This window comes from Tenacibaculum ovolyticum DSM 18103 (genome assembly GCF_000430545.1).
GTDB classification, from domain to species: domain Bacteria; phylum Bacteroidota; class Bacteroidia; order Flavobacteriales; family Flavobacteriaceae; genus Polaribacter; species Polaribacter ovolyticus.
Map to the genome: position 1 here is coordinate 1 of NZ_KE387163.1, position 57,671 is coordinate 57,671.

Sequence of the window (57,671 nt, forward strand, 5' to 3'; positions counted from 1 at the left end):
CACTGATCAAGGTTGGCAATATCAAATGAAACAGTATCAATATTTATTAAAAGAAAAAGGAATTAAACAAAGTATGTCAAGAAAAGGAAATTGTTTAGATAATGCAATTATTGAAAATTTCTTTGGAATACTAAAATCAGAATTATTCTATTTGAAAAAATACAAGTCAATTGAACAGTTAAAAAAAGAAATTAGTGAGTATATAATCTATTATAATAACGAAAGAATAAAATCTAATTTAAACAAAATGAGTCCGATAAAATATCGAACTCATCATTATCAAAATTAATTATAAATTTGTCTAAACTTTTGGGTGCACTCTAAATTGGGGAGTTTTTTATTTATTATAAAATATAGTGATTATTGTACTGTTATAGGGAAAGTAACTTTTTTCTTTATTAAGTGTGTTTGTATGAGAATGTGCTTTCCTTATTTGAATTTTTATATAAAATAAGATTCTAATATAGGTGTTTAAGATTGCTCATCTTAATAATATCTGTTTTATGTAGGTATTTGTGAGGTAATTTATTAAGGTGTAATATGTTTTGTTAAGGTGTTTTTTTTAAGTGAAAAATTAACACTATTTTTGCATTCGCTATGTATTTAAAACCTTATAAAACTATGAAAAAAAGTTTACTTTTCTTTTTTTTTATTTTTTCTTTCACTACTTTTTCTTACTGTATTAATAATAACTCTATTCCTATAGATAGTACTTCAATAAAAAAAGAACTATCTAAAGTGTTTTCATTTAATTCAAATGTAAAAGGAGAATTAGATTATAAATATGTAGCCCAAAACTATTCGTTAAGTGCTAAAGAAGATAGTATTGTAAAGAAAGCTAAAGCACTAATTAATAGTATTGAAAAAACAGGCAGTTATGTTAGTGTCTTAGGTGCAGATGACATGATAAGTTTACCTATTGGAGTAAAGAAAAAATTTGGAAAATATACGACTACGATGGGAGTTAGTGAAGCTAAATTTTATCCTAATTACACTGAGGTAACGTTATTTGTAAAATTGGTGATTGCTCAAATTGGTATAAACGGAAAGCAAAGAGAACTTTTTTTTGGAGCTGATAATGTCAAAATTTCACACAAAGGAGGTATTTATGGAGATATGAATATTTCTCTTTTGGGTGATGTTGCTATACCTATAAATGGTAATAAAGCTTTATTAGAATTAAAAGGTGGTTTTGATATGAAAACTGGCGCAATAAATAATAAAACGTACATTACTATTGATTGTTCTGGAATTAAGAAAATTGGTGTAGAAGGAGCTGTTGTACTTTCAAGAGAGTTAGTAGAACCTCTTGAGAAAAATTATACTCCTTTAAAAGATAAAATAGTAAAAGTAAGGGGAGCTTTTAAAACAACCGCTACGGATTGGAATGATATTTTGGCGGAGGTAGACTTTAATTACCCATTTCAAGTAACAAATAAAAAAGCTAAAGCTGATAAAAAAGGTAATAAAAAAGGTAAAGGTGGCTTAATAATAGATGTGCAAAATGCTGTTTTTGATTTTAGTGATCTTAGGAATTCAGACAAAGTTAAGTTTCCTAAAAACTACAAAGAGAAATATTTAGTAAAAGGAAATGAACAATTATGGAAAGGGATATCTATAGAGAAAGTAAATGTTATTTTACCAGCAGAGTTTCGCAAGAGAAATGAGAGTAATAGAATAGAAATTTTAGCTACAAATTTTTTAATTGATGGAGAGGGACTTACTGGTGAATTTGGTGTAAAAAACCTTTTAGATATAGAAGATGGAGATGCGTCTGGATGGCAAATTTCAGTAACAGATTTATATGCTTCTTTTATGGCAGGTAAATTAACTGGAGCTGGATTTGGTGGACATGTTGGATTACCTACATCAGGAGAAATAACAAGGAAAGACATTATAAATCAAACAAAATCTATAAAAGGGTTACGTAAGGCCGCTAAATACACAGCTATAATTGATGTTGGTAATGATGAATATAGTCTAGCTTTAGAACCTATTTCTAAGGAAGGATTACATTTTCCTGTTTTTATGGCACAGGCGCATTTAAAATCTAACTCTAGTATCACCTTAAAAGTTAAAGATGGTAAATTTAGGCCGAAAGCAAATTTATATGGTAGTTTAACTATTAAAGGAGGTAGCGGGTCTAGTAAGAAATTAGTTGACTTTAAGGGGGTTACTTTTGAAAACTTACAGTTACAAACAGAGTCACCACATATTTCTGTTGATTATATGGGCTATGAGGGAACAGTTAATAAGTTTTCTAATTTCCCTGTAACTATATCAGATGTAAGTGTTACTACAAACGATAAAATTGCAGCTCTAAAATTTACCTTAGATGTAAATTTAATGGGGAAAGGTTTTGCAGGGAATACTGATTTAGAGGTGATTGGTAGTTTCGAAAATAAAGAAAAAATACATACTTGGAAATTTAAAAAAATTAAATTACATAAAATAGAAATAGAGGCTGATCTCGGAAGTGTTAAATTTAGAGGACTGGTTGATATAAAAGATAATGACCCAGTTTATGGTAATGGGTTTTATGGTGAATTAGAAGCTGATTTTAATGATATAAATGTAAAAGCAACAGCTTGGTTTGGAAAAACAGATGTACGATATTGGTATGTAGACGCTTATGCAGATTTATCAGGAATGCCAGCAAAACCAACTATTGGAGTTGTAGAGGTTAATGGTTTTGGTGGGGGAGCTTATTATCATATGAAAAAAAAATCGATACCACCTAAGTTAGTGTACCAAGGAGAGGTGGATAAAGAAGGAAATGCAATTGCTGTAAAAACTCCGAAACCACCTTCAGGTATGGATTATGTTCCTGATGCTAAATCAGGTTTAGGGTTTAGAGCTATGGTTGGTTTTGCTTTAGGTAACGAAAAAGCGTTTAACGGAAAAGTTGGTTTTGAAATGGCTTTTAATAGCCATGGTGGATTAAACCGAATATTCTTCTTTGGAGAAGGACATATTATGAAAGCGATTGATATTCCGTTTGGAGATAAGTTTAAAGAGAAGCTTACGAAAATGCAAAAGAAAATTAATGATTTCGGAGAACATAATAAAATTATACAAAAATTAAAAGAAACGAATTTAGTTGAATATAGTAAAGTTTCTTTCCCGCAAGACGGTTTGAGTTTTGATGTAGGTATAGATGCACATTTTTCTATGGAAATGGATTTTGTTAATCATTCTTTTCATAGTGAAATGGAGGTGTATTTAAATACGCCAGGTGGTATACTTGAAGGTGTGGGAGATAGAGGTAGAGCTGGTTGGGCTGTATTTCATACCGGACCAGATGGTTGGTATTTGCATATGGGAACTCCAAAAGATCGTATAGGTTTAAAATTTGGTATTGGGGCTTTAAGTGTAAAAGCAACAACTTACTTAATGATTGGTGATAAAATACCTGGTAGTCCGCCACCACCACAGGCGGTAGCGGATATTTTAGGAGTTAATTTAAATAGTTTAGATTATATGAGAGATCTAAATGCACTAGGAGACGGTAGAGGTTTTGCTATTGGGATGGATGTAAGTGTGGATACAGGAGATTTAAACTTCTTGATTTTTTATGCGCGCCTTAGGGCAGGAGTTGGTTTTGATATAATGATTAAAGATTATGGTGAAACAGCATGTAAAGGGAGTGGGCAAATAGGAATTGACGGATGGTATGCTAATGGCCAGGCATATGCTTATGTAGAAGGAGAGTTGGGAATTAAAGTTAATCTATGGTTTTACAAAGCCAAAATACCAATATTAAAAGCAGGAGCAGCTTTGTTATTACAAGCTAAATTACCGAACCCCGCTTGGTTTAGAGGATACTTAGGTGGTCATTATAATGTTTTAGGTTTTATTAGTGGACGATTTAGGTTTAAAATTGAATTGGGTGATGAATGTGAAGTTATTGGGGGTGCTCCTTTGGGGGGGATGAAAATTATTTCGGGTGTTACACCAAATAACGATGCAAAAGAAATGGACGTTTTTGTAACACCGCAGGCTGCATTTAATATGAAGATAAACAAGCCTTTTAAGTTAGAAGATGATGAAGGGGTAAAAACATATCGAATTCTATTGGATGAATTTACAGTAACAAAGGATGGAAATATTATAGATGGTGAGTTAGAATGGTATGACTCTAACGATGTGGTTAATTTTGTTTCTTTCGATGTTTTACCTCCTAAATCTACAATAAAAGTAAAAGTAGCAGTTAGTTTTCAAGAATTAAAAAATGATATTTGGGTTACCCTTATGAATAAAGGAAAAAAAGCGCTAGAAATTGAAGAAAGAGTATTTACAACGGGAACGGCTCCAGACTATATACCTTTAAAAAATATTGTTTATGCGTACCCAGTAATAGAACAATCTTATTTTTATCAGAAAGAAAGTTCACAAGGGTATGTGAAGTTAAAAAAGGGGCAACCTTATTTATTTTCATCAGAAACAAACTTAAAACAAAGAATAAAATATACTAATGAATCGGGGCATATAGTAACAAATACTGTTTTTTATGATAAAGGTAATAGACAAGTTAATTTTAATGTAGGTAAATTAAATAATATTAAAAAGTATACATTAAATATTGTAAGTTATTTAGATGGTCAAGAAGCTTCAAAAAATGGAGTTACTTATACTTCGCAAACTACAGGACAAGAAGGTAATACTATAAAAATAAAAAATAAAGAGGTGCAAACAGTTGTAAATAATGATGCTGAAACCGAAATTTTAAAATATAATTTTACAACAAGTAAATATGACACTTTTAAAGAGAAAATAAGAGATAAGAACGTCGTTCAACATTACTTAGAACCTATTTATTCAGATGTACACGCAATACAAACAGATGTTAAAAAGTCTGAGAGATTTGGTATAATAGAATTAGAAGGTAACAAATATTCAGGTAATGAAGCATTAATTGCAGTAGAAGCAACTTTAGAAGATTCTTATTATAAAGATAGAATACATCAGTTAATTTATGATAAATACCCGTTAGAAAATGAGTTTACTGTAAATAGAAATATAAGTGATTTAGGTATTCCTCCTAAAAAAGCAGTCGATATTTTAACATGGTACATACCATATTTAAGAGATAAACCTACTTTTTCTTTATTAGATTCAAGAATACCATTTAGATATAATTTGCCATATCATTATAAAAAAGATTTTATTGACATACAATACAAGGTTGTAAATAAGTATTTGAATTATCCTAGTCAATACTCAACACAGATACAAAAATATAACTATATAATTAATGGTATTTTTCCTGCTATAAGAAAAGGTAAATATAAAGTGAAAATGCAGTATGTAATGCCAGGGAAAGTTTTAGGAACTAATGCTATCTTTAAATATAAAAACCCTTTTTAATGTTATTTTATAAAAAAGAAAAAAATATTTTATTGTTGATTTTTATGTTGTTAGTTCAGCTGGGGTTTTCTCAAAAATCTTCTGATAAAAATGAAATTATGGTTTTGGCAAGGCCACAAACTAGTAATAAAATAATGATACGATGGGCACCAACAACACCAATTTCTTTTAGGAAATTGAGTAAATATGGTTATAAAATTAAACGATATACAATTAGTATAGCTGGTCAATCACTATCGAAACCTATAGAAAAAGACTTAGGTGTTTTTAAACCAGCACAAAAAGAAGAATGGTTAAAAATAATGAAGACTAATAGCAATGCAGCGGTATTAGCGCAATCATTATTTGGTGAAAGTTTTAATGTAGAAGGAGTAGGGTCATTACAAGGCATAATTAATATGTCTCAAGAACAAGAACAACGTTTTACTTGGGGGTTGTATGCGGCAGATCAAGATTTTAAAGTAGCACAACTTGGAGGTTTAGGATTTGAAGATGTTAATGTAAAAGCTACAGAAAAATATGTTTACAAAGTTTATTCTTTGGTACCAAAGAATGAGATGTATATAAAGGATGGTGGTGTCTTTGTAGGATTACAAGACTATACTAAATTGCCTAAACCAGTAGATTTGGCAGCTATTTTTACAGATAAAAAAGTAATGTTAAATTGGAATTATGCAATTTATAAGCGAGAGTATAATAGTTACTTTATAGAGCGTTCAGAAGATGGGAAATTGTTTAGTAAAGTTAATAAATTGCCTTATACAACACTAAATAGTGGAGGGAAAACTAATAGTAAAAGAATTTATTATATCGATTCTATAGTAAATAACAAAACATACTATTATAGAGTAAAAGGTAGAACACCTTTTGGTGAATTAAGTCCAGCATCAGAAGTGATTTCAGGAAAAGCGGTGAAAGTTTTAGCCTATGTACCAAGAATAAAGACAAAAGAAGTCGTTAATGAAAATAAAAGTGTACTCCTTAAATGGGAATTTTTAAAAGAAGGGAATAAATTTATAAAGGGATTTGAACTGAATAAAAGTAATAAGGCAGATGGAAATTACAAAACAGTAATTAGAAATATACCTATTAAAACTAGAAAAATACAATACGATAAATTAGATCCTACAAATTATTTTACAATTACTGCCATTGGTAAACAAGGTAATAGTAGAACCTCATACCCTGTATTGGTTCAACCTGTAGATTCTATACCACCAGTAAAGCCAGTAGGATTAGAAGGTAAAGTAGATAGTTTGGGGGGTGTTACTTTAAATTGGAAAGCAAATGTAGAGCCAGATATGTTGGGTTATAGAATATTTAAAGGAAATAATAAAAACGAAGAATACAGTCAGGTAACAGTAAAGCCACATGTAGCAACTACATTTTATGATAGTGTATCGGTTAAAAGCCTTAATACTAAAGTGTATTATAAAGTAGTAGCGGTAGATAAACGTTTTAACATGTCTAAATATTCGGATATTTTAACATTAAAGAAGCCTGATTTTATACCGCCAGCTCCCCCTGTTATAACAACTTATAAAGTCAGCAAAGAAAATGTGTATTTAACATGGGCAAATAGCCAAAGTAATGATGTTGAAAGACACGAAGTTTATAGAAAAATTAGAGACAGTATTAACTATAATTTGATTGCAACTTTGCCCAAAGATTCTCTTAAAATTGAATATACAGATTGGCAAGATTCCAATGTAGAAGGGGCAACGGATTATAATTACCTGATAAAAGCGGTAGATGAAAGTAATTTAAAATCTATAAATAACAAATCAATAACTATTGAAGTACCAAGGTTTAATCTTTTAAGTGGTGTTAAAAATATTGGGAGTTATGTAGATAAACAAAATGGATTCATAGAATTGTTTTGGAAAGTGATAGATGAAAAGGCTATTGTTGAAATTATGATATATAAAGGTAGTAAAAATGATAAAATGTCTTTACTAAGAAATGTGTTACCAACAATGAATAGAATTGTAGATGAAGATGTAAAACCTAATAATATATATAATTATATTTTTAGGCCTGTTTTTATTGATGGTAGCTTAGGTGCAATCAAAAAAATTGAAGTGAAATTTTAATTATAAATTTATGAATATAAAAATAATTTATACTTTCTTTTTGCTAATATATTTTGCTGGTTTTTCTCAATCTGAGTTGTATGTTTTAAATTCATCAACAGAAGGATATTCAAGTAGATATGACAATTCTTGGTACAGTTTGTCTTATTATAAAGGGAAATATAATTTAGTAGATACATCAGTTGATATAAAATTAGATTATATTCATTTTTATAATGATGATCCTAGTAATGATTGTGGAGGTCCATGTGGGCAATATCTTGATCATTGTGATGGGATTGAGTTTTTTAATAATATTATTTTTTTTGATAAGATAGAGGTGGAAGCCGAAATTGAGCCGTTTAGTTGTTTACCTTTAAGTTATCATGCCGTTTTATTACCAAAAATAAAAGCTCCAATAGATAGACGATGTGAAAAACAAGAATTATTCCTTCAACATTCGGATGGAGTTAATCATGATATAAAGGGTATAGTTTGGGAGTATATGAATGCTTCTAATCGTTGGGAGACTCTTCCTAATTTTCAAGATAGATATCCATTAAATGTAAGTTTATTAGAAGTTTTTGGGAATGATTGGCGTAATCAATTCACAGGTAACCTGCAATTACGATTTAAATTTACAGCACCTTTTACTAGTGAAGTTATATATTCTATTCAGAATTATACAATTCAATTAACAGAATGTTCACCTGGATTGGTTGGTATTCCTATTCCTCAAAAAACTACATGTAATTATAAAGAAGATGGGGGATTTACTTTTACTATAGATAGAGATTTAGCACCTAATGAAAAGTTAATAGCTACATTATATTATGAATTTTTACCTAATAATTATGACATTCCACAAAATGGTCAAGAAGAAATAACAAGTTTAGTAGATAACTTGAATAGAACATATAGCTATACTTGGAAAGGAAAGTTACCATCAGGAAAATTTAAACTTAAATATCAAACGTTAAAAGGTACGGGTACAATTAGTCCAACTGATCCTAGTTGGGCAAGTCTTGAGTTTCCAAAACCAGATAATCCATTTATAATATTACCAGCAGAAAAAGTGAATTTTACAGCAACTAAATTTAGTAATGAAACTTGTGTTGGTGCGAAAAACGGAAAAATAAAATTAGATATTACTAGTGGAGAAACAAGTAAGTATAAATATATAATTTACGAAGTTAATGGTACTAGTGTAACCCTTTATAGAAATTGGACAACCTTTACAGGGCCAACTACCATTATTGATAATTTAGAAAAAAAGACTGAATACAGAATAAAAGTACAAGACACTAAAAAATGTTTTGCAAGAAAATAAATAAGTTAGCTATGATCAAAAAAATAATTTCTTTTTTATGTATGCTTTTCGTGTTAATGTTCTTAACAAAAATGCAAGCCCAGGTTACTAACTATGGTTATTTAGTAGAAACAAATGTTACTGGTTATTTGCATGCTAATGATGGTAGTATGTATGTATCTTCAAATGTTGGATTTATTGGATCAACAAGTTTCTTTGCAGGTCCTTCAACCGTAGGTAATGTGTATTTTAATTTTATGCCTATTCAAGATAATTTTACTGAAGTAACAATAAAAGTTAATAATACAGCTATTGGTCTTGGTCGCTTCCGAGATTGTGATTATAATAGACAACGAACTGTATTAAAAGCTAATTTTAATAATGGTATTTTATATTTTAGTGGTTGTAGTTTCAGTCAGAAGGTGTATCCTCTTCATATTATTGATGAACTTGCAATAGGTGATAATACAGTATGTGCTAGAAACACACTAGAATTAAGCGGTGGTTATGATTGGCAATATTATATAGGTAGTAAAACGAGCCCTTCAGATGGTGATTGGAAAGATTATGCAAGTGCAGTTACAAATATTAGTGTAAATGTAGGCGATTTATATGCTGCAGAGGGTATAAGTATTATTGACCTTGCTCCAACTGCACCACAAAGATCTTTAAAAATTAGAACAGGACATAAAGTTAGTAATAGGTATGTATCTGCTAAAACATATCAAGTATCAGACTGTTCACCAGAATTTAAGGGGTATTATAATAAAACAAAAACATCATGTGTGTATAATAGTGATGGTAGAATTTCACTAAACTTAGGGCGTGACATAGATACAGCAACTGACGAAAAACTGGTAGTTACTTTATTTAAAGAAGATTTAGTTAATGGAAATTTATTGATGGGACAAAGCTCTATAGAGACCAATTTAGTCAATAATGGAGGAAGTAAATACGGTTTTGTTTGGCCTTTCGATATTGATACAGGTAAGTATTTTTTTAAATACCAATCAATAAATAAAAGCTCGGTTTTACCTAACCCTTTACCACATCCGAGTGATAATTATTGGAAATCACTGGTTGAAACTCCAGTCTTTGAAATATTTCCAGCAAAAAACGTGAATTTTACTGCAATTAAATTTAGTGATGAAACTTGTGTTGGTGCAAAAAACGGGAAAATAAAATTAGACATTACTAGTGGAGAAACAAGTAAGTATAAATATATAATTTATGAAGTTAATGGTACCAGTGTAACCCTTTATAGAAATTGGACAACTTTTACAGGACCAACTACCATTATTGAGAATTTAGACAAAAAGACTGAATATAGAATAAAAGTACAAGACACTAAAGGATGTTTTGCTAGAAAAAATTAAGTTAGCTATGAAAAAAATAATAATTTCATTTTTATGTATACTTTTCGCAATGTTGGCGATAACAACAATGCAAGGGCAAGAAACAGATCCAGTAGATGATAATTTGTTTTATAAAATACAAATTTTAGGACCTGATGATAGTTTAGAATTATTAGCACAGGTAAAAACTGTAATTAAAGAACATAATTCAGGTACAGAAACCGCTACAAATAAAAGAGGAGCATTAAGTATTGTTCCAACTGGGGGAACAGCACCTTATAAATTTTATGTGTACAAAGATGGTAGTACTACACCGTTAGCAGAGAGTAATAGAAATATTAATAGTGCAAATGAAGAAAGAGTTGTTGGTAGTTTACTTCCAGGGAATTATGTAGTTGAAATACGTGATGCAAATTATAGTTCATCTCCAGTTACAGCTTGTAATACTATAAGTAAAACAGTAGTATTAAAAAATCCAGCCTTATTAGAAATTTCAGCTTCACCAGAAGCTATTAAATGTAAAGGAGATAAAGGAAAAATAACAATTTCAGTAAAAGGAGGAATAAAACCAATAGTGAATTCAGGAAAGTATAAAGTAGAACTTTTTTTAGAAACAATATTACAAGAAGAAAAATATGTAGTTTATAATGACCCTACAAATAAGTCATGCACTTTTACTGGATACCCTGCCGGAAATTATAGCGTTGTTGTTTCTGATAGGTATATTAAAGAGTCTAAAGATATAATAGTAACTGAACCAGCTGCACCGTTAGCCATTAATATAGTATCAGGTAGTATAAAAGATGTAAGTTGTAATAATACAGATCCATCAGATGATGATGGTTCAGTTGTAATTCAGGCTACAGGTGGTACTTCTCGGTATCGTTTATTATTAAATAAAGCTAGTTCAGGTACTGCATATACTGAATTGCCAGGTACATTTACAGATACTAAAACAATAACTAATTTAAGTGTTGGTAGCTATAATGTAAAAATTATAGATGCTAATGATTGTGAAACAGGACTTGAAACTTTTAATATTAGTCAGCCAGTTAGTCCGTTAATAATTACACCTACACCAGGAGTTCAAGGAAATACGACATCTACTGGGGGTGTAAACGGTTTTGTAGAATATTCGGTAACAGGAGGTACACCAAACCCAAATTATACCTACTCATTTAAAGGCGCAAATACTACTGGTACTAATGCTATAGATTTATCAGGTTCATTTCCTGCAATGGGAGTACCTAAACTATTTAATAATTTAAGAGCAGATACATACACATTAATAATAACAGATGGTAAGGGATGTAAAAAAAATGTAAGTATTGTAATCTCTGATCCTGCTCCAATTATAATTGGGTTTGATGAAACACATGTGAGTTGTTCTGGAGGAAATGATGGAACAATTAAAGCAATAGTAACAGGTGGAGCAAGTAATGTATATCACTATGAATGGACGAAAGTAGGAACAGGTGTTATTACAACACCAACTCCAGATACCGCCTCAATAACTGTTTCTGAAGGTACTTATATAGTAAAAGTATTTGTTATGCTTAGCGGTAATTCTGTAGAAGAACAAATTTCTGAAGCAGTTATTATTACCCAGCCAACACAACCATTATCAATAGTAGAAACCATTAAAGGCGTTTCTTGTAAAGGTGGTAATGACGGAAACATCCAATTAAATGTTACGGGAGGCACACCACCATACACATACTCATGGAAAGATATTGGTGATAGCGAAATAGCAACAACCAAAGATATTGCAACACTAATTAAAGGAAGTTATAAAGTTATAGTTACAGATGCTAATTTATGTAGTGTAACACAAACATATACTATTAATGAGCCTACCGACGATCTTCTTATTACAGTAGTTAGTGCAGAAGATCCGTTGTCTTTTAATGGAACAGATGGTAGCATTAATATATCAGTTACTGGAGGTAATGGAGGTTACAGTTATGTATGGACAAATAGTTTAGGTTCACCAGTAGGAACTTCGGAAGATCTCATAGGAATTGGAGCAGAAACATACAAAGTGGTGGTTACAGATGCTAAAGGATGTACCGATGAAATATTTGAAACATTAAGTCAACCAGATGAATTAATAGCAACAGTAACGATACCAACCGACGGGGTATTATTCTGTAACGGTGATGCAGATGGTAAATTAGAAGTTACAGTAAGTGGAGGACTGGTACCCTATACATATCATTGGTATGAAGTTTTATCAAACGGATCTAAATCTTTTCTATCAGGAGAAACTAATATAACTGTTGAAGATTTAGTTGCGGGAGATTACGGAGTAGAGGTAACTGATAGAAATGGACTAGGAATAAAAGTATATGATAAAGTTAAATTAAGCGAACCAAATAAAGTTGTAATAAATACACCTGTAATAACAGATGTAGATTGTTATGGTAATACAACAGGAGCTATAACGCTTGATGTTGTCGGAGGTACAGGAGCTTATGTTTATAAATGGTATAAAATAGGTAGTACAACACTAATTTCTACATCAAAAGATTTAATAGGTAGAGAAGCAGGACAATACAAAGTAGTAGTTCAAGATACAAACAACTGTCCTAGCATACCATTAGAAGAAATTATAACAATAAATCAACCAGTATCTGAATTATCAATAGATCCTATAACAGAAGTAGTTACAAATACAACAGGATTTGGAGTAAGTAATGGAAGTATAAAAATAGACGTACTAGGCGGTACACCATTCGATCCATCTAGATCACCACATTATAATTACTCATTAATAGAAAAAAGTTCAGGTACCGTAGTAGGAACTTCAAATTTGGTTACAGGATTAGCAGGGTCAGTCTTAGGAATTACTTATGAAATGACAATAACTGATGCAAATGGTTGTCAATTACAAAAAGAATACACCATACACCAACCAGAAAAATTAGTAGTAGAATTAGGTTTACAAACAGCAATTAGATGTAATGGTGAAAACGGAACTATAAACGCTACTGTTACAGGAGGATACGGTGAACCAAATCAAGTTTATACCTATAAATGGTATAACAAAAATGATTTGATTACTGTAATTGGTGAGCTAACAACATTAACGAAAAAAGCAGGAGCATATCGATTGGTGGTAGAAGATGAAAAAGGAAATACTTCTTATGATGATTTTGAGTTAAAACAAAACGATGAAGTAATTGTAACGCATACGAAGCAAGATGTTACTTGTTATTCAGGAAATGATGGAGCGATTAATTTATCAGTTTCGGGAGGAACAGGCATATATACTTATGTTTGGAGTAACGGACAAAGAACTGAAGATGTATCTTCTTTAACATCTGGAGACTATAACGTAACAGTATCAGATGAAAATGGTTGTAGTAAAAAAGTAATAATTAGAATAGCACAACCAAGTGAATATAAAATTTCATTAAATTTATTTAAAAGACCTACAGGAAATGGATTATCTAACGGAGAAATTGAAGTTGAAGTTATTGGAGGAGAACAACCAGATATATTTGAGTGGAAAGATGAAAACGGAATCGTAATAGGGAATACAAAAAGTATTAATGACATTCCTGCCGGAAAATACACCTTCTTTGTTACAGATAAAAAAGGATGTAAATTACAAGAAACCTATAATTTAGGCGAACCAGAAGAATTACTAATAACATTAAATCAAAACAACATAATATTATGTAGTGGTGGTTCAGAAGCGAGTGTTAAAGCAACGGTAACAGGAGGAGTTATTCCTTATGAATACACTTGGTATGATAGCAATAACACACTTATATCAAACGAAGTAATTTTACCAAATGTAAAAAAAGGAAGTTATTATTTAATAATAACAGATAGTGAGAATAATGAAAAACAAAGTGCTACGATACTAATTTCTGAACCAGATGTTTTAAAAACCGAATTAGAAAGTACCCCAGGTAGTTGTGGAACAGCTAATGATTGGAAAATCACTGCAAATACAACAGGAGGTACATTACCATATAAGTATTTTTGGAGTACAGGTGATACGACACAAACGATTACAAATATGTCTTTAGGTAGCTATTTTGTAGTGATTACAGATTATAATGGATGTCAAACAACACAAAACATTGTATTAGAAAATGCAAGCCCATTAACAATAAATGAAAATGTAACAGACGTAAATTGTTACAATACATGTACAGGAGCTATTAATTTAGATATAGCAGGCGGTTTAGCACCATATACAGTAGTTTGGAATACGGGAGATACTGGTAAATCTATAATAAATGCTTGTAAAGGTGAATATATAGCCACAATAACAGATACAAAAGGTTGTACAATAGTAAAAACAATAACCATAAATAACACTGACGAAGTAGTTTTTAGCCTTGTACCAAATAAGGTTACTTTATGTTATGGAGAAACGATAGAGTATGATGTTACTATGAACGATGTTTCTAAGTATTCTTGGACATCAGATAATGGTTTTACAAGCAACGAAAGTATCGTAACATTATCAGAAGGAGGAAAATATACATTAACGGTAACTACAACCAAAGGATGTATAATAGTTAAAGAATTAGAGATTTTAAAATCAGATGTAAAAATTGATGCACAATTAATATTAACATCACAAGCTTTTGTAGGTGAAGACATTGCTATAATAAATGTATCGAATCCAATAAGCTCAAATATAGCATGGAGTATTCCTTCAAACGTAACAATAATACAACAAACAGATGAAGGTTTAGTATTGCGTTTTCCAGCCCCAGGAAATTATAATATTGCTTTAGTTGCAACCGAAGGAAACTGTATAAAAAGAGCAATAAAAACAGTAACGGTTTTAAAATCTAGAAATTTAGATAACGTAGGAGATACTAAAAATCCATTTATTAAAGAATTTAAAGTATATGCAAACCCAAATAAAGGAAATTTTAAAGTAGATATCGTCTTAGAAAAAGAATCAGAAGTTTCATTACGTCTTTTTAGTTTAAGTGCAAATTCAGTGGTCGCTGATAAGCGTTTAAAAGGATTAAAAGAATATACAGCAAATTACGAAATGAACTTATCGGTAGGTATTTATGTATTATTATTAGAAACACCAAAAGGAAAAAGAATTAGAAAAGTAATAATTGAATAATGAAGAAGACAATATTTTTTATAGTTATACTTTTTAGCATCTATGCCTGTGTAAATGAAGTAGCCTTACCGGTTATTGCAACATTTAGTACAGAAATTGTAGCAAATGATAAAACGGTACCCGTTAAAGTGAAAATAATAAACAGTACAGAAGGTGTAGATACCTATAGTTGGACGTTTAACGGAGCAAGCCCTGCAACATCAAGCAATAGAAACCCAGGAACTATTACTTACGATAAAGAAGGAACTTATATCGTAAAACTAGAAGCCTCAAATAGAGATGGAAGCATCGATGTTAAAGAAGAAACAATAAAAGTAAATTCGGCTATAAATATTGGTTTTGAAACCCAAGTTGTAGAAAATAACTTTTCACCTGTAAAAATTAAAATAACCAATACAACAGTCGGGGCAACAACCTATGATTGGTTTTTTGAAGGAGGCGTACCAAGTACATCAACAAAACAACACCCAGAAGACATTGTTTTTACTACACCAGGTACGCACAATATTCGTTTAAAAGTAAGTAACGGAGACGAAGAATACACGCTAGAAAAAACAATAGAAGTTGCACCACTACTATCAGCAAATTTTGAATATACTGTTGCTTTTGAAGACGACGATTATCAAGTACCTGTAAAAGTTACGTTAGATAACAAAAGTATAAGCGCAACAAATTATCAATGGACTTTTGAAGGGGCAAATGTTACAGCTAGTAGTACCGAAAACCCTGAAATTATATTCAATACACCAGGAACTTATACTATGCAATTAAAAGCATTGAATAATAAGAGCGAAAAAACTATTTCTAAAACAATTACCGTATATGAAAACACTAATTTAAGAATATTTACAAATATTAAATTAGGTATAAATACAGCACACAAAAACAATCATATAGGCGCATATTTTTCAACTCAAACAAGAAAAGTATACACCCAAAGCGAAGTAACGAATACAATAGGGTCAAAAATAGATATTGCTTTTTTTGGTTTAAATGAAACCTTTAATTTTAATAAATTTATAAGCCCCAGTAAGGTACAAGAATTGGCGTTTTCGGCAATACCAAATGCTACAATAACAAAGCTTATAAATAAACAAGAATCATGTGGTTGTTCAGCATCAGCATCAGTAACTAATTTTAATGCAATGACGAATGATGCACTTCTAACAAGTTTAAATGTTGATGAAACAGCTGGAGGATTAACAGAATTTGACAATGTAGAAAAACCAAGAATTGTAATTTTTGAAACTGCCGATAAACGAAAAGGAGTTATAAAAATAAACGAATTTGTTAAAGACGGAGCAAACTCATATATCGTAATTGATATAAAAGTTCAAAAAGAAGCTAATTAAGAAGAAAAAGTTTATGAAAACTAGCCCAAACTATAAAAACATACAACAAAGGTTGCTTTTAATTGTAAGTATTTTTTTAAATACGTTATTATTTGCCCAAACTTATCCTGTACAAGTAAACCCGCAATTAATACCACCGTATAGTTTAAAAATATCAGATTACGCTACTACCACCAGCGAAAAACTATACCTTAATATCCTATTAACCGATATAAATGAAGTAGGGCGAAGAGTTCGACTTAAAATGTATATTGAAGGGCAAGGATTAGCTATTAGTACCCAAGAAGTAATTATGGGTGAAACCCCTATTTTTTTAAACGGAGGTATTAACACACGCTTATCGAATGTAGATTTACAAGCCTATTTTCAACTAAATAATTTAATAGGAATAACACCACAACAATTTAATAACCCATTACCAAATGGTGGTTATGATTTTTGTTTTGAGGTATACGATTATTTTACCAACCGTAAACTATCAGGTAAAAGCTGTACTACCGCTTATTTATTACAAAACGATCCGCCAATATTAAATTTACCTTTTAAAAATAATATTGTAACCGCAACCAATCCGCAAAATATATTATTTACTTGGACTCCACGTCACACCAATGCAAATAACGTACAATACGAGTACACATTAAAAGAATTATGGGATGTGCAAAACCCACAAGCATCCTTTTTAGCATCTATTCCTTTTTACCAAACTACAACTTATAGCACTACTTTATTAGTGGGGCCAGAAGCACCACAATTAATGTCTGGTAAAATATATGGTTGGCAAGTACGTGCGTTTGTAAGCGATGGAATAAACGAAACATCGGTATTTAAAAACGATGGTAAAAGTGAAATTTTTTGGTTTAAATATTTAAAAGACTGTAGCGCACCTAGTTTTGTAATATCACAAGCGTTAACAGCCGAATCGGTACAAATTAATTGGCAAGCCTCAGCGCATATTCGTTACCGCATACAATACCGTAAAAAAGGATTTGGAGACGATGATTGGTTTGATGTAAACAGCTATACCAATGAAGGAAAAATATTTAATTTAGAAGCAGACACTGTTTATGAGTTTAGAGTAGGAGGAGAGTGCACCCAATTATCAGGATTTGCATATTCAAACATTCAAGAATTTACCACACCAACAACCGATGAAGCAGCCTATTATAATTGCGGACTTACACCAGAAATAAACATAACCAATAACGATCCCTTACCAAAATTAGGCGTTAATGAAACCTTTACTGCAGGTGATTTTCCTGTAATAACAAGAAAAGTAACAGGTAGTAATGGTACATTTAGTGGTTGGGGATATATTACACTTCCTTTCTTAGAAAATATAAAAGAAATAATTGATGCTGTAAATATACTAACAGACGACGGTACAGAAGAAAAAAAAGGAAATATAAACATTGGGAAATATACCCGTATAAAAGTAACATTTAGTGGAATAAGCATAAATACAAGTTATGAATTAACAAAAGGGCTTGTACAAACAGACTATGACCCTGAATGGGGAGGTATACTAGATCTTGATGCTGTTATTGATGATGTTTTTGGTGATGATGGTGAAACTAACAGTTTTGATGCTTCAAATATTGATATTAAAACGGTTACTGTTAATGCAGATGGGGCTATTGTTATTACCACCGAAAACGGTGAAACCCAAATAATAACTAGTGATAAGCCTGTTAGAATTACTGATAAAAATGGAGATCAGTGGACTGTTAAGGAAGATGGTACAGTAATCAAAGGAAAAGTAGCTGAAGGAGGAGTGCCTACAAAAAATAATACAGAGGGTATTTCAAGTGCTGGAAATGTAACAGAAATTAGCTCGAAAGATGTACGTGTAAAATTTATAACGTCTGGGTATTATAGTAACGATATTCATAATGAAAGTATAACCTCTAGTAAATATAAAAAACAGTATGAATTTGTAAAAACACATGACGATAAAGAATATTCAGTTTTATATAAATTAGTAAGTGATGTAAGTAGTAATAAAACAGATGTAGTAAAAGCGGAAGTATCTTTTGCAAACGGTAAAACAAAAAAAGATATAGTTTTTAAAACAAAACAAGGAGTTAAGATTGATAGTTCTTGGTCTGATAACGTAGTTACTTTAAAATTAAAAAGAGAATTTGAATTTGCGAAAGATGAAATTATAGCTACTGTAAAGCCAAAAGATTCTACTAAAAAATATACGGTTGCAGGTAAATTAAATATTTGGCATGCAAAAGAAAGAAGTATTAATCTTACGTTGGTATCTGTTAATAAAGCAAATACTGATGGGGTTAAAAAACGTATTAATGAAATATATAATAAAGCAGGTATAAATTTCAATATTACAACCGATAATATAAAATTAGATTTAGACAAGTTAGATGTTGGCGATAGCGATATGATATCGAATTATACCCAAGGTCAAAAGAATATTATTAGTGCCTATAAAAATAAAGCAAAAAAAGAGCAGTATTATATATTCTTCTTGGATGAAGATGTAAAACTATCTAAAAAAAATGTGGAAGGTTTTATGCCGTTAAAACGTCAATTTGGTTTTGTATTTACTCAAAAAGATCCAGGGCAGGTAGCTGCACACGAAATTGGTCATGGTATTTTTGGTTTAAAGCATCCTTGGGATCAGTATAATACGGTAAAAGGAGAAAGCACCTATTTAATGGATAGCGGAACTAGCGGTACCGACTTTACCCATATGGATTGGCAAAAACTCCACGCACCAGGTATTCAATTGTATATTTTTCAAGGTGATGAGGATGGGGAAAGTGCTACAGTTGTTAATATGGAATTATTAAAACCATTTAATAATGAAGATGATTCTTTTACTTTTATTTCAATGTCAGGTAAGCCTATATCGTTACCTGCAAAAACTTCTTCAGTAACTTTTAGTACTGGAGATGATTTAAACCTTAAAAATTGTAAAGATAAATTTAAAATTGAGCCTTTTGGTGCATTAAAAGGTTTCACAATTGATAAAGTTGATTATACATTCTGTGCTTCTTGTAACAAAACGTTTTTTGGAGGTTATTTTAAGAAAGGGCAATGTGATAATAATGCAAAGTATATTGATCTGTTATCAAAAGCAGGAAATGTAAATGCAATAGTAGGTTTACCTTGTGTTAAAGACAATGCTGTTATTTTTAAAGTAATGCAATCTAAAAATTATTTTAAAGATTTTGATTTTACTAAAGTTAAATCGACTTATGATAGTAGTGGTGAATTAAAGGCGTATGATTTTATTTTATCTGAATATAATAATATAGAGGGTAAAGATATAATTTATGTTCCAGCAGATTTTAACCCTAAGTTTGATGAAGATGTAATAAAATTCTTGTCTTCTGAGTTTTGTTTTTGTGATGAAAAAGATTATAAATCAGTAGCTTATGGTTTTATTTATGCAACTCAATTACAAAAAAATAAAGAGTTTTTAGGTTGTTTTCAAACAAGTATACCACTTTTCTTTTATGATGAAAACGTTAATGCTAAGAAATTTCATTATGCAGTTGTAAAAGAATGGAAAGAGAAAAATATAAATGGTTTTGTAACATTAAGAAAAAATATTGAAAAATTTAATAAAATAAAAAGTACTTTTTCAAATAAACCAGATAGGTATGCGTTACATAATTTTTTACAAAATTATGTACCTGAACAAATATCTAAATCAAATGTAAACTCTTACAGCCTTAGGTTTGGTACTACTCATTGGGAGTCAGGAATAGTTTTAGATAAAATTCAGAATATTTCAAGTAATCAATTATTAAGGCAATATGATGATGTATTTTGTCTTTGGGAAAATATATCTTTTGATGATAGAGTTTATGCTTTAAAACATATTTCGCAGTACAATAGAGGTGCTGATAGGAGTGAAGAAATATTATTATACCTTATAATAAACTCAAATGAGCCAAAACTTCTTATAAAAGAATTAGAAAAGGATAGTTATGAATTGTTTTGGAAAATTTGGCAAGAACTTGATCAAGAACAAAAAGGTGTTTTAATTAGCTTTTTAAATAAATATCTAATTAATGAAACTAATAAGAAAGCAGGAGAAGTAGTATATGAAAAATATATTAAAAATTGTAAAAATTCATCTACTCCATGTAATTTGAATGATTATAGACTAATTCCTTTTTATAGAGCAAATGCATTAAATAAGGTTGCTTCTATGTTTGATTCTTCATCAGGTAGTTTAACTTATGCATTAGAAGCGAATAAGGTAGCTAATTATGTAAGTGTAGATTTATCTGTGGATAAAGAGTTTTTGAAACAAAATGGAAATAATTTTCAATCATTAGCTACTCATAATAACCTTGAAACTATTTTTCTACATAAATATAATCCATTTATACCTGTAGTTTTGTTAATAAAAGAAGACATAAAACTTAATGGAACAATTCGTCTTAAAAAAGGAGAATTAATAACAGTTCCTGCAATTTTTCTTCATTGGCTAGATACTACAATAGAGAGTGAACAAAATCAAATTGTATTAAGGGTTGTTGCAGATGGTTTAGTAGTAGCTAGTATAGTCGCTTCAGGAGGTGCTACAACACCATTGTTAGCATTAGATTTAGCTGTGTTTGGTACTGATTTTGTTTTTCAAATAGTAAATGAAAGTTCAGATGTTATAGATCCTGAAATAAAAGATGTATGGAATTCTATATACAATTTATATAGTGTAGCTAATATTCCTAGAGCAGTTGTAGGTACTGTTGCGGCAGGAAAAGGTTTTATTAATTTTGTTAAAAATACTTCTACAGCTGCAAAATGGAATAAAATAGTTGTAAAGCCTCAGTATATAGAGAAGTATATAAATAAATTTCCAAAAGCAGAAAGAAATGCGAAAATAATTAGTGAGATAGCTCTTTTAGATGAAATTCTTTTAGCAATTAAAAATACACCTAAATTAAGTACAACTGCAAGTATACCAAGTTCTCTATATGCTAATATTATTAAAGCAAGGTTAAGATTAGCAAATATGCAATTTAGGACACCTGGTATATCAATAGGACTTGAAACTTCAATTACTAATTTTTCTCCTTACCTAAAGATAATAAACTCATCCGGTAATTCAGTTGCGGTAGCTAATGTTATTACAAGTATGAATAATACCTCTAAAATGTCTTTGGGGTCTATAAGGTGGTTACCAGCTGCTATTATGGTAAAAAATATTAAAAATGTAGGGAGTATTAATGATATCTCTTATTTAAACGTTAAAGGAGTATATCAAAAAGGTAGCTTAAATATTATTCAAGATATAAGTCAAAAAAATCAATTTTATTTGGCTTTAGAAAATAGTTTTTTAGATGTGCTACAAATCAAGTACCCAATAATATATAATAATCTTAAAAAACTTTCAATAAATATACAGAACACTTTTGTAAATGATTTTAGAAAAGCTAAACCAGAAGATTTATTAAAACTAGAAGAGAATGAAGCTCAATTATTAAAAATTTGGCTAAAATTAAAATCATTTGATATTTCAAGAAAGAATGTAGCTTTATTAAGTAGAATTCAAAGTGTTTATGGTAATGTAATTGATGATTTACAAAATATAAATAAAGAACTTCTAGAGGGAACAACGCTACACTTAGATTTAGGAGGCCATAATAAATATCCTAATGCAGTTAAGGTAATTACAGCAGATGTTGATTATGCAGGTAATCGAATACAAAATTTATTGGATGGTTACATTCAGGAGTTTACACCAAAATATAAAGATAAAACTGTTGATAGAATTACTATCGAAAGTGCTCCAGCATCAGACGATATTTTGTCTGAAGTAAAACGAATTATAAAAGACGGGGGGAGTATTGAGTTAGAACACCCTGTCGTTTCTGATTTAAATTATAATGATATAGCCAATAAAGTAGGCGGTAATATATCCGATGTTCAAAATTTTGTTAAAGAAGGACTGGAATATACTAGAGTTACTATTATTAAATTGGCTAACGTGGGGGGGAAAACTGCTGAAGAGTGGGCTATTGTTCTTAAAAGCAATAAAAACAGTAAGTTAAGAAATCACGTATTTGATGGAGAAATTAATAAAAAGAATAGTGTTAAAGGTGGGCATTTTAATGAATCATTTGATGGTAATAATTTTAGGTTAGGTGATGGTAGTACTGATTTAGGTAAGTTACCAAAAAACAGTAAGGGTGTTAGTAAAATAGATGGAAGTATCGGAATAGAAAAGAAGAAAATTTTAAAGGATGCTCAAGGAAATGTAACAGGAGAGCGCTGGTTAAGTAAAAAGATAGACCCTACAGGAGGTCATACACTTTTTCCTAAAGGTTGGAGTAAGGATAAAATAATTGATGAAGTTTCATCAGCACTTGCAAATCCGACAAAGAGTAATTGGAATAATAAGTCTAATGCTTTTAGGGCAACATCTGATAGTGGGGTTGAAATAGGTTGGTTTATTAATTCTAATGGAGATGTAACAACATTTTTTCCTATATTTTAATTTTATGGATTTTAATTATATCATATGGAATGAACATAATAAGCCTATAATCGAGATTGTAGGGTTAAAACTAAAGCCTCTTCAGGATTTACTTAATACACTTTGTATTTATTCATATCTAGAAGAAGTCATAGATGAATTTAAGATGATATGTAAAGAATCTTCAAATTTAGAAAATTTAATAGAAAATAAATTTAATGGTTATTGGGAAGATGATGTTTTAGGAAGTTGTTTTACTGTTCTTGGTTATGATAATGGAATAGATGTTTTTGTAAATGATAGGGTAATTTATATAGAGGATGAATATCAATACCCTAAAGTTCCAAGAGTCAAATTAGATATACGTGAATTTATTCAAATTCTTGAAAATTGGAGAGATGTTTTAAAGTTACATTCTTTAAAAAAAAAATAAGTTAATCGTTCTTTTAAAGAGTTGTTTTGAGCCCTCACTAGTGAGAATATATTGCTTTTGACTATATGAGTATTGTGATGGGAATTTTATGAGACTATGACTAAATAATATTATTCAAAAATTAATAATTTTGAGGTATAATAATATTTAATAAGGTTTATTTACGCTCATAAGTGAATATTAACGAACTCTGTAGATGATGATAATTTGGAAAATTATTATAAGCGTTTAGAATTGATTCTCACTATTGATGATTTTTTTGAAGATAGGAAATCGTCTTTTAGAAGGTTTAAAAGACAATGTTATTAATAACCAGAAGGGGTAAGAGATAATACCTTAAAAAAGAGTTAGAAAAAATAGATAAATAGTTAGTTTACGGAACGCTATTAAAATTTTAAAGGGATTATAAAATGGAAAATAGTAAAATTCATTTGACATATGATTCGGTAAATGTAAGTTACCTTATGCAAATAAAGGATATACCAAAAAATGTATTTGTATTAAATGATATTGATAATGAAAAAGATGAAATGTTTTTACAAGGAAATTGGGTTTTTATTTTATTTGCAGGGTATTCTGGATATGATATAATGTTGGTTTGTAGGTTGTTAGGCAGTTTAAGTCAATTTTCTAAGTTAAATTTTGGATTTAAACCATATATGGATTTAAGGAAGATGCAAAAGTTTACAGAGGTTAATTTATATAAAAAAGTGACACCAATTATGTTACAAAGACAACATGACGTTACAACTTTTTTGGGGTCTCAGTTGGTCAAGGTAGAGGACGTAGTAAAAATACTGAAAGGAATACGGTGAAAAATGAATCCCCCTCTGCTAGCGCGAGCATCCTGCTCGTGACAGTATGAGTAAGAAAAATAAAAGAAGTAATAAACAATGAGTAGAAAGTATAAATTTCATAACGAATCAGCAGCATACTTTATAAGTTTTGCAACAGTTTATTGGTTAGATATTTTTACAAGGCAGGTTTATTTTTCTGTATTAGAAGAAAGTATAGATTATTGCAGAAAAGAAAAAGGAATGGAAGTATTTGCGTATTGTTTTATGCCGAGTCATATTCATTTAATTTTTAGAGCAATAGATGAAAATCCTTCAGATTTAATTAGAGATTTTAAAGGATTTACAGCAAGGAAATTAATAAAAACAATAGATGAAAATCCACAAGAAAGTAGAAAGGAATTTATATTATGGATGTTAGAAAGAGCGGGTAGTAAAAAGAGTAATGTTAAGAAACGTCAGTTTTGGCAGCAACATAATAAACCAATTGAGTTATGGAGCGAAAAGGTAATACAGCAAAAAATTAACTATATACATAATAATCCTGTTGAGAGTGGTTTTGTGACAGACCCAGTAGATTGGAAATATAGTAGTGCAAGAAATTATCAAGATGATCAAACCGTTTTAGAGATAGATTTATGATAAGAATTAATGCACATAGACACAAGCGTGACGCTTGCGCTAGCGAGGGGATTATTATTTTAGTTCAGCTCAGCAATTATGCTGATTTAGATAATGACTTAGAAGTATGTATGATTTTTATAGATTAATAAAGAAATAGGCACAGATTGCAAATCCGCGCCATCGGGAATAAAAAGAAACAATAAAAGAACATAAGAAAAGTAGTAGAAAATTATAAAAAGGAATAATGAAAAATAAATTAATATATATATACTTATTATTTTTTACCTGTGTCAGTTATGGGCAGCATACATATTTGTTAGAATATAAAGCTACTTTTTCTACGAGTTCAATACAACCAGCATGGGAAGTTAGGATGTACTATATAGAAGATAATGTGAAAAATAGCATATATAATGCTACTTCATATGGTAATTATGTAACGGTAGATGTTTTTCACATATTTAATACAGCTAAAGAAATAGACAAACTTCAAACGAGTGCTTATTCTGTAGCGGGTACTTTAACATCATGTATGGGACCTTATGTAGAGAGTTCTCTACAAAGTTTTAATGAATGCTCCAGTAATTCAAGTTTTATTTCTCAGGTTGTTAATAGCAATAATTGTATAACAGGTAGTGTAACTAAATTTAATTTAATTAAAATAGAAGATTTCAAAGCTATAAATAGTTATAGTGCTACCAATAACGAGTTAAAGGCATGCGAACCTAAAAACGTATTAATATCTACGAATTGTAACTATGCATTAGAGTATAAAATACCAAGTAATACTAATTGGGAAGAGTTATTACCGTATGGGAACAATCCAGCTTCTGTTAACATATCAAAATCAGATTTCACAGGATTAAATGTTGCAGAAAATGTACAATTAAGAGTTAGGTATACTTCTATAAAAGGAGAAACGAATGTAAATGCATATTCCGACATTTTAAGCTATTCAGTAATCGGTTGTTCACCAGAATTAGATACTGTGACTACTAATAAAACAACATGTAATTATTCAATAGACGGAGGTTTTACCTTAAATTTTAAAAGAGATTTAAATGCTAATGAAACATTAGTAGTTACACTATACGATGGAGATAATCAAGCAATATTAATTAACCAAGAATTTACATCTAGCTTAGTAAATACTGGAAGCGGTATTTATGGTTATACATGGGTAAAATTATTAGATGCGGGTAATTATAAAGTAAAATTTCAAACACATAATAAAAATGAAGGTATCGATAAAAATGATGCATCTTGGGACAGTCTAGAATTTTCAAATTCATTTGCTATTGTAAAACCAGAAAAAGTAAAATTTTCAATTATTAATACCTCAGATGAAACATGTTTTGAAAAAAGTAATGGATATATAAATATTAAAGCAGAAGGGGAAGGAGAAAGAACATTTTTATATCAATTAACAAAAGAACAGGTTGTACAGTTTTATAACGGTGCAAATTGGGTTGATTACTCGGGTACTAAGGAAAATGATGAAACATGGTTTCCATTTATAAGTAAAAACAATACAAAAATAGGTGATTTAGCAAAAGGAAATTACAGGGTAAAAGTAAAAGATTCAAAAGGTTGTTTTGCTAGATAAAGTTAAAGAAAAAAGAAAGAAAAGTACATTTTTAATGATTAAAAATAAGAAGCTACTTAAATTAGTAATGCTTATAATAATTTGTATACAGAGTGTTGTTAGTCAGAAATTAATAGCAAAAAAGGAATAAGAAGTTTAAGAGAATTAAATAAGAAAGTAAAAAGAGGTTAAGTTTAAGTAAATGAAAAAAATATTATTACTAATACTATTATTTTATAGTTTTTTAGGTTTTGGGCAAGAATATGCAATTTGGTTTAGTAATGGTACAAAAGAAGTTACTGGCCAAAGGTTTTATAATTATTACGTACGTGTAACTACTTCACCTAGAGGTGTTTTTCACACACCAACAGGTATTCATAAAGTTGTAAGACCTTCTGTAAGTACTAGAGTACATGAAATGCATAGAACTTCTGGTAATGTAGTTCGTTACTGTATTAGTAGTGATAATCGAATTTATTTTAATAAATATGAATATTCTGCAGGAGGGCATGAAACAATTATTAGAGATTTTTCTTGTACAGTTAAGAAAATAACAAAAATACCTTCAGAATTAAATACTTTTGCTTATTTAGGAATTTACTTACCTTATTATGTACAACCTTTAGATGGTGCAAGATCTAAAAATGATTTGTTATTTAAAACGAAGGAAAATACATTTACGGCAGACAATATCGTGAAAATTCCTGAAGTTATATGGAAGTATAATTATGATAATAAAGGGTTTAAAGATTTTCCTGAAAGCATAAAACATAATTTCCCTATGAAATCTACTGTAGGAAAAATTTTAAAAGATGAAAATATACAGGTAAATAAAACTTTAAAAATAAAAGCAGTATTAGATAATTCTAGGTTGATAATGAATGATACTGGAACATTAAAACTTCCAGTAATTTTTTCAGATATTTTTAGTTTTAATATACTTGCAGCTCCTCCAGAACTAAGTAGTATAAAACCAGTTAAAACAACATGTAATTATTCTATAGACGGAGGTTTCACGTTAAATTTAAAAAGAGATTTATACACATCTGATGAAGAAACTTTGGTTATGACACTTTATGATGAAAATAATGTGTTAATTAATCAAGAATATACGAGTAATAAATTAACTGACAATAAAGACGGTACATTTAGTTACACATGGCTAGCACCATTAAATTCAGGTAATCATACAATAAAATTTCAAACACACAATAAAAAGGAAAGTATTGGTAAAGACGATCCATCTTGGTCTAGTTTAATTCCAGCAGATTTTGAGATTGCTAAAGCAAACAAAGTAAAATTCTCTATTATCAATGCCTCAGATGAAACATGTTTTGAAAAAAGTAATGGATATATAAATATTAAAGCAGAAGGGGAAGGAGAAAGAACATTTTTATATCAATTAACAAAAGAAGAGGTTGTACAATTTTATAACGGTACAAATTGGGTTGATTATTCGGGTACTAAGGCAGATGATGAAACATGGTTTCCATTTATAAGTAAAAACAATACAAAAATAGGTAATTTAGCCAAAGGGAATTACAGGGTAAAAGTAAAAGATTCAAAAGGTTGTTTTGCTAGATAAAGTTAAAGAAAAAGAAAAAGAAAGAAAAGTACATTTTTAATGATTAAAATGAAGAAGAAAAAGCTACTTAAATTAGTAGTGTTTATAATAATTTGTACACAGAGTATTGTTGGTCAGCAATTAGATTTTGCAACTATAGGTAGAGGTAAACCTTTTAAAGTAAGTGGTAATATAGCCGCAAATTCGGTGTTTTATTCATCAAATCAGAATGTAGCTAGAGCACCTTTTACTTATTTTTTGCAAGGAAGCTTAAATTTTAATGTATATGAATTTTCGATACCCGTTAGTTATAGTTTTTCTAACCAAGGAGACGATTTAGATTATCAGTTACCATTTAGTTTTAATCGTTTAAGCTTACACCCTAAATATAAATGGGTACAAGGGCATGTAGGTGATGTAAGTATGACTTTTTCTCCATATACATTAGCAGGGCATCAATTTACAGGTGGAGGAGTAGATTTAACACCAAAAGGAGCTCTTACTTTTTCAGCAATGTATGGTCGTTTATTAAAAGCAACAGAAGATAGTGATGATGCTAGAACGCAACCTGCTTTTAAACGTATGGGATACGGAGCTAAAGTAGGTTTTAAAAAGGAAAAATATACTATAGAATTTATAGGGTTTTATGCAAAAGATAAAATAAACTCACTTAGCGTAATTCCTGAAGAAAAAAAAGTATTGCCTAAAGAAAACTTAGTATTAAGTATGTCTGGTTCGGTACTTCTTATGGAAGGATTAAGGTTTAAAGGAGAATATGCTTCAACCGCTATTACACAAGATTTAAGAGCACAAAAAGTAAATAACGGTAGTGGGATTTCAGGAATGCTTTTTGATAATAGAGCATCAACAGAACATTATAAAGCATTTAAAACAGCAATTGAATACAGTTTTGATAAATTTAGATTTGGTGTTGGTTATGAACGAATAGATCCAGGGTATCAAACACTAGGAGCTTATTTTTTTAATAATGATTTTGAAAATATTACGCTAAACGGAAATACCTCTGTATTTAATAATAAAGTAAATATATCGTTTAATATAGGATATCAAAGAGATGATTTAGCAAATCAAAAAGAAACAAATACGAACAGAACAGTAGGTAGTATAAATGCAAGCTATGCATTAAATAAAAAAATAAACATTACAGGAAGTTACTCTAATTTTTCAACATTTACGAATAATAAATTAGACCAATTTGATGTAATAAACGATGATAATTTATTAGATAATGAACAAGAGCGTTTTAATTACAAACAATTATCGCAAAATGCTAATGTTGGTTTTAGTTACATACTTGAAAATAGTAAAAATAAGCGACAGAATTTAAATGCTAATTATTCATTGGCAGTAGTTGCAAATGCAGAAAATGGTATTGTACGATTAGGGAACGGATCAACATTTCATAATTTTAATACCTCATATACATTAGGGTTACCTAAAAAGAAGATGAATATTACTTCGGCGTTAAATACGACGTATAATACAATAGGAAAAGAAAATGCGTATACATGGGGGCCAACGTTAGCAATCAATAAAAAGTTCTTAAAAGATAAATTAAATGCTACTTTTAGTAGCTCATATAATCAAAACAATAGTAAAATAAACAAAACGAGTGCAGCGAACTTGTGTGCAAATGCAAATTATATTTATAAAGAAAAACATAACTTTAATATAAATGCAATACAATTGTTTAGAATGAATGCGCTTAAAAATACGCAAGATTTAACAGTAACGTTAGGTTATAATTATGCATTTGATTTATCTGCAAAAAAGAAAATTCGCAAAACCAAAAACAATCAATTCAGTTTTAGATATAGAGCCTATGAGTTTAAAGGAGGATTAAGTGAAATTACATCTGAAATTATAGCTATAGCCAAACAGCAAAAATTCGAAGAAATTAAAGAGATTAAAACGATTAAAGATAATTTAGAAAAAGCAAAACAAGAAATGCTTGATGCTGAATTAAAGTCTAAAACTAAATACAAAAGTAAAGCAATAGCTTATTTAGATGTAATTCATAAAAATCAAGAGTTTTTAGATAGGTATTACAGTTTAGTATTTAAAGGGTTAAAAAAATTATATAGAGATGCTTCAAAAATAGAACATATTATAAAACAAAAATATACTAAGGCGCTTACTGTTTATAATAATTCAACAAAAAAAGAAGATGTAAGAATGAAAAGGTTTTTACAAAAAAGAAAAGAAGCTTATTTCGCAAACAAGTTTACATTAGATAAATTAAAAGGTATAGAAGCTGTAAACATAAAAGAAGCCAACGGAATTATATATAATTTTAAACAAAAACATTTAGGAGCAATTTTTAAAATGTTAGAAGAAGGAAAAACAAATATTGAAGTAGCTATTTATATTGAAATTATATTTGCCAAAATATATCATAAAGAAAGTTTGCAGAAGTAGTCTTATAATTTAAACACTATTTTTAACTAACCTGAGTTCAGTATAAGAAAAAGATGTCAGTTTGAATGAAATTCTGAAAGAATTTAGTAACGAGAATAGCATTTTTCGTTTTTTAAATTATAGAGGTCAGTAGTTAAATGCATATCATTAAGCAACTGGTTTTAAACAGAGTGGTGTATCCTTGTTGTCAGTTCGAACTCAGTCGAGAACTATTAGCCTCAAAAAAACAGATTTCGACTGCGCTCAACCAGACATTATCCATGGTCTTCCAATTAAAATATAGGTAATTATCTATTGACCTCTATTAAATTATATAATTTTTGAAGGAAGTAACTTGAAATAACAATTTATAAACGTAGATTTTTTATATCGAACTCAAGTTAAATTAGAAATGGTATAAAACTTTATTACACAAAAAAACTCCCCAATTTGGGAAGTTTTTTATTTATTATAAAATGTCTCGTCCTGAAATAGCGTTACACTAAAAACTTAGTATAATGAAAAACTCAGTAAATTCGGGGTATGTAAAGCGTACACAAAAAGATTATTCGATTTTTTTTAAACTTCAATTAGTTTCAGAAATAGAACAAGGATTTCTTACAAAGAGTCAAGCAAAAGTTAAATACGGTATTCAAGCGGGTTCAACGATTCTTAATTGGTTAAAAAAATATGGTAACTTTGATTGGGAACATGAATCTATTACTGTTATGTCAAAAACACCTGAACAAAAAATATTGGAACTTGAAGCAAAAATTAAATTGCTTGAGAAACAAAAGAACCGAGCAGAGCATTTAGCTGAACGAGCTGATAAAAAAGTTATCATTTTTGATATGCTAGTTGATTTAGCGGAAAAAGAATATAGTATTGATATCAGAAAAAATTACACACCCGAGTTATCGATTTCTACAAAGCAGAACGCAAAGAAACATTAGTTTCTTTCTGTGAATTACTCGGGGTAAATAGACAGGTATACTATCGATCTGTAAAAAGATTAAAACACAAAAGAGCTTTAGCGCGACAGGTGCTATGTTTAGTAAATGAAGTTCGTATTAAAATGCCTAAAATAGGAACTCGTAAACTCTATTATTTATTAGAGAATCAACTAAAGGATCTAAAAATAGGACGCGATAAATTATTTAGAATCTTAAAAACCAATCAGATGTTGATAAAACCTAAAAGAAGTTATCATATAACTACGGATTCTCATCATCGATTTAGAAAGCATAAAAATCAAATTAAAACCCTAGAAATTAGTAGGCCAGAAGAGGTTTGGGTAAATGATATCACTTATATAGGAAATCGAAAGAATCCAAGTTATTTAGCTTTAATAACTGACGCGTATTCTAAAAAAATTGTAGGCTATAATGTTTCTAATAGCTTAAATGTATCGGGCTCTTTAGGTGCTTTAGAAATGGCACTAAAAACTAGAAAACACAAACAAGAACCGTTAATTCATCATTCTGATAGAGGATTACAATATTGTGCTAATGATTATCAAAAGCTTTTGATAGATAATAATATATTACCAAGTATGACAGAACAATATGATCCTTATGAAAATGCAATAGCAGAAAGGGTTAATGGAATACTAAAACAAGAATTTGATATTGATAAATATGATACGGTTTTAAAAATTAAAACTGATTTGGTCAAAAATGCAATTAAAATTTATAATCAAATTAGACCACATTTATCTAATCATATGTTAACACCTAACCAAATGCATACTCAAAATAAATTAAAAAGAAAAACCTATAAAAACAAGAAAGGTAGCGATATAAAATCACTACCTTTAAATTATTAATCATGTAACGCTATTTCAGGACGTCACAAAATATAATGATTATTGTACTGTTATAGGGAAAGTAACTTGTATATCAGTTTCTCCACCAGCATTAGTAATATCTCCTTCTTTTACACCAGTAGCGCTTTTAGAAGGCTCGTGTCTTAAAGTTACAACATAATTACCAGTACCAGCATCACCAGTAGTTACAGTAAAATTAATACCTACAGGGTTTCCGTTTGCATCATTATTACCAGCGTAAGCAAATGTACCTGATACACCGTTTGCGCTATAAAAAAATTGATGTTCATCAGCCTCTTCAGCAACTTCTAAAGTAATATCTTCAGAAGGAGTTTCTATCTCATTCAATAATTTAATAACTCCACTATAGGTTTTGTTTGCGACTAATGTACCTCCTGTAACAACAGGTGCAGTTGGTCCTTCACCGTCAGCATCTTTACTTTGTATAGTTACTTTATCACCACCTCCGTTAGGTGTTAATTCAATAGTCATTGTTGTAATAACTTCTTCTTCATGTACTGGTACTGGAGTGTCATCAGAACATGAAGTAATTGCTAATGTTAAAATAAATAAAGCTGCTAATAATTTAATATTTTTCATTTTGTTGTTTTTTAATAATTAATTTTTATTTGAATTTTAAAATTTCTCCCCAAATCATCAGCAAAATATCGTAACCTATTTAAGTAATTTCTATAATTTTTATTTAATACATTGTCTATTGAAAAATTTAAATTAAATTTTGTTTGAGACATATTAAAATCAAAACCAGTAGAAAAATTTAAAAGATGATATGCTGACGGAGGAGTGCTAATGTCAACAACTTCAAAACTATTTGAAAGCGGTAAATAAGCTTCAAAATTATTATTTGGATAGCTGTTTTGTTTAGCATTATATTCGCTTTCTAGCGAAGTATAAAAGTTTTTCCAGTTTTCTTTTTTGAAAACTAGAGACGTTACTGTTTTAAAAGGAGGTATGTCAATCAAGTGTCTATTACTTGATAAATCTCTACCTTTTAAAAGAGAACTTTTGTTTGTTAAAGCAAAATTATCATTTATTTGATACTTTATATTCGTATCAATACCTAATAATTGAGCGTTAACTTGTTTATAGGTCCAAGCAGGAAAAGCACCTCTATTTGTTGTTTCTTCACCAGTTGGTTCTATATAAATAAAGTTTTTAATGTGATTGTAAAAACCTTCAATTGTTAAATTTACTTTAGCGTTAGCATACTTATACGAAGCAGAAATTCGATTAGAAACTTCTGTTTGCATACGTAAATCACCTAATTCTATTCTGGCAGCTGAATGATGTAAACCATCACTAAACAATTCAGAAGGATTAGGGGCTCTATTAGCTAAACCATAATTAACGATAAATAGATTGTTGCTATCAAAATTATAAGTTGCACCTAAAGAAGTGGAAATATTATGATATGTAAACTTAGGGTTTGTTAAAATTTGAGATCCAGATGCATTAGGATCTATAACAATATCATTAAAATCATCTTGATAATTTAAAGAATTCCATCTACTTTGTAAATAAAACTTTTTTGCATCAATATGTTCTAAATCATATCGTACTCCAGCCGTTAAAATCACATCATCAAATTTAAAATTTGCAATGGCGTAAGACCCAAAACTAAATTTTTTATAATCTGGTATTAATCTTCTGACTTTAGTAATTGGATCTGGAAAATTATTTTGATATAATCCACTAATTCCAAACTTATAAACATGGTTAGGATCAGAATCTAATTTAAAATCGGCTTTAAAATTATGCGTTGTTAAATCTAAATCAACCGCTTGTAAATTTTTTTTATCACCAATTCTTCTATCAAATTCTAATCTATTATTTATCTGAAAATCATATTGTAATGATAACTTACCAAACCCTTTAAACCGCTTGTAATAAGAAGCTTTTAATAAATGATGTGTTACATCTTGTTTTGGGTTATTAATAGTATAGCTAAAATCATCAATAATTAACGGTCTAGGGCTTTTAATTGCAGCAACTAAATCGGCAATATTACCAAAATGCGATGCTCTTAAAATTCCTGTTTCATTAGTTAAGTAACTATAAAAAAGTTCAAAACCATTTTCAAATTGTTTTTTACCTATATTAAAGGTAAAGGCTTTTGAATTAACTCCTGTATTAGTTAAACTGTAATTTGCAGCCTCAAAATCTCCAGCTCTTTTGTATGATGCTTGACCATTAATAAACCAACCACTTTTATAACTTCTATTTAAGTTTGTAGTTACAGAGAATAAACGACCATTGGTTTGCTGAGAAACAATACTTTTTCCATATAAAGTATCTTTATCTATGCTACTTTTAATAGGATTTATAATAACAACACCTCCAATAGCATCTCCACCATATTGCAATGCATTTGCGCCTTTAATAACTGAAATTGTTTTAGCAGCGTTAACATCAACATTTGGTGCATGTTCAATTCCCCATTCTTGGTCTTGAAGCCTTACATTATTAAAAGAAACAAGAACCCTACTACCATGTAAACCGTTGATTACAGGTTTAACAATACTGTTACCAGTATTGATAGATGAAACTCCTGATATATTTTTTAAAGCATCACCTAAAGAAGCTCCACTAAACTTATCTAATGTTTTAGTTTTAATTAAAGTTTCTTGAGCTGTTTTAGTTTTTAAACCTATAGCTCCTTTAACATTAACTTCGTTTAGTTCTTCTTCGTGGTGCTCTAAATCAATAATCTTATAAACATCTTTACTAATGTTTAATTCAAGAATTTGAGGTTCACAAGCAACGTGAGAAATTTCGACTATAATTTTACCTGAACACAGATTTGGTAACGAAAATTTTCCTTCAAAATTAGTAGTTGTGTATTTGTTTTGATTTTTAATAAAAACAGTAGCACCAACTATTGGAGATTTATCATGAAAATCCTCAATTAAACCAGAAAATGTATTCTTACAGTTTTGACTAGCAACAATTGATGATAACAACAAGAGTACACAAGTAAAAACAATATTTTTTGATTTCATTTGAGTTTATAATTATATAATTAAATAATAAAATTTAATTATATACAAGGTGGACCTCGAGAAAACTTGCGTGAAAAAAATAGAGAGTTTAATTGCTGTGGTTTTTCTACAGATTTATTTACATAATTAACATTCTGTATTAAATCGTAATCATTACCAAAATAGCAATTAAAAAGTTTTAATTGTAAATGTAAATCACCACAATCATTTTCTAATTCATGTAGATGATGATCAGTTTTAGAAGTACAAGTAATGTGTTCATGATCTTCAAAAAAATCATGAGAAGCTCTTACTATAGTTGGTGTTAACAACGTAAGTATAAATATAAGGGCTATATGTTTTTTGAAATTATACATCTATAAAGATGCAAATGTATAAAAAATAAGACCTATTAATGATTATTAATAGGTCTTATTTAATAAAGAAATATAAAAAATAAGATATATTTAAGCTTCAATATATCTTATTAAGTAGTTATTTTACTTTATAAACGGTTCCCGGATTAGTAAAGTTAGAATAACCGATTCTTGCAGTAAAACTAAAAGAACTATCAGTAACCTTTGTAATTTGAACGAATATCGGGTCTTTATCTAAGTCTGTTTTTGGGCTTTTCATTCGCAGTGAATAAGCAAAGTTATTTTTCCACTTTATAAACAGCGTATCTGTATGTTTTATTTCTTTCTCAGAAACTAAACTATCAGTAGAAATACTTACTTTTTTAGTATAGGTTTCTATTTGTAAACTGTCTTTTCTTATAATTGTAGTTTTACCATATCCATTACCTGCAGGAATCTCAAAAGTACCGTACATAAAACGTTTCGGGTCACCTTTTTTCTCTGGAGTACATGAAAACACCATAGAAAGTACTAAAAAAGTAAGTAAATATCTCATTAAATTCCTGTATAGTTAGCTGGTGTTATTGCTTTCAATTCATTTTTAATTTCAGAAGAAACTTCTAAAGTATCAATAAAATTAGCAATCGATTTTTGGTTTATTTTTTCATTAGTACGCGTTAATCCTTTTAGAGCCTCATAAGGATTAGGATACGCTTCGCGACGTAATATTGTTTGAATAGCTTCAGCTACTACCGCCCAATTGTTTTCTAAATCTTCAGCAAACTTAGCTTCATTTAATAATAACTTATTCAACCCTTTTAAAGTAGATGAAAAAGCAATTAAAGTATGACCAAAAGGAACACCTACATTACGTAAAACAGTACTATCAGTTAAATCGCGCTGTAATCTTGAAATTGGTAATTTTGCTGATAAATGCTCAAAAATAGCATTTGCTAAACCTAAGTTTCCTTCTGAGTTTTCAAAATCAATCGGATTTACTTTATGTGGCATTGCAGAAGAACCTACTTCACCAGCTTTAATTTTTTGCTTAAAATAATCGTTAGAAACGTATGTCCAAACATCACGATCTAAATCAATTAAAATATTATTTACACGCTTTAAACCATCATATAAAGCAGCCATATGATCGTAGTGTTCTATTTGAGTAGTTGGAAAAGAGTGATGTAAACCTAAAATGTTTTCAACAAAATGAGTTCCGAAATTTTTCCAGTCAGTATCTGGGTATGCAACTTTATGAGCATTAAAATTACCTGTTGCACCACCAAATTTAGCAGCGTGTGGTGTATGTTGTATATGTATTGCTTGATTGTTAATACGCTCTACAAAAACAAAAAACTCTTTTCCTAAACGAGTAGGAGAGGCTGGTTGCCCATGTGTACGTGCTAACATTGGTATATCATCCCATTCTTCAGCTAAATCAGCTAATTTAGAAACTAAAGCGTCTAAAGCAGGGTAGTATACTTCGTCCATTGCATCTTTAATAGATAATGGAATAGCAGTATTATTAATATCTTGAGAGGTTAATCCGAAGTGGATAAACTCCTTATACTTATTCAAGTTTAGCTTATCAAACTCTTCTTTAATAAAATATTCAACTGCTTTTACATCATGATTTGTAACCGCTTCAATATCTTTTATTTTTTGAGCATTTTCAGAAGAAAATTCTTCATATATTTTACGTAAATCAGCATATAATTCTTTGTTAAAATCAGCTAATTGAGGTAAAGGAATCTCACATAAAGCAATAAAGTACTCAATTTCTACTTTTACTCTATATTTTATTAATGCTTCTTCAGAAAAATAGTTTGCTAAATTTGCTATTTTATTACGGTATCTACCATCAATAGGAGAGATGGCGTTTAATTCTGTTAAGTTCATGTTTTGTTGTTGTGTTGTATTTGGCAAAAATAGAAAATCCTATGCTTTTATAAGTTATTAATAATAGGAAATTTTAAGGGTAAACTTTTCGTTTTAAGAATTTAAGTATTCCTTTTTTTAAGCCTGTTAAATTAAAGCTGCAATTATTTTATATCATTTATGATTTAAGTCATAAATTAGTAGTGTGTAAAAAGATATTTTTGCAGTGTATTAATATAAGTTTTTAAATGGGGAGAAAAGAAATTGAAAATAGAGATGATGTTTATTTATTGGTATCAACTTTTTATAATAAACTTAAGAAAGATGATTTTATAGGACCTATTTTTTTAAAAGCAATTCCTGAAGAAAAATGGGAAAGCCACTTACAGAAGCTTACAGATTTTTGGGAAACGAATCTTTTTTTTGTTAGAAAATTTAAAGGAAATCCAATGAAAGCCCATAAAGATTTAGATAGAAACTTTAACCATAGTATTTCTCAAGAACATTTTGGAAGATGGTTGCAACTATGGTTTGAAACTATAGAATCACTTTTTTATGGAGCAAAGGCGAATGATGCTAGAGAAAGAGCAAGAAATATTGCATCTATCATGTTTTTTAAAATTTATGAAGCAAAACCCAAATTAACAAACGAATAAATACATTCATCAACCTATTTTTATTTGAAAGCTTTTTTTATCTTCACAGATTAAAATATTATTGGTGGAATCTATAACTCTTATTTATATTGTTTTAGCTGTTTTGTTAAGCGTAGCTATTGCTTTTTTTCAATATTTCTATAAAATAAAAAACAACCCTAAAATACACATATTGCTTTTTTGGTTAAAAGCTTTAAGTTTGTTTTTACTTGCTTTATTATTTATAAACCCGAAAATAAAAATTATTGAAACAGAGAATAGTAAACCTATTTTATCTGTATTGGTAGATAATTCACTTTCTATAAACCATTTTAAAGAAGAAAAAAAGGTACTAAGTATTATAGAACAAGTAAAAGAGAGTAAAGAAATTAAAGATAAGTTTGAAGTTCAATTTTTTTCTTTCGGTAATGATGTTACTGTTTTAGATAGTTTATCATTTAAAGAAACACAAACTGATGTTACAAAAGCTATACAATCAATAAATGAGTTGCATAAAAATAATAATAATGCGACGATTTTAATTAGTGATGGAAATCAGACAACCGGAGATGATTATGAATATATAAACTCAAAAAATAAAATATTTCCAATTGTTGTAGGCGATACCACTGTATATCAAGATCTCCAAATTTCACAGTTAAATGTTAATAAATACAGCTATATAAAAAATAAATTCCCTGTAGAAGCTTTCTTATATTATGAAGGAAAAGAAGCTATAACTGCAGTTTATTCTATTATGAATAAAGGAAAAAAAGTTTTTTCTAAAAAGCTTCAATTTTCACCTGATAATCCTACACAAACAGTTACTACAAATTTAATATCAAATAAAAAAGGTATTCATTATTATACAACATCTATAAGTAAAATAAAGAACGAAAAGAATACGAAAAATAACTATCAAAATTTTTCAGTAGAAGTAATAGATGAACAAACAAAAGTATTGGTTTTAAGTTCAATCTTACATCCAGATTTAGGAGCTATAAAAAAGGCAATAGAAAGTAATAAACAACGAACTGTTGATATTGCTTTAATAAAAGATAAAAGTATTAAATTTTCTGATTATCAGTTTTTTGTTTTATATCAACCAAATTTTTATTTTAAAAAAGTGTTTGAAAAAATAAATTCTAATTATTTAGTAATATCTGGAACTAAAACAGATTGGAATTTTTTAAATAAGCAACAAATTGGGTTTAAAAAGCAAGTAATAAGGCAATCAGAAGATTATAGTGCCATATATAATACAAGTTTTTCGACATTTTTACAAAAAGATATCGGTTTTAATGAATTTCCGCCATTACAAGATTGGTTTGGAGAAGTTAAAATTAATGCAGATTCACAAATATTATTACATCAGAAATATGCAAGTATTAAAACAACAGAACCCTTATTAGCAACTATTGAAAGCAATACAAATAAGTATGCTGTTTTATTTGGAGAAGGAATTTGGAAATGGAGAGCAGCAAGTTTTTTAAAAGAACAATCATTTGATGTTTTTGATGCTTTTATAGGAAACCTTGTACAATATTTAGCATCTACTAAAAAAAGAAAAAGATTAGATGTAAAAAGTAAACGTTTATATCCTGCTAACGAATCAATAACAATTTCGGCATTTTATGTAGATAAAAATTATAAGTTTGATAATAGAGCTTCATTAGAATTATTGATTACAAATAGTAAAACCAAAGAGAAAAAAAGGCTTCCTTTTTCATTAGTTAATAATTCCTATCAAGTGTCAGTTGAAGGACTATTGTCAGGTGATTATTCTTATAAAGTATCAGTAGTTAATCAAAAAATAAATAGCTACGGAAAATTTAAAATTACCGATTATCAAATAGAAGAACAATTTACCAATGCAAATTCAAAAAAAATGAATTCTTTAGCTTTAAAAACTGATGGTAAACTAACCTATTCTGATAAAGTTGATGATTTGTTAAGTATGCTATCATCAGATACCTCATACTATACTATTCAAAAATCAGTTACCAAAAAGCAGAATTTAATAGATTGGAAATGGATTTTATTATTAGCTGTAGCATTATTATCAACTGAATGGTTTATCAGAAAATACTATGGTAAAATTTAAAAAACGAATAGCCTTTCGTAGTTTATAGAGAATTAGTTTCAGAAATTTGTAGCAAACAAAACAATATGAAATTTAACACAAGAAAATGGGTAAAACCAGAAGACTTAAACCCAAATGGAACTTTATTTGGAGGACGTTTATTACAATGGATTGATGAAGAATTAGGGATTTATGCAATTATTCAATTAGAAATACCTCGAACTGTTACGAAGTTTATGTCAGAAATAGATTTTGTTAGTTCAGCAAGACAAGGTGATATTATTGAAATAGGAATTGAAGTTGTAAAATTTGGATCAAGTTCAATAACCTTAAATTGTGAAGTACGTAACAAACTTACCCATAAAACAATTATTGAAATCGATAAAATAGTTATGGTTAGTTTAGGCGAAGATGGTACCCCTATAAGTCACGGAAAAACTAAAGTAGAATACGTTAAAGACAGGTTAAACAAATAAATTTTTTAATTCCTTATATTTTGTTCTGCCAACAGGTAATATTTCTCCATTTTTTAATTCTATAGAGTATTTACTGCCTGTTTGCACAATAATTTCTTTTATCTCAGTAATTTTAACTAAATAGGATTTGTGAATGCGTTGAAAAGACTGTGGTAATAATTGAGAAAGTTTTTCTAACGATTTATCATGTAGTTCTTTTCCTCCATTTGTAAGATATATCTCTGTATATACTCCAGCTCCTTTAATATAATTTACTTCATTTATATTTACTAAATTTGTTACACTACGTTTTTTAACGGCTAAAAATTGTAGATTTTCGGTACTTACTTCTTCCTTTTTTACGATTCTATTAAAAGCAAGATTTATGCGTTTTTGGTTAAAAGGTTTCGGGACAAAATCTAATACACCAAATTCAAAAGCTTTTAAGGCTTCCTCTTTATTCGCAGAAATAATAATAGTATGAAAAGAACTAGATACAGTTTCTTTTAATATATCAAATCCATTTTCACCATTTAAGTTTAAATCTAATAGTACTAAATCTAATTTATTATTTTTAATAAAATCTAATCCTTCAACCAAAGACTGAACAGAATAGATGTTCTGTAAGGTGTTTAAGAAAAACTCTTTGGTCATTCTTTTTACACGCTTCGCAATTCTAATTTCGTCTTCTATAATTAATATATTCATTTTTGAATTTTAATTGTGTTTTTCCAACCTTCAGTTGTAGCGCTAGAAGTAAAAGTCCAATTATCTTTATAACTTTCTGTTAAACGCGCTTTTATGTATTTAAAACCTGTTCCGTCTGCTGTGCTTTTTTGTTCATTTCTAACTTTACCAAAAGTTAAAAATTTATATTCTTGCGTATTTTTAGTTGTAAGAACAAGTAATTTAAAACGCATTTCACTTTTGTTTGAAGGTAAGCAATGGGTAATACTATTTTCTAATAAAGTGTGAATTACTGCAGGCGGAATTAATTGCGCTATATTTTTATTAACACCTTCATCTTCCCAAATATAATTTATCTCTTTTCTAAACTTCATAATGTTTATATGACTTTTACATAATTTTATTTCTTGCGAAATCGGAATTAAAGTTTCATTTTCAACTTGATTTAAAACATCAAATTCATCAGCCAAAGCCTCAATAAATAATACACCCTTATCAGGAGCTTCTTCTATCCAATCAATTAATGAAGTTAATGTGTTCATTAAAAAATGAGGTTGTATACTTTTTTTTAATAACTCTAATTTTAATCGAGTTGATTGCACTAAAGAATTCTCATAAGCTAATCGTTGTTCTTTTGTTCGTAATGAAAGAATATAAAACATACCTAATAAGATAACACTAAAGCCAAAATGGATACTACTATCATAGTTTGTAGCATAATGAAAATAAACACTAGTAAGCATTGAAATTAATACAATTTTAGCACCGTTCATTTTTTTTAAAACCCCATAAATAACAATAAATAAAGAAATGTACCACATAAAAATAATCATATTATAAGCTGTAAAATCATGATTTTCATGTTCTCTTATAAATATGTAAAGTAATATTAGGGCATATAATGATAAAATTTTATTCTTTTCAGAGAATTTAAATTGAAGCGAAAAATAAACTGGAGTTAAAAGTGATATTAAAAAAGTAATAATACCAATTATTTCTAATCTAGTATGATGGTAGCTGTAATGAATATCAATATATGATCTCATATATTCAAAAATAATTAATAGAAAAAAAAGTAAACAATTAATACTTAAAATTAAAGCAGTATAACTTTTTAGATTATTAATAAACTGTAAAAAAAAATATAAGGCAGCCATTAAAAAAACACCTGCAAAAATGTGAATAAATACGGTCGTTTTTATTTCTCTCTGTATTATTTTATCATAATCTGAAATATAAAAGTATAAATGCTCACTATAATCAAGGTAATAATGAATACTATTTCTAATTACTAACTTATGATTTCCTTTGGCTGAAAGTTTTCTTGGAATCATAAATGTAGAAATCATTTTTCCTGTTTTATCTGAGTTTAAAGAGTTGTTTGGGTCTCCATTCTTACCAATCAATATTCCGTCCCAAAAAACTTCAAATTCACCATGTTGATTTAAAAGTATTCCATATTGATTTAAATCTTTAGGAGCTTTAAGTATTTCAACATTCGTTCTAGACCAAAATATTTTATCTTCTTTTATTTCATTTTTTTTAGACCATAATGAATCATTTAAAGAAGTTTTACCCCAAGAAAGGTCATCACCTAAACGATACACTGTTTCCCCACGTTTAAAAGAGTCAGGTATCTCACCATTATCAAAATATTCTTTTTCAGAGCAAGAAATAAAAAGAATACTAATTAAAAATAAAAAGAGTGTGTTAACGTGTGATATTTTCATTAGATAAAATCAATTTATACAAAATTAAACTAAAATTAAGAAACCTTAGAGTCGTTTATAAAGCTATAGAGTAGTTCACATAAAAAACAACATGTTGAGTGAATTAATGATAGAGATTTGTTTTAAATTAAAATATATAATATGAAATCTTTAATTATTTTTCTGGGGTGTTTATTTTTAAGTATCTCAGGTTTTTCTCAAACCATACAAAAAAATGGAATGATACAAGGAAAAATTATTAATACAATTAATGAAACACTTCCATTTGCATCTGTAATTTTAAAAGATAATAATCAAAAATTTATTGAAGGAACTGTTACCGATGAAAATGGTAAATTTACTTTTAATAAAATAGCAATAGGAACTTATAGTATAGAAGTTCAGTATATTGGTTTTTTACCTTTTTCAACAAATATAACTATTACTAAATCTAAACGAAAGATAGATTTAAAATTGATTGAATTAAAAGAAAATGTATCTAAATTAGAAGAAATTGTTGTACAAGGAGCCACTACTGAGGTTTCTTTAAAGTTAGGTAAAAAAGTATTTAGAGTTGGTAAGGATTTGAGCTCTCAAAACGGAACTGCTACTGATATTTTAGAAAATGTACCTTCTGTTAATGTTAGTCCAACGGGAGTTGTAAGTTTAAGAGGAAATCCTAATGTTCAAATTATGATTAATGGGCGTAGGTCTGCATTAACACAATCACAAGCGTTAGAACAATTATCTGCAGATATTATAGAAAGTGTAGAAGTAATTACAAATCCGTCAGCAAAATATGATTCATCAGGTTCATCTGGAATTATAAATATTATTTTAAAGAAAAACAGAAAACAGGGACTGAATGGTCAAGTTCGCTTAGTTTCTGGAATTCCTGATGATTTTAGAGCTCTTGGAAATATTAATTATAAAGCTAATAAATTCAATTTTTTCACGAATTTAGGATTGCGTTATACTGATTATGAAGGAACGTATACAAAACAGCAAACAAATACAATAAATGGAGTTACTACGTTTTTAAATCAAAATGAAGATGAAAACAGGCATGATGATGGTGCACTTTATTATATAGGAACTGATTATTCTTTTAATGACAAAAATATGTTTACCATTGCTTATTATCGAAATGAAACTAAAGATACTGATGTAACATATTTAGATTATGATTTTTCTAACGAAGTAACTAAAACACAATCATTATTAACCACAGGAAATTCAAAAGAAAAAAGAGATTATAATCAAATAGAAGCAAATTATACAAAATTATTTGAAACAAAGGGAAAACGTTTTACAATTGATTTGCAATATGATTTTTGGAATAGTGAAAAGAAATGGAAATTACAAACTGACGAAACATTTCCAACAACCAACCCAATATCAACAATTCAAACAAGAGGAACAGGAGAAACTAATGATTTTGCTTTTCAAACTGATTATAAAACACCCTTAAGTAAAACAGCTAATTTAGAAATTGGAGCAAAATTTGAAAGTAGAGATATAAAGAATTCTTTTTTAGCAGAAGAATTAGTAAATGGTACTTTTGAAACGATAGAAAATATTGATAATACATTAAATTATAAAGAAAAAATAACTTCGGGCTATGTACAATTTAATGATAAAAAAAATAAATTTAATTATCAATTTGGAGTACGCTTAGAAAGTACCAATGTAACTATTGATGCTTCTGAGGCAGGGTTAAACTCAAACAAAAAATACATTAATTTATTTCCATCAGCTACTTTAGGTTATGAATTTAAAGAAAATACGAGTGGTCAATTAAGTTATAGTAAACGTATAAGAAGACCATCATTATGGTTTTTAAGCCCGTTTTATGAATTAAAAGACTTTACAGCTCGATTTACAGGTAATCCAACATTAAAGCCATCATATACAGATGCTCTTGAGTTTTCAGTAATGTATAGTAAAAATAAATTAAGATTAAGTCCATCTGTTTATTACTCAAACTCTACAGACATTATTCAGTTTGAAACATCAAAAAACGATATAGGAGTTTTTATTCAATCTCCAATTAATTTAGATAAAGAAGAACGTTATGGATTTGAGCTATCAGCATCTTATGCTCCTTTAAAGTGGTTGCGATTTACAAGTGATTTTAATGCATATTCGTATAAACAAAATGGAGTTATTGATGGGGTAAACGCTAATTTTTCTGACGCTACGTGGTTTGTAAATTTAGCTACCAATATTAAACTAAATTCATCAACAAAAATGCAAACTAGATTGTATTATCAAGGAGAAAGAAGTAATATTCAAATAACAACTAAACCCATTACAAATTTAAATTTTGGAATTAGTAAAAGTATTTTAAAGAATAAAGGAAGTATTATTTTTAATGCATCTAATATTTTGAATACAAGAACTGATAAACAAAAAATTACAGGAAGCACTTTTAAAATAAATCAAGAAAGAAGCAGGAATGCACAACGATTCTCGTTAAGTTTTGTTTATAAATTTAACCAAAAACCATCTGATAAAAATAGAAAAGCTAATAGAAGTAATAGAAATTAAAAATAAATATTTCAATAATTATTAGGCTCGTAAAATTAATTTCATGGGTTTTTTTGCTGCTAGATTATTAATTTTTAATAAAAACGGATAATTAGCATAATACTATTTGTTAAAGACAGATTAAAAAATGATAATTGATTTTTTTTTCTTATTTTTATAACGTTAAAATATTTTTTTGAAAAACATTAGCATCATTATATTAACACTCTTGTTATTTGTGCCTCCAGTTCAGGCGCATGTAGATGCTATTGTTTTAAATGACATTACCGAAAGCCATGTTGATGCGTTTGATGTTGCACATCAAGACGCTCATCATAGAAATGATTCTGACGAAGAAAAAGAGACAGAACATCATCATCATTGTACAGTAATGATTTTTACAGGCGCAATTATTTCACCTAGTTTTAAATATAACTTCTCTAAAGTATTTAAAGTAAAAAAAGAGATTATATTTTATCAAACATTGCACACATCTAATTTTTTAGATGAACTTCTTCAACCTCCGCAGGTTTAATTATTTTCAATTTTAACAACACAATTTTTATCTACTAAAACAGGTAATAATAAATGTTGTTCCTATAATTTTTTTCTACTTATTAGAAATAAGCTAAACAATAAATCGTAAAAATAATTGTAGCTATTTCCCGCTTTTCGCACTCGCTTTTTTTAAGAAAAATAAAAAAGAGCTCAAACAATTGCTACAATCGGGGCTAGGTTAATCTACAAGTTTTTGTTTTACGCTATGCTAGCTTCTTTTTATAAGTATGTAAATTATTATACCCAAAATTTGTAATAAATTAAATACACGAAAAAAATGTTAGATAACATTATAAAATTTTCAATTAAAAATAAATTGATTATTGGTGCTTTCGTATTGGTTTTAATTAGTTGGGGAATTTATTCTTTAAAACAATTACCAATAGATGCAGTGCCAGATATAACCAATAATCAGGTGCAAATAATAACTTCAGCACCATCACAATCAGCACAAGATATAGAGCGACTAGTAACATTTCCTATTGAAATGACAATGTCTAGTATACCAGATATAGAAGAAGTACGATCATTCTCTCGTTTCGGTTTAAGTGTTGTTACCATTGTCTTTAAAGATGATATAGATATATATTGGGCAAGACAACAAATAAACGAACGATTAAATGAAGCGAAAAATAATATTCCAGCAGGCATAGGTTCACCAGAAATGGGACCTGTTACTACAGGTTTAGGAGAAATTTATCAGTATACATTATTTGCTAAAGAAGGATATAAAAAAGAGTACTCAACAATGAAATTACGCTCTATTCAAGATTGGATAGTTCGTCGTCAATTATTAGGAATTGAAGGAATAGCAGATGTAAGTAGTTTTGGAGGTTTTTTAAAACAATATGAAGTTGCTTTGCAACCAGAAAGATTGCAAACACTTAAGGTAAGTGTTAAAGAAGTTTTAGAAGCTTTGGTAGATAACAATCAAAACACAGGAGGCGCTTATATAGATAAAAACCCAAAGGCTTATTTTATACGTAGCCAAGGATTAATTAAATCACCAGAAGATATTCAGAATATTGTAATTAAAAATACCGAAAATGGTATTCCTATTTTAATAAGAGATATAGGTAAAATACAATTAGGAAATGCCATTAGATATGGTGCAATGACTAGAAACGGAGAAGGAGAAGTTGTTGGTGGAATTGTAATGATGTTAAAAGGAGCGAATTCATCTAAGGTAATTAAACGTGTTAAAGATAGAGTTATACAAATACAAGAAAGTTTACCCGAAGGTGTACAAATTAAACCTTTTTTAGACAGAACAAAATTAGTTAATAAAGCTATAAAAACAGTCTCTACTAATTTAATAGAAGGAGCGTTAATAGTTATTTTTATTCTTGTTTTATTATTAGGGAATTTACGAGCGGGTTTAATTGTTGCTTCAGTTATACCATTAGCAATGTTATTCGCTGTTATACTAATGAATTTGTTCGGAGTTTCAGGAAACTTGATGAGTTTAGGCGCTATTGATTTCGGAATTATTGTAGATGGCTCAGTTATTATAGTAGAAGCAACACTGCATTATTTAGGTTTAAAAAAATCAGGCGTAAAGCTTACACAATCAGAAATGGATGAGGAAGTATATAATTCTGCTTCAAAAATAAGAACAAGTGCAGCTTTTGGTGAAATTATAATATTAATAGTATACCTACCAATTTTGGCTTTAGTAGGCATAGAAGGTAAAATGTTTAAACCAATGGCTATAACTGTAAGTTTTGCCATTTTAGGAGCGTTTATCTTATCCTTAACCTATGTACCAATGATTAGTGCTTTGTTTTTAAAGAAAACAATAACTAATAAGAAGAATATTTCTGATAAAATTATAGAAGCAATACAAAATGTTTATTCACCAGTATTAACAGCTGTTTTAAATAATAAAAAAACGGTGCTTGTAGTAGTTGTATTATTTTTTACGCTAAGCATTTATACATTTAAAAATATGGGGTCAGAATTCATTCCATCTTTAGATGAAGGAGATTTAGCAGTTCAAGCAACAGTTTCAACAGGAAGTTCATTATCATATACTATTGATGTTACTAATAAATCTTCAAAATTATTAATGGCAGAGTTTCCGGATGAAATAGAGCAAATTGTAAGTAGAATTGGCTCTTCAGAAATTCCTACAGATCCAATGCCTGTTGAAGTAGCTGATATTATTATTATTCTAAAAGATAAAAGTGATTGGACTAAAGCACGTACTAAAAATGAGCTGACAGAAAAAATGAATCATTTATTAGATGAAAATATGTTAGGTGTTAATTACGGATTTCAACAACCCATACAAATGCGTTTTAATGAATTAATGACGGGCGCCCGACAAGATGTTGTGTTAAAGATTTACGGTGAAGATTTAGATAAACTAGTAAAATATGGTAATGATTTAGGTGAAATTATACCACAAGTAGAAGGAGCAGAGGATTTGTATATTGAAAAAATGACGGGGTTAAAACAAATTGTTATTGATTACAAACGTAGTCAATTAGCTTTGTACGGATTAAGTATTTCTGCTGTAAATACAGCTGTAAATACGGCATTTGCAGGTAGAACCGCTGGTTCGGTATACGAAGGAGAACAACGATACGATTTAGTAGTACGTATGGGAAAACAAAATAGGTCGAGTATTGAAGATATTCGAAAACTTTATGTAACCACACCAAATGGAGTACAAATTCCGTTAGAAAACGTTGCTGATGTAAGTTTTAAAACAGGGCCAAATCAAATACAGCGAGATGACGCAAAAAGAAGAATAACTGTAGGTTTTAATGTTAGAGGAAGAGATGTAGCTACTATTGTTAATGAATTACAACAAAAGGTTGCTGATAATATGAAATTTGATCCTGGTTATTACATTACCTATGGGGGAACTTTTAAAAATTTAGAAGAAGCAAGAGTGCGGTTAGGAATAGCAGTACCTGTGGCATTAGCATTAATTTTCTTGTTATTATACTTTACATTTAAATCAGTAAAACAAAGTATTTTAATTTATACGGCAATACCAATGTCTGCCATTGGAGGAATTTTTGCTTTGTGGTTTAGAGATATGCCTTTTTCAATTTCAGCAGGAATTGGTTTTATAGCTTTGTTTGGAGTAGCAGTATTAAATGGTATTGTATTAATAGCAGAGTTTAACCGCTTAAAAGAAGCTGGAATGACTAATGTTAAAGAGATAATCAGAAAAGGAACAGCGGTACGATTACGCCCTGTAATTATGACGGCCGCAGTTGCTTCATTAGGTTTTTTACCAATGGCAATTACATCATCAGCAGGAGCAGAGGTGCAAAAGCCATTAGCAACCGTAGTTATTGGTGGTTTGGTAACGGCAACTTTATTAACATTATTAATTTTACCAATATTGTATTTACTCTCTGAAAGCAAAATATCAAAAAAAGTAAATTTAAAAGTACTTACCATTGTGTTCGTTTTATTTGGTAGTTCGTTTATTCATGGACAAAAATTATCAAAAGAAAGACCTCAAAAAATAAGTGAGCAACAAGCAATAAAATTGAGTTTAAATAAATCAGTAGCATTATATAAATCAAAACTAAATGTAATTAAAAGTAAAGCAGGCATTTTAAAAGCTATTGATTTAAATCCTACTGTTGTTAAATATCAAGATGTAGGTGTTGGTATTGACTCTTCTGAAAGAGAATGGTCTGTCAATCAAAATTTCGGAGCTATTTTAACACATGTTCAAAAAAGAAAGCTAGCCATAGCAAAGTTTGATTTAGCAAAATCAAACAATAAAATTTCTAAAAAAGAAATTATCAGAAAAATAAGCACGATATATCAACAATGGCATTATTTATATGGGCTTATTACGTTAATGAATGAGCAAGAAAAAAATAGCAATCAGATAAAAAAAATAGCACAAAAATTATATGAATCTGGTGAGATTGGTGGATTAGAAAATGATTTAACAATATTACAATCTTTAGGAACTAAATCTAAAAGAAGTGCTGTTTACAAGGAGTTTTATGAAATTGAAAATAAGTTAAAAGAACTATTACAAATTAAACATGCAATAACTCCAACATCAGAATTACCGTTAAAAAAGGTTGTTTTATTAAAAAAAGATACACTTTCAGAAGCTTTATTGGCAACTTTAGAGCAACGATATAAGGTAACAGAAAAAAGTCTTTTAGTAGCAAAGTCAAACTATTTTCCTGAGTTAACAGCCGGAATAATAAATAGAAAAACGGGTAATGCAAAAGGTTATAATGGCTTTAATATTGGTTTAAATGTACCATTGTCATTTTGGTCTAACAAAGCTAAAATTAAAGAGCAAAAAATTATAAGTCAAGAAATAGCCTATGAAAATGAGTCAAAAAAAGTAGCCATTCAAAATAATTTTAAAAGTTTACAAAATCAATTAAAATACTTAGAAAGTGAGTTAGTAAGTATAGATTTAATGGTTGTTAAAGCCAAAAAATTTATTAAAAAATTAAAAATAGCATATACAGCAGGTGAAATAGATGCATATAAATACAATCAAAGTTTCAATACCTATTTTAATGTAATGCAAAACTACTTATCACTTATTAATAATTATAATAAAACTGTAATCGCCTACGAGTTTTATACAAAACAATAAAGATGAAAAAAATCATAACGATAGTATTATTAACTGGATTAATTATCAGTTGTAATTCAAAAAAAGAAGACCATTCAGGTCATGACCATGCTTCCGAAGAAAAAAAAGAAACAAGTATAAAAACTACAAAAGAAGAGAAACATAATAAAAATGAACTTCACTTAACTAAAGAACAAGTGATTTCTGCAAATATAACTGTAGCTAAAATAACACAAGAAAAAATACGTAGTAGGGTAGCGGTTACCGGTACAATAGAAGTACCACCACAAAGTAAAGCAACAATTTATGCACCTTTAGAAGCATTTGTTTATAAAACCGATTTATTACCTGGTGATAAAGTACGTAAAGGACAAGTTGTGGCTGTACTACAGCATCCTAATTTCATTAAACTACAATACTCATATTTAGAAGCAATTAATAATTTTAATGTTAAAAAGGCTGATTATGAACGTAAAAAAATGCTTTTAGAAAATGAAATTACCTCAAGGAAATCATTTCAAATAGCTGAGGGAGTATATCGTTCAGCAGAAAGTTTGGTATCAAGTTATAAATCACAATTAAAAATGGCAAATTTGTCGCCAATTACTATAGCTACAAAAGGAATTCAACAATATGTATATATAAAAACACCTATTTCTGGTTATGTAGTAGAAAATAATTTAAATAAAGGAATGTTTTTATCTGCAAATTCAGAGATGATGGAAATTATAGATAATGACCATATGCATGCTGAGTTAAATGTTTTTGGTACAGATATTACTAAAATAAAAAAAGGAGATGAGTTTATTTTTAAACCCTCAGGAGTTGATACACAATACAAAGGATATATAAAATTAATTAGTCAAAAAGTAAATGATAAAACAAAGACAGTTAATGTTCATGGTCATTTTGAAGATGAAAAAAACGTGTTAAAATCAGGAATGTTTATCAATGCTCAAGTATTATTAGCAGGCGAAAAAATATTTGCTGTACCAGAGGGGGCAATTATAGAAAAAGACGGAAAAAGTTTTATATTTTTGGCAAAAAGTGATGTAGAGTTTATTCCTTTAGAAGTAACCTTAGGCATTACAGATGGAGGTTTTGTAGCACTAAAAAAGATTCAGGGTAATAGCTTTAATATTAATATAGTAACTAAAGGAGCTCACTTTTTAAAAGGTAAATTAATACAAAAATCGGGTGGTATGGATGGCCACGTACATTAATAATTAAAATATGAATTTAAAAAGTAAACGATCAAGTTTGTTATTAATCATTTTATTAATTATTCCTTTTGCAACTTTTGCGCATGGAGTAGATGATGAAACACAATCGTTTTTATTAAGTAATAAAGGAATTGCATTTGGTCCTTTTTTGTATATAGGAGCTAAGCACATGATTACAGGTTATGATCATTTACTTTTTTTAATAGGAGTAATATTCTTCTTATACAAAACAAAAGATATTATAACATATATAACCTATTTTACTATAGGGCATAGTGTAACCCTTCTTTTAGGTGTAATGGCTGACATAAATGTAAATGTTTTCTTAATTGATGCTATTATAGCACTATCAATAGTCTATAAAGGGTTTGATAACTTAAAAGGGTTTAAAATTATCTTCGGTAAACAACCCAATACTAAAATAGCAGTGTTAATTTTTGGTTTATTTCATGGATTTGGTTTAGCTACAAAATTACAAGAATTTAAATTTGATAAAGAAGGTCTTTTTATAAACTTATTAGGTTTTAACCTAGGAGTAGAAGTTGGTCAGTTTTTGGCCTTAGGCTTTGTTTTATTATGTATTTCTTATTGGAGACAATATGATAGTTATCTAAAATTTTCTAAAAACACAAATATACTTTTAATGGCAGCAGGTTTTTTGTTGTTAGGGTATCAATTAACAGGATATTTCACTTCTTAAAATATGAATATAAAAATGAAAACAGACAAGCAGTCTTTAATTAGTAAAAAGCAAATACTAAAATCAATATTTATAGCCTTTACTATTGGTATGGTCGTTTTTTTAGTAGCCGTTTTACCAGCAGAATACGGTATTGATCCTTTAAAAACAGGAAAATTATTTGGTTTTAATAAATTACATAAAAAAGAAGCAATTATTCTTCCTTCATCAAGTTTAAATTTTGAAAAGATATTATTAGAAGAAGTGGGGTCGAAGCCAAATGTGTTAAGACCTATAGAAGCTAATAATCCACCACCAGAAGAACAATTCGCAGAAAGACAAGATACAATTAAAATTATTTTACCAGCAAATAAGGGTATAGAGTATAAAGTTAAGGTATTAAAATACGGAAGTATGAAGTATGAATGGTCAACAATTAAAGATATTGTTTTTACTGATTTTCATGGAGAATTAATACAAGATAATCCACCCAAAGATGTTTTTTTTGAAAGTTATACAATAGCATATTCTAATAATATGGCAGGTACTTTTACAGCTCCTTTTGAGGGTAAACATGGATGGTATTTTAAAAATCTTACAACAAAAGACCTTGTTGTTACAGTAAAACTAAAAGGACAGTATGAATTGTTTAGTAAATAAATTATTGTAGAGAGTTTTATTTCAATTTGTTTTAAATAGTTACTATTATTAATCTAAGTAAGATTAGTTGTACATTTGAAATAAAAATAAATTACACCATAAAATGAATAATAATAAACAATTAGAATTACCGAAAGGAGGAATTCTTATAGGAATAATTGCAGTAATTGCAATCATAGCTTTTACAAAATCGACTGTAACTATTGGACCTGGAGAAGGCGGTGTTATTTTTGAAACTTTAGGAGATGGTATTAATACAGAAAAAACGTATGGAGAAGGTTTTCATATTGTTGCACCATGGAATAAGATGATTGTAAGAAAAGTACGTCAACAATCTATTTCTGATGAAATGAATGTGTTATCTGTTAATGGTTTAGAAGTGAAAGTAAACGGAACCATTTGGTATGAACCAGAATTTTCGAACTTAGGTAAGTTAATTAAAACTAAGGGAGAAGATTATGAAAGAGAACTTTTAGATCCAGCAGTTAATGCAGCAGCAAGAAGTGTTGTAGGTCGTTATACACCAGAACAATTATATTCAAGTAAAAGAGATGTAATTGAGCAAGAGATTTTAGATGAAGTAAAATTAATTTTAAAAGATCAATTTTTAATAGTAAAAAGAGTTTTAGTAGAAGATGTTAAATTACCTACTACAATTAGAACAGCAATTGAAACAAAATTAAAGCAAGAGCAAGAATCTTTAGAATATGAATTTAGACTTGCAAAAGCAAAAAAAGAAGCTGAAAGACAAAAAATTGATGCTGAAGGAAAAGCTGTTGCAAATAAAATTTTAAGTGCATCTTTAACAGATAAAATTTTACAAGAAAAAGGTATTGAAGCTACATTAAAATTATCTGAATCTCCAAATAGTAAAGTGGTATTAATTGGTGGAGGAAAAAGCGGAATGCCAATTATTCTAGGAAATCAATAGTATCTTATTTCTTAGAGTTTCTTAAAAAAGCCTTAACAATATATATATTGTTAAGGCTTTTTTTTTCTAAAAAAGTATTTTTCTGACATGTAAGCAGTGTTATTATTTATTAGCAAGAGAACTCGTCATACATTTCTTCAGTTTTTGTGTTGCTGTTAGCATATACTATATACGCGAGTACTCTAAGAACGAACCCCCCATAATTATATGAAATATCATCTTGTCCAGAATAAGCATCGAGGTCATCTAAGCTATCTCCGTGACTAAAAAAACATAATTTAGGTTTATTAAAAGAATTTAAATTTTCTGAATCACCAACAACACAATCTTGTCCTAAATCACAAAAATCATAATACCTTTCTATATCACTATCATCTTCATATTCTGTAAAATGATCATACATAAAAGAAGGGAAATTTAACCTTTCTGAATCTGACTCTGGTTTAAAAAGTAGTATTGCTTCATGTAAGCTAGTTATAGAGTCTTTAAGTCCTGTATTAGTTTCATCAGTAGGTGCAAATATAGCCCAAACAGGTTCTGCTTCATCATTCCAATTTGTACCTTGAAATTCAATAAATAAAGAACCTTTTTTCCAGTCTAAAGAAATTTCTTCATCCTCTTCTAAAATCCTCATAGAAATTGCTTTTTCTAAAATAACGTCAAATGTTTGATAGCATTTGTCTGTAACAATCCATGTTTTAAAGTGTTCTTTTAAATAAGTTACTTCCTGTGTTGTTAGTTTACTCATAATCTATTTAAATTATTGTTTGTTAAATAACACAATGTTATGTGCTTTAACAGATAAAATTCTTATTTATTAAATATAAAAGTACATTTTAGAATAAAAAAAAATAATTAATTGAAAATAAAAAACCTGAACAATATATTTATTGTTCAGGTTTAAATATGTTTTAATTATATAAATATAATTAATCTTTTTTACGTCTTCTTCCAAAACCTGAAGAAGGATTTCCATCACCACCACTTCTTCTAGGAGAAGAATTACTAGAGCCACTATCGCTACGTCTTCTAGAGTCGTTTCTTCTAGAATCTCCTCTAGGTCCTCTAGAGCTTCTGTCGCCACCGCCACCGCTGCTTCTTCTTTTTCCGCTGAATCCACCACCGCCACCGCGAGGTCTTCTTCCGCCACCGCCACCACGGTTAGACTTTGTAATTTCTATATTTACAGAACGTCCATTAAAATCTGGATCATTATCGCTAAAAGCTTCTAATGTTTCTTTTTCAAAGTTCTTATCTATTTCAAAGAAAGAGAAAGTATCTAAAATATCAATTGCACCAATTTCAATTTTATCCGTTATTTTTTGATCATTTATTAGACCAATTAATGTAGCAGGATTCAAATTATCTTTTCTTCCTAAATTAATGAAGAAACGAGTCATGTTTTCATCATTAGATCTACCTCTTGAACTATCTCTATTAGATATATCGTTTAAATCATCAGATTTATTGTAGTAAGATAAGAACTTGTTAAATTCTAATGAAACGAATTTCTGTACTAATTCTTCTCTACTTAAATCCTCTAGTTTTTCATAGATACTAGGTAAGAATTCTGAAATTTGTTCAGTATTAACTTCTGTAGCCTTTACTTTTTCAATTAAATGCATTAATTGATTTTGACAAATCTCTTTACCTGTAGGTACTTTTTTAGATTCAAATTTCTTTTTTATAATACGCTCAATTGAACGTAATCTACCTTTTTCTTTATTGTTTACTAATACAACAGAGATACCTTTATTTCCTGCTCTACCAGTTCTACCACTACGGTGATTGTAGTTTTCTATTTGGTCTGGTAATTTATGGTTAATTACATGCGTTAATTCAGTAACATCTAAACCACGTGCAGCAACATCAGTAGCTACTAATATTTGAATAGTTTTCTTACGGAATTTACCCATAACACTATCTCTTTGTTGTTGAGATAAGTCTCCATGTAATGCGTCAGCACTATAACCATCTTTTATAAGGTTGTTAGCAACTTCTTGTGTTTCTCTTCTAGTTCTACAGAAAATAATTGCGTAAATATCAGTATTTACATCTGCAATTCTTTTTAATGCTTGGTAACGCGTTCTTTCGTTTACTACATAGTATTCGTGAGTTACGTTATCTGAACCTTGATTTTTTTCTCCTGATGTAATTTCAACAGGATTTGTCATGTAGTTTCTTGCAATTGCTTCAACTTCTCTAGGGAAGGTTGCAGAAAATAATAAGGTTTGCTTACTGTCAGGAGTAGCTTCTAATACTTTATCAAGTTCGTCTTTGAAACCCATGTTAAGCATTTCATCAGCTTCATCTAAAACTAACCATCTTACGTTTCCTAATTTTAAAGCTCTACGATTAATTAAATCGACAGTTCTTCCTGGTGTACCAACTACTATTTGTACACCTCTTTTTAATTTTCTTATTTGCTCATCAATATTAGCACCACCATAAACGGTAGCTACTTTTAAATTAGGCAAGTATTTAGCGAAATCTTCTATGTTTTTACCTATTTGAACAGCTAGTTCACGAGTAGGTGATAAGATAATTGCTTGCACATTTTTATCTGAATCGTTAATTTGCTCAATAATTGGCAAACTAAAGGCAGCTGTTTTTCCTGTTCCTGTTTGTGCGAATGCTTTTAAATCATCAGTAGAAGAAATAATTTGAGGTATTGCTTTTTCTTGAATTACAGTAGGTTTTTCATAACCTAAATCTGTTAAAGCTTTGTTTATAGGTTCTTTTAAACCTAAATCTAAAAATGTTGACATAGTACGTCTGTGTTCTTTTAGATTCACAGACGCCAGTACCTGTAAACCTGATTCTTATTTTGGACAATAGATTATATGGCTAATAATCTGGTAGTTAATAATCTAAATTTCATTTCACTTCGAAAATAAAATCGCGCAAAGGTAGCGTAAATAAAGGGAAGTAAAAAATGTTATTTACTATTTCGTAAATTACTTATTTGAGATTCTATTTCTTTAGAAGATAAACTTGTGTATCCATTTATAATAATACCTTTTTTATTTACCAATACTACACGAGGAAAACTACTAGATGAAAACTTACATACATTACTTTTATTAGGTAATGTATATTGGTGTTTAATAGCTATTTTTTTTGTGTATCTTTTAGATGTAGCACATAGGTTAATTATAATAAAAGTTATATCAGGATTTTTTTTGATTAAATAATTAGCACGTGAAGCTATCCATTCATCTGAAGCATACTTGTAATCCTTAAATAAAATAACAGCATTTTTTCCTTTAATTAATTTTGAAATATTTTTAGTATTACCTGTTGCAGCAACCAAATCGAAAGAAGGTAACTGTTCTCCTTCTTTTAGTAGTTTTAAATCATTAATTAATCGCTGAACATTCTTTTTTTGTTCAATATTTGAGTTTAATTTAAAGAAATTAAAAAACATTTTATTAATGTTTTTATGATT

General features: G+C 29.0%; 36 protein-coding genes (1 of these 36 running past the window's edge). 26 read left to right on the forward strand and 10 right to left on the reverse strand.

Going from position 1 to position 57,671, the window contains the following annotated elements; translation table 11 throughout:
* From H518_RS0110015 to H518_RS19675, 16 genes are all read left to right on the forward strand, one after another.
* The coding region (locus H518_RS0110015) for an IS3 family transposase (protein ID WP_028888423.1) at positions 1–289 on the forward strand (289 nt) is incomplete at its 5' end.
* 332 nt (positions 290–621) lie between these two features.
* Positions 622–5,367: a hypothetical protein gene (locus H518_RS0110020; protein WP_028888918.1), complete on the forward strand. Its 4,746-nt coding sequence runs from the start codon at positions 622–624 to the stop codon at positions 5,365–5,367.
* On the forward strand, positions 5,367–7,460 hold the full coding sequence (locus H518_RS19670; protein ID WP_051263733.1) for a fibronectin type III domain-containing protein: 2,094 nt from the start codon (positions 5,367–5,369) through the stop codon (positions 7,458–7,460). The genes H518_RS0110020 and H518_RS19670 overlap by 1 nt, the downstream gene beginning before the upstream one ends.
* A 10-nt stretch (positions 7,461–7,470) precedes the next feature.
* Positions 7,471–8,769: a hypothetical protein gene (locus H518_RS0110030; protein ID WP_028888919.1), complete on the forward strand. Its 1,299-nt coding sequence runs from the start codon at positions 7,471–7,473 to the stop codon at positions 8,767–8,769.
* Positions 8,770–8,780: 11 nt separating this feature from the next.
* Positions 8,781–10,124 carry a hypothetical protein gene (locus H518_RS0110035; protein ID WP_155995199.1) on the forward strand — a complete coding sequence of 448 codons (1,344 nt, stop codon included), beginning with the start codon at positions 8,781–8,783 and terminating at the stop codon, positions 10,122–10,124.
* A 7-nt stretch (positions 10,125–10,131) separates the two neighbouring features.
* Positions 10,132–15,210: a T9SS type A sorting domain-containing protein gene (locus H518_RS0110040; protein ID WP_028888921.1), complete on the forward strand. Its 5,079-nt coding sequence runs from the start codon at positions 10,132–10,134 to the stop codon at positions 15,208–15,210.
* Complete coding sequence (locus H518_RS0110045; protein ID WP_028888922.1) at positions 15,210–16,562, forward strand: PKD domain-containing protein; 1,353 nt, start codon at positions 15,210–15,212, stop codon at positions 16,560–16,562. Before H518_RS0110040 ends, H518_RS0110045 begins: the two co-directional genes overlap by 1 nt.
* Before the next feature lie 13 nt (positions 16,563–16,575).
* Positions 16,576–23,040, forward strand: coding sequence for an EndoU domain-containing protein (locus H518_RS0110050; RefSeq protein WP_028888923.1), 6,465 nt, complete (start codon positions 16,576–16,578; stop codon positions 23,038–23,040).
* Positions 23,041–23,044: 4 nt separating this feature from the next.
* Entirely contained in the window at positions 23,045–23,452 is a 408-nt protein-coding gene (locus tag H518_RS0110055) for a hypothetical protein (RefSeq protein WP_028888924.1), read from the forward strand.
* A gap of 410 nt (positions 23,453–23,862) precedes the next feature.
* Positions 23,863–24,267 carry a hypothetical protein gene (locus H518_RS0110060; RefSeq protein WP_028888925.1) on the forward strand — a complete coding sequence of 135 codons (405 nt, stop codon included), beginning with the start codon at positions 23,863–23,865 and terminating at the stop codon, positions 24,265–24,267.
* A 78-nt stretch (positions 24,268–24,345) separates the two neighbouring features.
* Positions 24,346–24,888, forward strand: coding sequence for an REP-associated tyrosine transposase (locus H518_RS0110065; RefSeq protein ID WP_028888926.1), 543 nt, complete (start codon positions 24,346–24,348; stop codon positions 24,886–24,888).
* Between the two features lie 226 nt (positions 24,889–25,114).
* Positions 25,115–26,476, forward strand: coding sequence for a hypothetical protein (locus H518_RS0110070; protein ID WP_155995201.1), 1,362 nt, complete (start codon positions 25,115–25,117; stop codon positions 26,474–26,476).
* Between the two features lie 181 nt (positions 26,477–26,657).
* Positions 26,658–28,040 carry a hypothetical protein gene (locus H518_RS0110080; RefSeq protein ID WP_028888928.1) on the forward strand — a complete coding sequence of 461 codons (1,383 nt, stop codon included), beginning with the start codon at positions 26,658–26,660 and terminating at the stop codon, positions 28,038–28,040.
* Positions 28,041–28,088: 48 nt separating this feature from the next.
* Complete coding sequence (locus tag H518_RS0110085; RefSeq protein WP_028888929.1) at positions 28,089–30,458, forward strand: porin family protein; 2,370 nt, start codon at positions 28,089–28,091, stop codon at positions 30,456–30,458.
* A gap of 497 nt (positions 30,459–30,955) precedes the next feature.
* The gene (locus tag H518_RS21330; protein WP_028888930.1) at positions 30,956–31,390 is read left to right on the forward strand and encodes a transposase; all 435 of its coding nucleotides are present in this window, start codon (positions 30,956–30,958) and stop codon (positions 31,388–31,390) included.
* Positions 31,354–32,262 carry an IS3 family transposase gene (locus H518_RS19675; protein ID WP_051263734.1) on the forward strand — a complete coding sequence of 303 codons (909 nt, stop codon included), beginning with the start codon at positions 31,354–31,356 and terminating at the stop codon, positions 32,260–32,262. Before H518_RS21330 ends, H518_RS19675 begins: the two co-directional genes overlap by 37 nt.
* 39 nt (positions 32,263–32,301) lie before the next feature.
* Here the strand turns inward: H518_RS19675 and H518_RS0110100 are convergent, their stop codons facing one another.
* From H518_RS0110100 to purB, 5 genes are all read right to left on the reverse strand, one after another.
* Complete coding sequence (locus H518_RS0110100; protein ID WP_028888931.1) at positions 32,302–32,862, reverse strand: hypothetical protein; 561 nt, start codon at positions 32,860–32,862, stop codon at positions 32,302–32,304.
* An 11-nt stretch (positions 32,863–32,873) separates the two neighbouring features.
* Positions 32,874–35,282 carry a TonB-dependent receptor gene (locus tag H518_RS0110105; protein WP_028888932.1) on the reverse strand — a complete coding sequence of 803 codons (2,409 nt, stop codon included), beginning with the start codon at positions 35,280–35,282 and terminating at the stop codon, positions 32,874–32,876.
* Between the two features lie 38 nt (positions 35,283–35,320).
* Complete coding sequence (locus H518_RS0110110) at positions 35,321–35,638, reverse strand: hypothetical protein (protein WP_028888933.1); 318 nt, start codon at positions 35,636–35,638, stop codon at positions 35,321–35,323.
* A 118-nt stretch (positions 35,639–35,756) separates the two neighbouring features.
* A complete protein-coding gene (locus H518_RS0110115; protein ID WP_028888934.1) occupies positions 35,757–36,173 on the reverse strand; it encodes a hypothetical protein in 417 nt (138 codons plus the stop codon).
* A complete protein-coding gene (gene purB, locus H518_RS0110120; protein ID WP_028888935.1) occupies positions 36,173–37,516 on the reverse strand; it encodes an adenylosuccinate lyase in 1,344 nt (447 codons plus the stop codon). Before purB ends, H518_RS0110115 begins: the two co-directional genes overlap by 1 nt.
* A gap of 227 nt (positions 37,517–37,743) precedes the next feature.
* Between purB and H518_RS0110125 the strand changes: the two genes are divergently transcribed.
* From H518_RS0110125 to H518_RS0110135, 3 genes are all read left to right on the forward strand, one after another.
* Positions 37,744–38,151 (forward strand): group III truncated hemoglobin, encoded by a 408-nt coding sequence (locus H518_RS0110125; RefSeq protein WP_028888936.1) that lies wholly within the window; start codon positions 37,744–37,746, stop codon positions 38,149–38,151.
* Positions 38,152–38,215: 64 nt separating this feature from the next.
* Positions 38,216–40,234, forward strand: coding sequence for a vWA domain-containing protein (locus H518_RS0110130; protein ID WP_028888937.1), 2,019 nt, complete (start codon positions 38,216–38,218; stop codon positions 40,232–40,234).
* Between the two features lie 65 nt (positions 40,235–40,299).
* Complete coding sequence (locus H518_RS0110135) at positions 40,300–40,689, forward strand: acyl-CoA thioesterase (protein WP_028888938.1); 390 nt, start codon at positions 40,300–40,302, stop codon at positions 40,687–40,689.
* On the opposite strand, the gene H518_RS0110140 is transcribed toward H518_RS0110135, so the two are convergent.
* On the reverse strand, positions 40,678–41,376 hold the full coding sequence (locus tag H518_RS0110140) for a LytR/AlgR family response regulator transcription factor (protein WP_028888939.1): 699 nt from the start codon (positions 41,374–41,376) through the stop codon (positions 40,678–40,680). The two genes, H518_RS0110135 and H518_RS0110140, sit on opposite strands and share 12 nt — an antisense overlap.
* Entirely contained in the window at positions 41,373–43,085 is a 1,713-nt protein-coding gene (locus H518_RS19680; RefSeq protein WP_051263735.1) for a histidine kinase, read from the reverse strand. The genes H518_RS0110140 and H518_RS19680 overlap by 4 nt, the downstream gene beginning before the upstream one ends.
* 141 nt (positions 43,086–43,226) lie before the next feature.
* On the opposite strand from H518_RS19680, the gene H518_RS0110150 reads away from it, so the two are divergent.
* The 7 genes from H518_RS0110150 (at position 43,227) to H518_RS0110180 (ending at position 54,223) form a co-directional block, all read left to right on the forward strand.
* Entirely contained in the window at positions 43,227–45,614 is a 2,388-nt protein-coding gene (locus tag H518_RS0110150; RefSeq protein WP_028888940.1) for a TonB-dependent receptor domain-containing protein, read from the forward strand.
* Positions 45,615–45,789: 175 nt separating this feature from the next.
* Entirely contained in the window at positions 45,790–46,128 is a 339-nt protein-coding gene (locus H518_RS0110155; RefSeq protein WP_155995202.1) for a hypothetical protein, read from the forward strand.
* 300 nt (positions 46,129–46,428) lie between these two features.
* Positions 46,429–50,751 (forward strand): CusA/CzcA family heavy metal efflux RND transporter, encoded by a 4,323-nt coding sequence (locus H518_RS0110160; protein ID WP_028888942.1) that lies wholly within the window; start codon positions 46,429–46,431, stop codon positions 50,749–50,751.
* 2 nt (positions 50,752–50,753) lie between these two features.
* Complete coding sequence (locus tag H518_RS0110165; protein WP_028888943.1) at positions 50,754–51,953, forward strand: efflux RND transporter periplasmic adaptor subunit; 1,200 nt, start codon at positions 50,754–50,756, stop codon at positions 51,951–51,953.
* Positions 51,954–51,963: 10 nt separating this feature from the next.
* Positions 51,964–52,653 carry a HupE/UreJ family protein gene (locus H518_RS0110170; RefSeq protein WP_028888944.1) on the forward strand — a complete coding sequence of 230 codons (690 nt, stop codon included), beginning with the start codon at positions 51,964–51,966 and terminating at the stop codon, positions 52,651–52,653.
* A 15-nt stretch (positions 52,654–52,668) separates the two neighbouring features.
* A complete protein-coding gene (locus H518_RS0110175; RefSeq protein WP_028888945.1) occupies positions 52,669–53,292 on the forward strand; it encodes a hypothetical protein in 624 nt (207 codons plus the stop codon).
* 103 nt (positions 53,293–53,395) lie between these two features.
* Positions 53,396–54,223 (forward strand): prohibitin family protein, encoded by an 828-nt coding sequence (locus H518_RS0110180; RefSeq protein WP_028888946.1) that lies wholly within the window; start codon positions 53,396–53,398, stop codon positions 54,221–54,223.
* A gap of 109 nt (positions 54,224–54,332) precedes the next feature.
* Here H518_RS0110180 and H518_RS0110185 read toward each other — a convergent pair whose 3' ends face one another.
* The 3 genes from H518_RS0110185 to H518_RS0110195 all read right to left on the reverse strand — a co-directional run.
* Positions 54,333–54,971 (reverse strand): hypothetical protein, encoded by a 639-nt coding sequence (locus H518_RS0110185; RefSeq protein ID WP_028888947.1) that lies wholly within the window; start codon positions 54,969–54,971, stop codon positions 54,333–54,335.
* A gap of 181 nt (positions 54,972–55,152) precedes the next feature.
* The gene (locus H518_RS0110190; RefSeq protein ID WP_028888948.1) at positions 55,153–56,991 is read right to left on the reverse strand and encodes a DEAD/DEAH box helicase; all 1,839 of its coding nucleotides are present in this window, start codon (positions 56,989–56,991) and stop codon (positions 55,153–55,155) included.
* Positions 56,992–57,161: 170 nt separating this feature from the next.
* On the reverse strand, positions 57,162–57,671 hold the 3' portion of the coding sequence (locus H518_RS0110195) for a hypothetical protein (RefSeq protein WP_028888949.1). Its footprint extends 849 nt past the window's final position; 510 of the gene's 1,359 nt are visible here — the last part of the coding sequence; the start codon falls outside the window, past its right edge — the gene reads right to left on this strand; the stop codon is at positions 57,162–57,164.

Excerpts from the sequence above, each read along its gene's own strand:
- H518_RS0110020 (WP_028888918.1), top strand. The coding sequence starts at position 622 with ATGAAAAAAAGTTTACTTTTCTTTTTTTTTATTTTTTCTTTCACTACT.
- H518_RS19670 (WP_051263733.1), top strand. The coding sequence starts at position 5,367 with ATGTTATTTTATAAAAAAGAAAAAAATATTTTATTGTTGATTTTTATG.
- H518_RS0110030 (WP_028888919.1), top strand. The coding sequence starts at position 7,471 with ATGAATATAAAAATAATTTATACTTTCTTTTTGCTAATATATTTTGCT.
- H518_RS0110035 (WP_155995199.1), top strand. The coding sequence starts at position 8,781 with ATGATCAAAAAAATAATTTCTTTTTTATGTATGCTTTTCGTGTTAATG.
- H518_RS0110040 (WP_028888921.1), top strand. The coding sequence starts at position 10,132 with ATGAAAAAAATAATAATTTCATTTTTATGTATACTTTTCGCAATGTTG.
- H518_RS0110045 (WP_028888922.1), top strand. The coding sequence starts at position 15,210 with ATGAAGAAGACAATATTTTTTATAGTTATACTTTTTAGCATCTATGCC.
- H518_RS0110050 (WP_028888923.1), top strand. The coding sequence starts at position 16,576 with ATGAAAACTAGCCCAAACTATAAAAACATACAACAAAGGTTGCTTTTA.
- H518_RS0110055 (WP_028888924.1), top strand. The coding sequence starts at position 23,045 with ATGGATTTTAATTATATCATATGGAATGAACATAATAAGCCTATAATC.
- H518_RS0110060 (WP_028888925.1), top strand. The coding sequence starts at position 23,863 with ATGGAAAATAGTAAAATTCATTTGACATATGATTCGGTAAATGTAAGT.
- H518_RS0110065 (WP_028888926.1), top strand. The coding sequence starts at position 24,346 with ATGAGTAGAAAGTATAAATTTCATAACGAATCAGCAGCATACTTTATA.
- H518_RS0110070 (WP_155995201.1), top strand. The coding sequence starts at position 25,115 with ATGAAAAATAAATTAATATATATATACTTATTATTTTTTACCTGTGTC.
- H518_RS0110080 (WP_028888928.1), top strand. The coding sequence starts at position 26,658 with ATGAAAAAAATATTATTACTAATACTATTATTTTATAGTTTTTTAGGT.
- H518_RS0110085 (WP_028888929.1), top strand. The coding sequence starts at position 28,089 with ATGAAGAAGAAAAAGCTACTTAAATTAGTAGTGTTTATAATAATTTGT.
- H518_RS21330 (WP_028888930.1), top strand. The coding sequence starts at position 30,956 with ATGAAAAACTCAGTAAATTCGGGGTATGTAAAGCGTACACAAAAAGAT.
- H518_RS0110100 (WP_028888931.1), bottom strand. The coding sequence starts at position 32,862 with ATGAAAAATATTAAATTATTAGCAGCTTTATTTATTTTAACATTAGCA.
- H518_RS0110105 (WP_028888932.1), bottom strand. The coding sequence starts at position 35,282 with ATGAAATCAAAAAATATTGTTTTTACTTGTGTACTCTTGTTGTTATCA.
- H518_RS0110110 (WP_028888933.1), bottom strand. The coding sequence starts at position 35,638 with ATGTATAATTTCAAAAAACATATAGCCCTTATATTTATACTTACGTTG.
- H518_RS0110115 (WP_028888934.1), bottom strand. The coding sequence starts at position 36,173 with ATGAGATATTTACTTACTTTTTTAGTACTTTCTATGGTGTTTTCATGT.
- purB (WP_028888935.1), bottom strand. The coding sequence starts at position 37,516 with ATGAACTTAACAGAATTAAACGCCATCTCTCCTATTGATGGTAGATAC.
- H518_RS0110125 (WP_028888936.1), top strand. The coding sequence starts at position 37,744 with ATGGGGAGAAAAGAAATTGAAAATAGAGATGATGTTTATTTATTGGTA.
- H518_RS0110135 (WP_028888938.1), top strand. The coding sequence starts at position 40,300 with ATGAAATTTAACACAAGAAAATGGGTAAAACCAGAAGACTTAAACCCA.
- H518_RS0110140 (WP_028888939.1), bottom strand. The coding sequence starts at position 41,376 with ATGAATATATTAATTATAGAAGACGAAATTAGAATTGCGAAGCGTGTA.
- H518_RS19680 (WP_051263735.1), bottom strand. The coding sequence starts at position 43,085 with ATGAAAATATCACACGTTAACACACTCTTTTTATTTTTAATTAGTATT.
- H518_RS0110150 (WP_028888940.1), top strand. The coding sequence starts at position 43,227 with ATGAAATCTTTAATTATTTTTCTGGGGTGTTTATTTTTAAGTATCTCA.
- H518_RS0110160 (WP_028888942.1), top strand. The coding sequence starts at position 46,429 with ATGTTAGATAACATTATAAAATTTTCAATTAAAAATAAATTGATTATT.
- H518_RS0110165 (WP_028888943.1), top strand. The coding sequence starts at position 50,754 with ATGAAAAAAATCATAACGATAGTATTATTAACTGGATTAATTATCAGT.
- H518_RS0110170 (WP_028888944.1), top strand. The coding sequence starts at position 51,964 with ATGAATTTAAAAAGTAAACGATCAAGTTTGTTATTAATCATTTTATTA.
- H518_RS0110175 (WP_028888945.1), top strand. The coding sequence starts at position 52,669 with ATGAAAACAGACAAGCAGTCTTTAATTAGTAAAAAGCAAATACTAAAA.
- H518_RS0110180 (WP_028888946.1), top strand. The coding sequence starts at position 53,396 with ATGAATAATAATAAACAATTAGAATTACCGAAAGGAGGAATTCTTATA.
- H518_RS0110185 (WP_028888947.1), bottom strand. The coding sequence starts at position 54,971 with ATGAGTAAACTAACAACACAGGAAGTAACTTATTTAAAAGAACACTTT.
- H518_RS0110190 (WP_028888948.1), bottom strand. The coding sequence starts at position 56,991 with ATGTCAACATTTTTAGATTTAGGTTTAAAAGAACCTATAAACAAAGCT.